This window comes from Pseudomonas sp. TWI923 (assembly GCF_039673365.1).
Taxonomy (GTDB): domain Bacteria; phylum Pseudomonadota; class Gammaproteobacteria; order Pseudomonadales; family Pseudomonadaceae; genus Aquipseudomonas; species Aquipseudomonas sichuanensis.
In genome coordinates this window covers 1-45,793 of record NZ_JBDJLM010000042.1, presented here as the reverse complement: position 1 = coordinate 45,793, position 45,793 = coordinate 1, and the positions used below count along the sequence as shown (strand labels likewise).

Sequence of the window (45,793 nt, the reverse complement as noted above, 5' to 3'; positions counted from 1 at the left end):
TCAATTTGCGATTTTGTACGGAGATCGGTTCATCAGGCCGACCTGGTGAAAATCAGGGCCTGCCTAGCGGCAGGCCATTACCGGCCCGAACACAAAAAAACTGACAGTCCCCCGCTGCCGGCTACCGCAACGCACTAAGTGTTGAACACTACATCGACGACGAGATAATCGGTCGATACGATCGCGCCACTGACCGAACATGGCGCTGATCGAAAGCAACGCTATGGCCAGGTGGTCATTACCCCGCGTGCCATTGGAATGCGGTTGAACACCTTTTCCAAGCCTGTGGAGCAAGGCCTACCCTTCGGCACCTGAGTTTGCGCCTGCGAGCTACACTGGGGAGCGCCTGGACATGTTCACGCGCCCCCCAGGAAACCGGCCAATCCTCAGTTAGGAGCCAGGAATTTCCGGAACCCACTCTCCAGAATCCGCTCTCTGCCCGTATGCTGCTTCAGGGCCGCATCGAACCCGGAACGGCGAGCGGTATCAATAATCGCCAACGCCTTAGCGCACTCTGCTTCGCCAACCCTGGCATGCAGGTAGGTATCCGCCCCTATGAAAGCATGGTCGGGGAAAATGCCTGGCTGCTCGGTAACCGCGTAGATGAAAAGCGCCCCCCAGGAATCATAGAGCACATCATAAGGCGGCTTCATGCAGTCAATGCCCATGTGCTGCTTCATCAAGTAATAGCGTTCCCAGCCAGCACTGCCACCCAGCGTCGGATAGTCCGCATTCAGATGGCGATTTCGGGCAATGATGCCTTGTCCGGCAAAAGCCACCGCCATGCCCTCGAAAAACCAGTGAGGCAAGTATGCGTACGGTTCAACGCCATGAAGATGAGACTGGAAAAAATGCACAAGCTCATGGTGAACCAACTGTTCAACCTTGGCAGGGGAAACTGACAGTTCTTCGCTCAAGGCTTGCTCAGTCGGGAACGTCACATGAATACCGACTAGATCACCGGTATTGCCCTTGTAGCCGCCGATATGAAACTCACAAATAGGCGACACATGGTCATCCTTGCTACAAAACTGCACTTTGCAGGCCGCGAATGCCCGGGCTGCCATGGCACTTAGCGCCTCACGGGCCGAGGCACTGAAGCTGGCTTCCGGGGTGAATATGAATTGCATGTTCCGTCCTTGTGACGAGCTGTGATCCCTACTGATCTGGGGACAAAATCTGTAAAAGCAAGCATTCCCCATGATATTCAGACGGTGTCCCTGGAAGTGGGGTAGCTGAATTAGCCCAAAGCCCTGCTACCAAAAGCAGACGTTCTAGGTTGGGTGGTTACGGTTGATTGGAATACCTGCTCAAGTGCAGTGCAATTTCCCTGGCTCTAGCAGGAGCTGATCGCCCACCAGGACTGGCAAGCGCGGCATCCGCAAAGGCTGAAAGTGAAGAGCGATAATCAGATTTACCCCCTTCCTTGTAGTCCATTTCCCAAACATACTCTTGCCGCCTTTTTTCCGTTGCGGTCGCCCTGGCTGGCCCCTAGTCTCGGCGAGTCGCTGGTGTTCAGCGACCGGCTTTGACAGGCTGCGACGGTAATCACGCATACGGTTAGTCTTCAATGGCGGCTGTACGTGTGGGCACGCTTGCGTGCGCCGGAACTTAGTGATTCCGCCGGTCTGTCAACCCGCGTACAGCTGCCACCCTTCTGTTTGACAGCAGGCAGGTGGTGGCAAACCTCAAAGGAATCATACGATGCTAAAGATCGTCCCCGATCCACCCCACAACCACCACTGCCTCGAAGACACCCTCATCCAAGCCACGGAGTACGCCCTGTGCGCCCAGGCTGTGGCGCATCAGGCCATTTCGGTCCAGCAACCCAAATCCCACGCGTCGATTCTGATCATGGCGTTGATGCATGAGATCGAGGCGCTGCGGGTGCTGCTCGAGTCGGCGTTGATTCAGGTGCAGATGCCGCAGCTGGAGCGTCGGGCATTCCACTAGGCCGTTGGTCATGTGTCGCCTGGGCTGGCGCTATCGCGGGGCAAGCCCGCTCCCACGCAACCCCTAGCCCGCAGGGTAATGCCTGCATCCGTGGGAGCGGGCTTGACCCGCGATAGGGTCCGCCCAGGTATCGATCATTTCAGGGAGAGTGAGCAATGAACACAGACGACACCACGCCCCGCACCACTGCGGGCAAAACCAAGTTCTACCAAGGCGAAGGGATGACCGCTCCGCTGTTCTGCATCGAGCCCGGCATCCCCTGCCAGCATGCACGGGACCAGGCCTCGGAGCTGATGGGCTGCGTGCGCGACCTGACCATCGCCGGGATCATGGAGGAAAAGCCGCAACTGCTGTGGGCGTCGTATTACCTGAGCGCGCTGGCCAAGGCGCTGATGGATGATGCGGAGCTTGGGATGAAGCACTAAGGCCTTTGTAGCCTGGGCGGGCCTGTTCGCCGGCCAAGCCGGCGCCTGCAGCGGGGCGTTGGTCCGCTGGACAGGCCGGCCAGTACCCGAGGTTCAACTGCCGAAGAAGCCGGGGCCAAGGATAATCGGGGCCACCATATCAGGGGTTCGCATGCCCGAAGGCGCCATGTAGGGATCATCCATCGGCAGCTTGTCCAAGACCCTCAGCACCGTCTCATCAAGCTGCGAATCGCCGCTGCTTTCGACAAGGGAGACGGCGGGGCGGCCCTGCTCTACCGGGAACCGATACGACACCGTAAGCCTCATCCACTCGGTGTAGCGGAATTTTTTGAGCGACGCATCGCGTTTGATCTTCATTTGCTGAAGGCTCTGGAACCCGCTGATCCAGAGCTGGTTGTACTTCTCCACCTGCGCGGTATCCAACGACATGCCGTTGTCCAGCAACGCACGCATGGCCCCCCACGCGGGGTCACGGAAATTGCGGGTCGTCTGCATGTAAAGGTTCAAGGCGCCCTGCACATCCTGCGGCCCGCCCTTGCCCTGCTCCATCAACCCGCCCAGCCCAACCACACCACCTGGGCCAGCCTGCCTGAAGAGGGCACGCGCCCGGACGAAGTCGACCGGCTCACCGACACCGTCACGCGCCATGCGGCCCAGCTCGACGTAGGCAGTGGGGTCGTTGGGGGCTGCTTGCAGGTAAAGCATGCGAGCGCGGTACAGGTCCTGGGATACCCCGTTACCGGCTTCGTAGAGGGTGCCCAGCAGATGCTGGCAAAGCGCATGGCCTTGCTCGCTGGCCATCGTGACCTGCCGCACGTCGTCCGGCCCTGCAGTTCGGCGACCCAGCACGCGGTAGCAGGTTTTGGACTGCTCATCACTGTGGCTGAAGTCGAAGGTTCCGAGTGCCCCGTACGGGTTGCGCTTTACATCGAGGTAAACCTCATAGACCGTACGAGGTGGCGGCTTGATGTGGGCCTTGACGTATCCGTCGGTGGTCTGGCCGAGCATTTCCAAAGCCTGGCAAACACCGACAGTGGCCATCAGGGCAATGAATGTGAGGTAGCGTGTCATGAGCTGGCGGTGTCCATACGTGTCATGGGGGCGATCCATCAAGGTTGCGCGGTGCGCATGCTAGCAGGGGCAGCCGAGGCGAGTCATTGTCGGTGAAGCCCATGGCCATCATGTTGCGCACACAGCAGAGTGCTGTTGGGGTGAAAGTTCAATGTCGATCGAATCGGACGAATCCCCCCGCGCTTGGTAAACTGGCGCCCATCTACCTTTCCATCGCCTGCCAGCGGCCTGCCGCCTGGCTCCGTCGAGTGCGTGCCCCAGCCTTATGCCATCACCAACTGCCACCTCCCCTGCCCTGCGCCCTGAGCCGTCCCGCCGCTTCAGCGTTGCGCCGATGATGGATTGGGCACATGTTTCACCGAAGCCATAATTTACGAGCCCTCTGGCGAAACCAATTTAATCGCGTACCATTTTTGTACCAACAAGGTAACGAAGGTCGTGAGACCTAGGACCTATTTGCCCCACCTAATTACGGTTTCATAGACGTCGACGAGACCTTCCACTCTCTTTATCAAACAGAAAAAAACTGGCAAAGTGCCACGCAAATTTGCATTCTACTTTTTGCCGAGGAGCACCTGCTATGGAAGCGCCAAAAAACCTCTACAAATATATGAGCCCAGACATCTCTAACAAACTCCTTGTAGGCGGCGAGAAGTGCACAATCAAGTTATCCTTCTTAAAAGATTACAATGATCCATTTGAATTCTTTTTAACGATCGACTACAACCAAGAACCAGAGATTCTTGCATATTACAACGAAATTATCTCAATGGTGACACAGCGACCCGTCACCTGTTTCTCCAAATCACCAATTAGCACTCCGATGTGGGCGCACTACGCCTCAAACTCCGAAGGCTTTGTAGCCGAAATCAATGAGACAGCATTTAATGAATGGCTGGACTCCCAAGGTGCTGACCCAAGCTTTGGCGACATCGATTATAGAGACACCCCTAGCGAAGGAATACTGAACTTACTACAGCAAGCATATGTTACTTGCAAACCACGACACACCGGATGGCTCTGGCAAAGCGTAGGAGCCAGAGCCTACTTCACCAAGCAAACCTGCTGGAGCTATGAGCAAGAGCGCCGACTTATCACCAGCGAGGAAGTAGCAAGCAAAATAAACGCAGGTCTTTCGTTACTATACTTCCCATCAAACTGCGTCACAGCGATAATTGCAGGCGCAAAAGCTTCGAACGATACAAAAGAAACACTTAAGGCAGCAGCAGAATCCATAAACTGTAAATATTTTGAAATGCAAATAGGCAAAAGCTCTACAAGCCCATTTCTATTAGACAACACCAACAGCACACACGTATTTCAAAACGGCGTAATTGCACCGAACCTTGAGAATTGCGACAAGTGCAAAGAACCAAAAACCAATCAAGATTCAAAGCTTTGCTCGTGGTGCAACATCAATGAACGGCACGAAAACAATGCTGCTTCTAGAAACGCATTTCGGACCTTGCACCATGCCGGGATCCTTGACACGTATCTCGACAAGTTTCTCGAGATCGGCAGAAACCTAGGTAAATAGAGGTACCACCTGCATAGCCGACGTGATGGAGCATTAGCAGACACATATCAACCTGAGCCAGCCATGATACCGAAAGGACCGACATCTTGATTGAAAAAAACTCCGAAATAGTCGAACTAAAGCAGGCACTACCGTATCTAGCTGCATATACATTTATTTGCAGCTCTTTCTACCTATACAACTACTGGCTAAACTTTAATATCAACCCTCTACCCTACATATTATTCAATGAAATCATAACAAACTCAAGCTCACTAATCATACAATGCCTTGTCTTTACGCTAATAATCTTAGTGTCCGAAGCAATCAGCCCCACCTCCTTTAGAGACCCTCAGACCAGCCCAGACACAATTAGATATACACTCATATTAAATCTAATTATTGGCTGTCTATCGATTGGGGCTTTTTATGCCTGGGGAGACCAGTACGACTACCTCAAGTACCTGCCAATTTCAATACTGATAGTCGCAGCACGCCCATTGAGCGCATCCAGCTTTTACACAAAATCATTTAGCAATTACTCGATTAGAATTGCGATGGCCGCGCTATCAATATTCCTTCCAGTCAACGCGATAGTCATGTCTTCAGCAAATGCGAGCGACATATTAAACCGTAAGGGCGACTTGGAAACTGTCAGCCGACCCTCCGGGATCTGCAAGAGCGGCTGTATCCTTGCAGGAAAGCTGGGAAATTATTTCATGTTGGTAGACATGAGCAACCGAACCCACATGATCAATAGTAGTGAGATGACTAACTTCACAATATCCAAACAACGCTTTAATAAATAGTGGAGTCTACCTCAACCAAGGATAGGGAATTGAACCCACCCGCGATGAACATGAGACCGCCGCAGGCCCCGTTTTGCTAACGATCCGAACGGCACAAATGGCGCTATACGGCCCCAGACTTGCCCTAAAATCCCCCTAAGCGGTGACGCGGGTTCGAGCTCATTTCGCTCCCACTCAAACAAGAAAATCTTTGGTTGGGCGGTCTTTTGTGGAACGACGCAGATGCTCATGACGCTTTGAAACCGCCTGCAGATAGCACTGATCGCAGCACGCATCTTCGGCAGAGCTGACTATGGCCGAGCTGCTTCGCATTGAATATCGACCACAAACGCAACGGCATACCCAGCGCCCTTTTCGATCAGCTGAGAGGCCTATGACTGTGAACCGTCCAAATCGCTCTCCTATATGATTTTTGAAGGATGGGTTTGCTTGCGCCGCAACGGGTATTGGTTTAGTAGCCAAGGGCAAATCAGAATCCAGACTCGTGCCAGCTGCCTGGTATTCAAACTGCTCCCCCTTTGCGACCACTCGTGCAGCCACTGCATCAACGGGTTTATCATGACCTGCTTTCATTGAGAACTTACCTTTATCTCCGTTATGGTTGAGTGCGCAGCAGCGGGTTCATCGAAGAAGCAAGCCTCCTTCCACAGCTCCTCAAGTAGCTCAAGCTTCAGTAGCATTGCCTGAAGGAATCTGGCCACCTTCCGGAACACAACAATTGCCGGTAGCTCAACGTCTCCATCACTCAGATAAATCTCATGGTGGATAGTCCCGATCGGATCACCTGCCCTCAACTGCCCTACCGGGACAGAGTGCATGCCGATAATTTCTCGTACCTTCAGGCTGGGCCCGTAAGTCGCAATTGCGTGCTTTCCGTTGTTAGTGAGGGCTTGACAAATACCAAGCTCAGGGCAGTCGGCAATCAGGCCTTTCTTGAACTCATCAATCTTTCCAGTTGGACACAACAGTTTTTTCTGCTCACGCGAAAGAGCCGCCCACGCCCAATCGACGACATGCCATGCGGTCACAGCGCTGTTGAAGGCACCGTAGGTCGCGGCCGTTACCGCCGATAGACCCTTACGGCTTTTACTCTGAGCGATCGCCAACTGCATGAGCTCCCAATGCAGCTTGAAAAGCATGTCCCCAACAGTCCTAACACCTATTACCTTGGTTCCAATATCAGCTTGACTAGCTTTCCTACTCATCCCGCTCCTCCCCCTGAGCCGAGCCATTTCGCAAAGTTTCTATCCGGACGAACGCACGAGCAAGCCCTATCACTTAAGCAAATTCATATACCTTTTACGTCGGCAGATTGTGCCCACTGCTGCCGTAGCAATGTGGCACACAATCCACACCACCGCGGATAGTTGCTGCTGAACCCAACACGCATCGCGGCTTCAACTCCTACCGGCACTGTGCGTTCGGCGGGTAGGGCTGGCGGGTAAGGCCACCTACCGGCTCGCCATTCTACTGCTTCATGATTTCACGCACGTAAGTCTGACAGGCTTTCAGCGCGATCACTGCTCGATCGCCTTCGTCGGTGATGGCGACAATTCGCCGAGCATGCGCTGGGTCAAGCTGGGCGCGTAGGGCTCCATCCACCACTCCTCCGGTGCCGGCGGGCGCTCGCACCCCACCGCCACAACCCTGGGCGGTAACGGATCCGGCGTCGACCAGGACTGACAACCGCAGATCAGCAGTAGCCAGCCGGTCGCGCAGGCGAGCCTGAGCTTGTTGGGCATCGTTCATCTCCTTCCAATGGGTTTTACCCTGCACCTGCAGGCGGTCTTCTAGGTCACGCCGGGCGACCTGCTGCTGCTCCAGCTGATCCAGGGCGGCGCTGGCGGCGGCCTCCCGCTCGCGGCTGTGCACCAGGTCTTTCTGCGCAAGCTGCCGCTCGTATTCGGCCTCCTGCTTCTGCAACTCGTCGGCCTGCCACAACCAGGCCAGACGAGCCCCTACCGTCGCCCCAAACAGCAGGGAGAACAGCACACACCGCGCTCCGAGCGACATCAGATCAGCACCTGCTCGGCACGCTTGTAGATGGCCAGGCGGTCGTCCTGGCCGTTTAGCCCACCGTTGATACGGCGGGTGATGGCTTCAAACGCCGCCGGCCCCTTGTCGGCCAGCGAGTTGAGGCCGGCCTGGTGCCAGAACCAGCCGGCCGAGTTGGCCGCGTGCTCGGGGCGCTCGAGCAGTTCGGGACGGGCGAGCAGGTCGAGGCCCAGGGCTTCGCCGCAACGCTTGTAGTTGTCATGCCCGGTGACCTGAACCAGGCCACGGCCGCGATACTTCTGGCCGTCGCCGTCGGCCTCGGGCGTGTTGCCCAGCCGGGCAGCGAGCTTGCCGGTGTCGTACCTGGCCAGGTACTGGTCGTTGCCCAGCTCACGGACGTAGCGCAGCTGGCCCGACTCATGCCCGATCTGGGCGAGGAAAGCACGCTTACGCAGCGGGGTGACAATGCCCCACTTGACCATTGCCGCATTCAGGACGGGAAGAAAAACGCCGGCTTGAGTGCCGGCGTTGGGGAGGATGTGCTGCAGCTGCTTGAGGGTGACAGTCATGTTGGATCTCCTGCAGTGGCCGCTCAGGCCAGGTTAACGTCGACCACCTTCAGTGGCTTGTCGGATTTCTTTTTCTTGCCCTTGGCTTTCGCCTTGCCCTTCTTGCCGCCGTTGCACTCCACCGCCGTAGTCCAGCCGGAGGCATCGAACGTCTGCTCGACGCTGTCGACCAGGTACTCACCGTCCAGGCCTATCTTGAAGCCCTGGGCGTTGATGACCCGCTCGGCAAACAAGTCGGTGCGCCCCGCCATCTGCAGGCGCACGCCGGCCGTGCTGCGATTGAACGCGGCCAACTTGGCCTTGGCGGCCTGTTCGGCGGCTGTCTTGTCGGGATAGATGTGGCGGTCGGTATGGACTGCCGGCAGATTGCTGGGCGCTTCGTCGTTGGCCAGCTCGACCACCACCAACTTGCCGCTCTTCTTGTCCTGGTGCTGGGTCTTCACTGCCTTCTGTGCGCTGCGATCGCCGAGCTTGAACTGCCACCGGCTCACATCGGCCGGGGTGATTGTCACCGTGCCAAACGCCTTGCCACTGGCATTTACGCTGGCCTCGCGCGGCATCACCAACAACTTGCCGTCACCGACCTTCGCCGTGCAGTCGTACTGCTTGGCCAGGCGCGTGATGAAGTTGAAGTCCGATTCATTGCGCTGGTCGACGCGGTCGACCTTCGTCTGCACCGGGCAGACTGGTGCCCACCCGTTGCGGGCGGCGATGTCGCGCACGATCTGCGACAACGGGACGTTCTCCCAGCTACCGCTGCGCGTGGTCTTGCCGGTACCCCGCATATCGCTGGCCTTGCCACGGATCACGATGGTGCGCGGCGGGCCTGAGACCTCGATCTCGTCGACCGTGTAACGACCCAGGCGGGCCAGCGCCCGACCGACATAGCCCAGGTGCACCTCGATGCCGGCACCTCGCCCGGGCAACGCCACGGCCGCGTCGCGGTCATCGATGCGCAACTCGAACTCGTCGGAATCCATCCCCGGTTTATCGGTCGTGCGCAACAGCAGGAGCCGGTCATTGATCAGCGCCGTGATGTCCTTGCCATCGGCGACGATGCGAAACGTAGGCTGCATGTAGCCTCCAGAATGAAAAAGCCCCGCACGGGGCGGGGCTTGTGAGTGGGCGGGATCAGCCCCAGAGCAGCACCGTCTCGATCGACGGTACCGGCAGATCCGGCAGGCGGATCAGGATCCCCGCACGATAGGGCTGCACTTCATCGGCCAACCCCTGGTTGGCCTGCATCACCAGCTCGACGGTACCGTTGAGGTGGCCGTAATGCTGGTAACACAGCGTGTCGAGCAGATCTCCGTCAGACGTTCTGCATGTCTTCGCCATACTTCACGAACTCCAGTGAGAACCCTTGTTTGCGCGGAATGCCGCCACCCAGTAGCGCGCTCTGTTCCTCGTCGGCACTGACCAAGCACCAGGTGCCCAGCACGTCGCCATAGCCGGTGATCAGCGTCACCGGCTGCAGCGTGCGGATGATCGCGCGGATCGTATCGAGCTGCTTGAGGCCGCCCTTAAACGTCGGGAAGATCGCCCCCTTGAGGCTCAACTTGTCCTCACCGTGGCCCACTGCCTGCTGGGCAATGTCACGGGTCAGGCGCTCCTGCGCGGCCCAGCGCGCCGAAGTCTGCCGGCGCAACTCATCGAACGCCGCCGTGTTCAGGTTGAAGTAGTACGGCGGCGCCTTCGGATCGAGCGGCTGCAGGATCAGCAGGTGCGGGAACGGCTGGACCGCCTCCGCTGCCGGCGTCATGCCCGCCGAGCCAGTGGGCAGGATGTTGGCCAACGACGGACTCACCTGCCCGGCTATGCGGTTGATCGCTGCCGAGGCCTTGCCAGCCTGCTCCTTCAACGAACCGAGGCGTTCCTGCACCGCCGCCGCACCACTGACCACCTGGCTGTACGTCGATGCCACCCGGCCCACGACAGACTGCGCGGCATTGATCGCTCGCATGGTCCGTTGCATTTTCTGGCCGATGGCCGGGCCAATCACCGGAATCCCTTCCAGCTCAGAGGCCGCGCCGGTCATGTCACTGACCGCACCATTCAACGGCCCGAGCATTCCATCGAGGCTGGTACGGCCAGCCTCCCCCGCCTCGATCAACGACGAGAGCGCCGAGCTCATGGACTCCATGTAGGGCATGACCCCTCCTTATACGTGGGCTTCGTCGAACAATTGAGTAGTTGCCTGCCGCCCCATGGTTTCCCGCGACCAGCTATCCCAGCTGCTGCGGATCCTCGACTCCAGCGACCGGAACAACTGGTCTGGATCCTTGGCATCACCCTGGATCGTGATTGGCATGTTCGGCATGTAAGAGAACTGCTGGTCGACCTTCGGCGGCTCACCCTTCGGCTTGGCCTGCTCCAGCGCCTGGGCAACGACGGGCGCTGTCGGCGCAGGCGCGGCAGCAGCAATGGAGCGAGCAACATCACCCGGCGCCGACTTGCCCTCGGCCACCTGCTCGTCCTCACCGAACAATGTCTTGCCCAGCCAGCCGCCAACCGAGTCGCCCGCGAGGCCGCCAATCGCCATGCCGATTGCCCCGCCGACCACACCACCGATGGCGGTGCCGAGCCCCGGCACAATCGAACCCAGAGCAGCACCGGCCATGGCACCGGCCTGACCACCCGCCCAGGCGCCCGCCAGCCCACCGGCAACGCCGCCGTAGCCTTCCGCTTTCTCATTCCGTGTTTCAGCGTTGAGGGCGACGTCCAGCACGCCCGGCACTGCATCGAGGAGCTTGCCACCCGGCCCGTTCGATAAGCCCTTGGTGACGCTGCGAATGCTACGCACCATGCCGCCAACGCTCTTGCCGTCCGCCATCCCCGCCAGCCGCGACCACATCGTTGCAGGTTTGACCGGCGGCTCAGGCGTTGGCGGCGTTCGAGGACGTCGCCGAGGCGCCGGACCATTCCGGCGACCACGCCGACGCCCGGACCGTCCGCCGACAGGCGCATCGCCCAGTCCGCCAAGGCCTTGAGCGTTCACCACAAATACACGCAACGGCTCGTTTCCGAGCACCCCGCCGCCATCGTTCGCCGCCTTCCCCCCCAACACCTTGCCCAGCACCCCGAGGCCCGCGTCGACCACGGGGTCGCCGGTCTCGGGCATGTCCAGCGATCCGTCGCCTCCCTTGCCGCGCCCCATCCTTCGACCGCGCGCGACATTGAACGCCCCGCGCCCGATCTTGATGGCGCTACGCGCTGTCAGGAACGCCATCACCGCCGCCGCAGCCCCCGAGATACCCATGACCAGGACCGGCAGCTTGTCCGACAGATCAGTCACGCCATGAACAATCTTGGTCAGACCAATGGCGAGCATGTCGGTGGCCGGGCGGATGGCATCGCCGATGCTACGCATCGAGTCGTCCACCGCCTGGCCCAGCTCCGACCACCGCTGCTTCGACGTTTCCCGGCGCTCGGCCAGGTTCTTGTCGAGGATGCCGGCGACCTTCTCCGCATTGCGCGAATCGGCTTTCAACGTGTTGTACAGACCCCGGTTCTGCGCGTAGGCAGTCAACGCCGCCTTGACCTGCTGATCGGCGAACACGTCGCCGGTACGCAGGCTTTTCTCCAGGGCGGCCAGCGCTGCCGTGGCCTTCTCCGGGTCGACTTCCTTGTCGATCTTGGCCTGGGCCTCCTTCATGGCCAGGGCTTTCTTCGGGTCGGTCTTCTCGACGTACTGCAGCGCCAGGCCCATGGACGCCTCGAAGACGTTCATGCCCTTCTGCAGGCCGGTGTTCAGCGACTTCTGGTAGTCGATGCCTACCTTTTCATAGTTCTTCTGGATGTCGCCCGCGCCGATCTTCTCCATCCAGTTCTTGAAGTTGTTCGCCGCTTCATCGGAACTGCCAGCGGTCTTCATCTGCACCTGCAGCATCGCGCCCAGCGAGGTGACCGCATCCAGGCCAGTGACACCGCCCTTCTCCATGCCGGCCAGCAGCTGCGGGAACCACTTGGCCATGTCGGACGCTTCGAACGAACCGGCTTGGCCCTGGTAAGCGATGGCCTCCAGCGCCTGCTGCATGACCTTGGGGTCGGTGATCTTGGCGTTCTGCTGCAGCGCCTGAATCATCGCCGCCGTATCGACGCCCGACGAGCCTTGGCCGATGGCGAATTTCGCCGCCGTCGGCGCGTAGGCCATGGCCTTATCCAGGTCCATGCCAGCGCCGACCAGCTGATTGATCAGGTCTGCCACGTCGTTACGCGACATCCCGGTATCACGGGAGGTATCGATCACCGCGCGGCTCAGCTGAGCCTCTTGCGGCTGGTTGACGACATTCGCCTTGATCGCAATGTCGCGGATGATCGCTTGATAATCCGCACTGATCTTGGTCGGAATCGCCGCCAAGCCGGCGCCAACCACCGTGGCGCCGATGTTCGACTTCAGCGAGGACTTGCCCGCATCGATCTGCTGCCGCCCTTTCTGCTGCAGATCTGCAGCTCTCGCTTCGCGCCCGAGGCGCTGGTATTCCTTCGACAGCCGCCCAACCTCGACGCCCTGCTTTTTCAGCGCGTCGAGGTTGGTGTCGAGTTTGCGCAGCAGCCCGGAGGCCGCCGCTGAACCGCTGTCGTGGGCTCGCTTCCATTCGTCCCTGAGCTTGATCGTCTCGCCGATGGTGTTCTTCAACACCTTGGCGCGACTGCCACTCTCCTCGAGCTTCTTGATATGCCCCTTGGCAGTGCCGAAGGCAGCACCGAGTGATGCCGCCACGGCGCCGCCGATCTCCAGTGCAATCGCCAGCTTTGCCATGTTCTACCCTCCTGCAGGCTCAATCCGTGAGCCACCAGACCATGTCCGCAAAGGACATCGCCGAGATCTCCGCTGCCGAGAAACCCAGCTCGGCGGCCAGCCGCTTGGCCAGCCGCTTCTGGTTGTATGGGTCAAAGCTCGTCGTCTTGCACCAGACGAAAGTAACCGCTCTGCAGACGGCTGTAGTCTTTCAGGGTCAGCCCTTCGAGATCCTTCACACCAACTTCAGCCAGTGAGGCGAACAGGTTCAGTTCGCGCTGTTCGTCGTCACCATTGGTGGCCTGTTGGGCAGCGCGGATGTCGCGCACGGTCGGCGCACGCAGACTGATGCTGTCGACCTGGACGCCGTTACACTCGGTGGGACGACTCAGGCGGACGGTGACGCGATCGGCCTCGAGGCTCAGGTACGCAGGGGTTTTCTTGATCATGGGTAGGTGTCCTTTCTGTTTGAGGGTTTACAGGCCCAGGGCCTGACGCTGGGCAGCGAGCTGGTCGACGCCGTCGATCACACGCTTCATGCCCAAGGCATCGATCTCGTAGACCAGGCGGCCGTCGACTTCGAGCTTGTAGTAGGTGACCGAGACGCTGTGCTTGATCTCGGCCTTGTCGCCCGCTTTCCAGTCGCCCATGTCGACTTCCTTAAGGCTGCCGCGCAGAGTGACGATCACCGGGGTGATCTTGCCCTTGAGGCCCTTGAACGCCCCTCGGAAGGTGCCATTGAACGCGGTGCCGTCAGCCAGGCCGAAGAACTTCAGCGACTCGCGGCGCACGCCGATGGTGGTAAAGGCGGCTTCCTGCTTTTCCATGCCCTGGTCCATCTCGACCGCCAGGTCCATACCACCGCCCCGGTGCTCTTCCATCTTCAGAGTGAGCTTGGGCAGGGTCAGGCTGGGCACGTCGCCCTGAAAGCTGACGCCATCCACGAACAGGTTCAGGTTGGCCAGGGTTTGGGGAATCATTGCCATGCGGTGCGCTCCTTAAGCGGCAGAGTCGAGGACTTCGGTCAGCCATTGGTTGGTGACCTCAACGCGGAAGTTGGGGTTTTCAGCCGGCGGCACGTCGGTGAAGCGGATGTTCCAGTACACCTTGCCCTGCTCCAGCTGGCTGGCCGTGTTCAGCGTCTCGTCGGCGAACACCTCGAAGTTGATGATCGCGCCCTGGTTCTTCAGGTCGCGCATGAACGCCTGCAGGCCTTCGGTCACGTCCTTGACGTAGGTCGCGGTGATCGAGCGGTCGACCGCCCACTTGTGCCCGTACAGGATCGCGTCCATCACGATGTCCATGGTCCGCACACGGGTGACGAAGGCCCACTTCGGATCGCTCGACAGCGTGCGGTTACCCCACAGGCGATAGCCGTCATCGCGGATGATGGTGGTCACGTTGGCGTTGTTCAGCAGGTTGGCGCGGCAGGTTTCGTCGCCGTCGAGGAACTCGATCGGGCGCGTTGTACCGCTGATGCCGACGAACTCCTTGTTCGACGGCGAGGCCCAGAACCCGTACTCGGCATCGGTCCAGGCGAACAGGCCGGCGACCCAGGCCGAGCTGGGGGCGTCGATCGTGCCGTTGACATCGGTGTCCCACAGCTGCACGCCTGGGTCGACCATGTAGGCCCGCTTAGCGCCGAACTCCCCGGCGTAGGCGATGGCCGCCTCGTCGGTGGTGTTAGGGCCGTCGATGATGGCGATGCCGCGCAGCTTGTCGGCCAGGGCCACCAACGCGGTACCGACCGCCTGGGTGGCGCTGTGCTTCGGTGTGATCAACAACCGCGGCTGTGCGTTGAACCGGCTCTTGCCGTCGAGCAGCGCCTGCAGGCCGGTGCGCTTGCCGTTGGCCAGCTGGCCGCCGATGATCGCCGAGGTCTGCTCGGGCGCGGCCTCGACCTTGGCAACGCCGCAGGCAACGATCACCGCCCTGGCTCGGGTGTAGATGGCACGGCAGGCTTTGGTGATGGCCGCGTTCGGTCCGAAGGCCGCGACCGCCTCGCGCTCGTTGGTGATCAGCACCAGGTCGTTGGCCTTGGCCGTGGCATCCGGGCCTTCGGTGAAGGTGTCAACCAGGCCGATGATCGAGGACGCCGGCAGCGCGATCGGGCGCGAGCCAGTGTCGACGTTGGTCACGGTGACGCCGTGAAAGAATCCGCTCATACAATCTCCAGAATGGAAAAGGCCCCGCAGAGCGAGGCCGTTGGTACCGCAGGAATGAAAACGCCCCGTCAATGCGGGGCGTCATGGGGTTTGTTCAGCGATCCAGGGCGGCGCCACCGGGCGCGCCGACGACTCGGGAAATTCGGGCGATTGCGGCCAGTCGCGCAACTGCTGCATGTAAATCAGCAGCTCGGTGAACTGCTCGGGCGTCAGCGTGGTTTGACCACCGATTTCCAGCTGATCGCGGTGGCGATCACGCAGCCAGACCAGCGCCGCCAGCTCGGTGTCCCGCCACTGGCGTTCGCTGTCCACTGGCACGGCCGGCGGCGCTGTCACTCGCTCAATGTGCGCCTGCACCTCGGCGTCAGTCATCGGGACCAGGCCGGACAGAATGAATACATCTTGCGAGCCGTCCGCCGCATACGCGTAAGGCAGCTCTGCGCTGTCCGGCCATTTGTAGTACTTCATGTCCATGCTCATGTACGCACCTCGTTCCAGCGCACCAGCGTGCCGCCGTTGACGCTGTAAGACTCACCGTGCAGCACAGGCACAGAATGCGTGCCTGTGACGCCGCCCGTGCCGTTGTTGGCGATGTAGCTACGCTGTTCGCCGCCAACGGTGACCGTCGAGGACACCCCTTGCAGCATACTGACAGCGGCCTGAAACCAGATGGTGCGGCCCGTCGTGTTCGTGTACGTCGTGCCCATCAAGCGGGTGGCGGTCAGGTTCTGGTTAGTCTGTCCATCACCCAGGGCCTTTTGTCGCTGCTCGACGGCCGCGACCAGGGCAGCCAAGGCGGCCACATCGAGCTGCCCCTGATTTACCGCGCTACCCCATGCCTTGATGCACCAGATCGCCGCAATGTTGTGCGGGCGCGCCATACCAACGGTAACCAGCGTCGACGTGGCCGACGTGACCAGCTGGGTATTTCCGTTCGGGTAGTCAGCGCGCGACGCGCGGTCAGCGCCAAACAGCTCAGGCTTGCCGTCGTCAGCGGTGGTCATGGCGTGCCATCCGGCTACGCCAAAGCCTGTTGCATCGTCAAAGGCAACGGCAGTACCCAGCTGACTTGAACCAATCACCCGGTCGGGGTCTAGGCCGCGCCCATTGTCCAAACCGCGCAGGAACTCACCCCGATAATCTGGCAGGCGGAAGTAACCGGGCTCCTCGTCGCCCTTGTTGTATTTGGTGCCCAGATAGGTCGCGAGGGCCGGGTACATGGCGATACTTTTCGGGGTGCCGTTCAGCTCAAGAAACCCCGTCGGCACCTGCGTCATGGGAAACGCCACCACAGCACCCACCGGCAGCGCGCCGGCATTTTTCAGCAGGTCGTCAACTTCCGCCCGGCTGTAAGTCTGGCCCTTTGGGTACACATCGGTGAAGGCCTCGCGCAGCTGAAACACCGTGCCGTTGTACGACAGCTCGAACAGCACCCCGGCGCGAATATCCCCCGCCGCCAAGTCAACCAGACCAGTGGCGCCGGCCTTTTTCACTTCCTTGGCGGCTAAGCCGCCGACCTTCGCGGTCACTGCGCCCGTGTTGTCGGCAGCCGCTTGGAACTGGAAACGCTGGCCGGCCGCATAGGCCGGCAATACCGCCTCGCTGCTCTTGAGGGCCAGCACCAGGGCATTGGCCGTGCCCGTCGCAAGCCCGACCCAAGCCAGCGGGCCGGCGTCCTTGGCCACGTCCGCGCGGCGCAGGTACTGCGGGTGCGGGTCGGCGGCCTCGGCGTGCGCCTTGACCTGGTTGCGGGCATACAACTCGTTCGCCTCGCGGGCCTTGTCGACATAGTCGCGGGTGGCCAGCACGATACTTGGATCGATCTTCAAGCTGATGTTCGCCACATTGCCGAACACCACATGCATGCGGATGGTCTGGGTCCGGCCCGACCCCTGCTGCAGCAAAGGTTTGTAGCTGGGCGGCGGCTTGGCCACCGCAATGAAGTTGCCGTCCGCATCCTCCAGGCCCAGCTCGCGGATCCACCAGCCACCGATCTCCGGCGGCAGCACCAGTTCGGCCACCAACACGTTGGGGTCTACAGGCGACTTGTACAGCGCATTGAGCGGCGCCCGGTACATTCGACGTACCAGGGCCGTCTGTGCGGGGCTTGGCGTCGGGTCAGGCACCTGCGCCGGATCGCCACCGGCGTCCCCGATCAGCATATGAGTGATGTTCCAGGGCAGGCCCAGCGCGGCACTGTTGGCCTGCTGGGCAACCCCGACGTTGGTCAGGAACCCGCCAAATTGTGTGGTTGAGTTAGCCATTCAGGTAAATTTCCAGTATGTCTGTGGAGTGGTCGGTCAGCGCCTCGAAGGCACCCACGTCGACATCGATGTCGGAGGCTTCCCACGGGTACACCTCGATCACTTCGCCGTCGCAGGTCGGTACCGCCTGGTAGGCCGGGACGTAGGCTTCCAGGCTGATGTCCAAGCCAAGCATGTGCCGGCTGACAGGCCGGGCGTCATCGATCAGCCGGGACAGCTCCAGATAGGTGTCTTCACTGATGCCGCCGTTCGAGACACCCACCTTCAGTGCAAAGGTGCCGCGAGGACCAGGGGGCTGGAGCTGCCACCACTCGTTGATTTCAATCAGATAGCCAAATGGCTCGACCACCCGGCGCAGCGCGCCGATGGTGCCCTTGTACGCATGAACGAAGAACGCCGAGCGGATTACCGACCGCTTCACCGCCTCCGACCAACTGTCGTCCCAGCGGTCCACCGACCAGGCCCAGGCCAACTGGTGCAGCAGGTGCGCCGGGCAGGTGTCCGGGTTGTACAAGGTGCGCAGCGGCACGTCGGTGACTTCGTCCGTGGCGTACTCGACGGCCCGCTCGAGCTGGGTACTGTTCAGCGGCAGCAGGCTGTTCATGTCAGCCACCCCGCGTGACGGTGAAGCCCTGGCACCAAGCGGCTTGGGCCTTGTCCGGGGTGACGTCCTGCCACCCCACCAGCTCTACCCGCTCGACGCCGTTGATGTGCACCTGCGCATCAACACCCGAACGGGTCACGGCCACCCCCAGCCGGCGCCGGGGATTGACCCAAGCACCCAGCCGGCGCCGGCATTCGGCCAGAATGGCCTCGTTCTCTGGCCCGGTACCGACCATGTCCACCACCGCCTCGATGCGATAGGGCAGGATCTCGGCCGCTTGCACCGTCAACCGATCGGCCAGGGGGCGGACGTCATCTTCACTCAGGTGCAATTGCACCGCTTCCAACAGCTCCGGCGATGCGCTGCCGTCACCCTCCAGGGCCAGCACCGTGACGACCACCTCGGCCGGGGCCGGGCTTTCCGCCGTGGCGTCGGCCACCTGCCCTGAAGCGTTGCGCGCATGCAGGATGTAGCTGTTACGCGGGCCTGCCGTGGTCAGACCTTCATAGACCAGCTGCACCCGCTCGCGCAGCGCGTCGTCGGCCTCGAGCACTTCCTCGACCGGCGGTACCGCCTTGAGATCCTCGGCCTGTACCACCAGCCGCCGCAGGCTGACGTTGGCCGCCAGCTGGTCCAGGTCAGACCCGGCGGCAAAAGCCAGCATCAAGGCCTTGGCCGCATCGTTGACCCGGCCCCGGTTCTGCAGCTTGCGGTAGGCACCCAGCTCGATCAGCTTGGTGATCGGATCGCTCTCGAGCAGCGCATCCCACTTGTCGCCCATGTACTCGCGGAACCGGACCAACTCTTCGTCGTACACGCTCTCGTAATCCAAGCTCTCAAGCACGCGCGGCGCCGGGAGTTGGGTCAAATCCATCGTACTCATACAATCACCTCTACCAGCGCGCTGTCGCCCAGGTACTGACCAGACAGCTGCAGGGTGACCTGGCCGTTGATGACGGCCTGCACACGCACACGCTCGAGCTTCAAGCGCGGCTCCCAGCGCCCAAGGGCACGCGCCACCTCGGCCTGCACAGCGCTTTTCCAACCCTCGTTAACTGGAAGGTCGACGTACCGGCGCAGGTGGCTGCCGTACTCAGGCCGCATGCGCCGGCTGCCAACAGGGGTGCCCAGGATGTCTTCGACGGACTGCCGCAGGTGCGACAGGCCGGTGACCAGCTGCCCCGTGCGACGGTCCATGCCGATCATGGTCAGGCCTCTTGTTCTTTGAAGTCAGGCCGGTTGCGCAGGTACTCAAGGGCGCGCGTGTCGTCGCTCTTGACCTCGACCACACCCTGCACCACCACCAGTTCGGCCCAGTCGGGCAGAAACAGCTGGCGGCGGCTGTACTCCTGGTCGATGAAGGTGACGGTCTGCCCCACCGGCGCCGAAAGCTCAGCGCCTTCCCCGGTGTCTTGCGATGTCTTGGCCATGGATCCTCCAGGCGTAAAAAAACCCGCTCGGGGCGGGCTGCTCAGTGTTTATGGTTGGCCGTGTTGCCGGCAGTGTCGATGATCCGGCCACCGCCGTTAATGTCGCCTGTGACCGTTAGCGGCCCATTGATTTGCACCTGGCCTTCCAGGGTGATGTTGGCGGCCTTGATAGCGGCACTGGTTGCCTCAGCCGTGATGCTGGTGGCCTTGACGCTAACAGTGGTCGCCTTCGCCGTCAGCGTGGTTGTTTCGGCACTGATCGCGTCGCCGGTCAAGGTGGCCACCGTGGCGCCTACCTTCACCTTCACCGTGCCCGATGGCAGCTCGATGGTGTAACTCTTGGCCTGCCAGTCGTAGACCAGCGACCCGCCATCGTCGAAGCGCCACACCTCGACGTGGTCGCGGTTGTCGGGCGGCGCCCCAGCACTGCCGTACAGGCCCGGCACGAAGGTGCCGTGCGCGGGGTTGCCGCTCGGACTGATCAGCACGCCCTGTTCGTTGAGGCTCGGGATCCGCCAGTGGCGGGCCTTGCCAGCGGCCTGCGAATGCCAGCGAACCCAAGCGCTGGTCCAGTCGCGGCCATCAGAAACACGCACACGGGCAGCCGCCGTATCGACCGCGACCACCACGCAGGGCAGCACCACATCGGCCAGCATGCGGTCATGCTGGGCTGACGCGTAACTCATAGAGGATCCTCCCCAACAACTATCGGTTCACCTGGTGGCTGGATTGGCCATGGCCACTCTTCCTGGCCGAGGTAGATAACCTGCGTCCACTCGACGACCCAGACGGCGTAACCGTCCAGCTCGGGACGAGTCCAGTCCTGGGCGGCCCGCACAAACTTGGCCGGCTCGGCGACAACGTCCCACGTCTGCAGGCGCAACAACACGGTTAGTTGTGCTGCAGTAAAGGCGGCCATGCGCAGGCTGTAGTCCTCCTCGCCGGCCACGATCACCCGCGCTTCGAATCGCATATCCACGCCGACCTCCCCCGTACCAGGGTCCGGGCCGGGCTCCCACTCGGCCACCTCGATCACGACGGCCGGTGTAGCCACGCGCTCCAGGCGGTCAGGCATCGTGCCGACGTATTGCAGCGCAGGGATTGTCTCGCTGATGCGTCGCTCGATCGCCGCGTATAGAGCGTCGAGCGGTAGCGGATCGTGTTCTTCATCCACTGCGTACTCTCCCCAGTAGTTTCTGCAGCTCGTAGTTGAGCTCTTGCCGCATGACCTCCAGCAGCCGCTGGTGGGCTTTGGCAGTCCACGATTCGAAGTGGGGCCTGACGTCCTCCAGCGAGATCATGGCCTTGGCCAGGGGGAAGCGACTGCCGTTCTCGGCGATCCACCCCGAGCTGGGCCCGCCCCCACCCGAGATATCGCTGCTCGGGTAGTCGCTCTCCTTGAAGTGCTTGCTGGCCGTGCGGATCCAGATGTCCGGCCGGCCACCGTAGACCGCCTTGAAAAAGGCGCCCTGGTAGCGCCGGCCCGCGACTGAGACCCCGTTGCGGGTCTGTCGCGGCCTGCCGGCCCGACTGGCAGCGATTGGGTCCAGGCCGAACCACAGCTTGCCCTGGCCATTGCTACCGACCGGGTAGGCTCGCAGGCGCTGCCGCACCGAAGCCACCGCGATGCGCTCCTGCAGGGCCACCGCGCGTCCAACATGCGTGCGCAGCCAGCGCAGAGTTTTGTTGATGGCCCGGCGCTGCGCGGCGGCGATCGCCTTGGGTGCGAGCGCTGCAAACTGCTCGAACCCGGCGACCTGCTGCGGTATGGCCTGCAGCGTGATCATCCCCGTGCTCGAGGACACCTTGCTGTAGCTGCCGACGCTCATGCTGCTTTCCTCAGCACCAGGGCCACCAGCCCGTCGCCGCCTGGCTCGATACTCGCGATCGTGTACACGCCGCCGCCGTCCTCCTTCGGCAGGTCGACCTCGACCCGCTGCCGGGTTTCGACGCCAGCGTTGTCTTTCACTCGGATGACCAGGTTCGGCTCGCGCAGGGCCGTCGTGATGCGGCCGAGCTTCGGCTGCAGCCAAGGCGCGGAGAACATGCCCTGAACTTCGCGCCCCTCGATCAGGGCGCGATCGGCCAGGACATCGAACACCGTGTCGTCCACATCGTCGATCAAGTCCCGGAAGGCCATGATCAGAGCGTCAGGCGGATGACGACACGGGGCCGCGTGCAAAGATGCAGCGGGTTCGACTGTGCCTCACCCGCGATACCCTTGCCGAACGGCATCTCCTCGATCTTGCTGTAGTACGGCAGCCCCTCGGTGTTAACGGTCTCGATGTAGTCTGCAGGCGCGTAAACCGAGAGGAACAGATCCGAGACGCCCTCGGGCACCAGACGGGCCTCGTCGTCAGCAACAAACGCCACACCACCCACCTTGCCGCGATAGCGCTCCCAACTGATGCCGCCGAACTCGAACGACTCACGCCCGTCGCCTCGCAAGGAAGCGGCTTGTTGACTGCCCTTGTAGGTGTCGACGACCGACTTGTGCGCGATCAGCTTTTTCCAGAACGTCTTACCGCAGAAAGCGCGAGCACCGGTGGTGGTAACGTTGCCGAGCGCATCTTCCTGCATGTCGAGTGCATCAACACACTGCGCCTGGACGTTCGACTCCGGGTCATTGAGCCCCATCGCTAACTTCTGCTGCTGCACACCGAAGACCTTGTAGATATCCAGCAACACCGACGTCCCATCAGCGTCAAACACCTTGCCGTTGATTGCCCCCATGCGATGAAACTCGTGGGTGGCATCCAGCTGGCTGCGGGCCTTGGTCAGACGCTTGTTCACAACAGCCTGAGCAGCCTGCAGCTCAGTGGTGGTGCCGAACGCACGGATCCCCTGGATCTCGTCCGCCATGATTGCGAAGCGCTGCGGCAGATGGACGGTATTGAACGGAATCAGGTTGCGCCGGCTGCCGGCCACCACCAGGCCGGATGTACCGCGCTCCCCCGCCGGGACCAGGGCGAGCGTATCGCCGTCCTTTTCGATCTGCACGGTCAAGGTCGCGACACCTTCCTCCCGGAACAAACCGAGGGCTGCCAGGCGACCTGGCACATACTCCTGTTCGTTGATGGCGGCAGTCAGGGCTGCAACGCCAAATGCATCATCTTGAAAAAGGGCAATCTCAGCCATGTGGTACTCCAGAAAGTAAGAACCCCGCTCGAGGCGGGGTTGATAAGAAAGCGGGGTTGGTCAACGCAGGATGATGTTGTGCGCCGCCAGGGCTTGTTCAGCGTCGGCATCGAGGCCCGTCAGCAGGGCCTCGCTGACCTCGGCCAGCCGCACTACTGCGCGACCACGCCGCACGATGTCGGACTCGCCAAGCGAGGCAAAAAGGATGCAGGCAGCCTTTTCGCTGCCATCCTCGGCTGCGGGGCTGTAGGCCGCGAACTCGCCAGTGGCCGTAACCAGGCCGAGCAACTGGCCGGCGACCAGGGCCGGGCCGGGGGCAACGTTGATGGCTTCGCGAGAGATTTGCCCATTCCCTTCAGAAAGCAGGAATTCACCGGCGTGGACCGGTTCCTGGCGGATGGTGCTCATGGTCGTGCTCCTTTATTGGTGGCCTGCCGGCGGGCAGCCCAGATATTGGATGGGTTGGGTAGCAGTGCCTTAACCGTCGGCTGCTCATCGTCTGCAGGCGGTAAGGCGTTGTTGATCTCGAAGCCCTTACCGGAGCTGACAATCTTCTCGAACAGCCGCGCCCGCACCGCGTCAGGGTCCAGGCCGGCAGCAACGTACTCCTTGGTCAGTTCGGGCAGCCGCGCCGCGACACAGAGATCATGCACGCCCTTGGCCTGCTTCAGCGCGGCCTGCACCGTGGCCGCGCTAGTCAGCTTGGTCGAAGCGATCAGCGTCTCAGCCAGGTTGCCGATACCGGCCTTGGCGCAGTCCTGGGTGATCATGAGCGCCAGCGCCGTGGCGTCGGCGACTTCAGGCTTGGTCGACGCAGGCGGCTTAGCCGGATCTTCAGCCGGCGGCTTGCCGGCCAACTGATCGAGCAACGGCTGCGGGGTTTTCTGGTACCGGGCCATGGCCGCGCCATTGCCCAGGCAGGCACGCACCTGCACGCCGCTGCCGATCTCATCGACCAGCCCGAGGTCTAGCGCCTCTTGCGCCGTGAGCCAGCTCTCATCGTTGACCAAGCGCCGCAGCTCGGCTTCGTCGATCTCGGGCGACTTGGCCTTATAAGCCGCGATGATCACCTCGAACGCCTGGTCGAGCACATCGGCCACCCGGCGCAGCTCTTCAGCGTCACCTTCGATCCAGGTGTAGGGGTTGTGAATCATGAGGATTGCGTTCGACGCCATGACCACCCGGTGAGCGCCGCATACCGCAACGCTACCTGCGCTGGCCGCCAAGGCATCGATCCGGGCGGTGCAGCGCTCGCCCAGGCGGGCCAGTGCGTTATGAATGGCCACACCCTCGAACAGGTCGCCGCCGTTGGTGTTGAAGGCCACATGCACCGGCGAGACACCGTCATCGATCGCCTTCAGATCGCGGAGGAACTGGTTGGCGGTGATGCCCCACCCTCCGATCTCGCCATAGATGTAAATCTCGATCGGCGCTGGCTCGGTGTCAGCAGCGCCTTCAGCCTTGGTCGCGGCGCTGATGCGGTACCAGTGCTGCTCGTTTTCCGGCTGCGGCGTGGGCGCCTTGTTGAAGATACGGAGCGGTTTCAAGGGGGTCATGGTTTCTCCTTCTCGTCGGGGTCATCATCGACCGCCGACAACGTGCTGTACTTGATACCCAGGGCATTCGCCCGGGCAAGATCGGCGGCGTTCTCTTCGTCCACCACCTCGGCATCGGTACCGTTGCGCAAGCAGGTCTCGCTGCGTGTGGTGAAGCCGGCAGCGATTTCCATCTGCCGGGACTGGACGTCTTGAACCGGGTGGATGTAGGCCCAACCTTGCGGCACCCAGCGGGTCCGCCGGTACTCGCGGCGACGCTGCGAGTAGTCAGGCAGGTCGAGCGCCCCGGCCAGGACGGCCATGTCCAACCAGGCTTGCCGCACAGGACGGCACAACTGGTGGACGTAGACCTGAAACTGGAGCTGCTCCAGCCGGCGCCGGAACTCGGTCAGCACCACGCGGATCGCGCGGTCGTTCACGCCCTGCATGTCGCCGGTCATCAACTCGTACGGCAAGCCGGTGCCGGCAGCAGCGGCCATTAGCTGCTGCCGCATGAAGTCGCGGTAGTTGTTGCCCGCGTCCGGCGGGTCAGAGAACTCAATCTCCTCGCCTGCCCCCAGCTCCTGCACCGTGCCGGGCTCCAGCCCCACCATGGGGGTGAAGCCGTCGCGGTCGAGGTCGAGGGGCGCCCCAGTGAGGGGATCGAGCTGTGGCCGCCCCTCCGGCGCGGGTTTGTGCACGAAGCCTGCGAACAGGTTGGCCACTTCCTGCCGGAACAGCACCGCATCGTCGAAGTTGTCCAGGCTGCGCAAGCGCTTCAGGACCGGCGCCAGGCGCGGAACGCCGCGCAGTTGCCCAGGCTCCAGCGGCTCGAAGATGTGCAGCATCTGCTCGGCCGGGACGCGCACCAACTGGTTGTAGCCGACATTCAGCGAGGACTTGTCGCTGGGGTGGACCCGATAACACCAGTACGCCACCCGCCGGCCCATGCCGTTGAACTCGATCCCGGCGCGGATGACGTTGCCGAAGCGGGTCACCTCGAACTTGTCGTGAGGAACGAACTCCGGCGCCAGGCACTGCAGCTGCAGCGGCACCGCGTAGCCATCCTCCGGCCGGCGCGGACGCAGGCGGATAAAGCATTCGCCCGACTGCTCGACCGTACGTGCCACCAGGGCCTGCAGGCCGTAGAAGTCGGTGAGCTGATCGGCATCAGCCTCATCGACCCAGTCCTCCCACAGGACCTGCATGGCCTTGCGTAGCTCTTTGTCGGTGAGCTGCGGATGCGGCGTGATGCCGGTGCCGATCAGGTTGCTGACCCGCTTGTCGATGACGTTGGCGGCGTATGGGTCATTGCGCACCGCGCTGCGGGAGCGGGAACGCAGGTTGCGCAAGGCCGGCATGATCAGGCTGTTTACGCCAGTGTCCGGCGCATCCCACCCCGATGAGCGCCGTCCCTCGGCGGCGCCTTCGTAGCTGGCCTTGATCCGTTCGGGCACCAAGATGCCCGAACGGCCGAGGGACATATAACGTCCGCTCACAGTCCCTTGCCCCCATGGTAAAGGCGAGTCACGCGCGAGCGCGGGCCGGCGGCCTTCACCAGTTCGGACTGGATCAGGTCGCGGGCCTTGATCAACTCGTCGACCGTTCGATACTCGACGGTACGGTCCGAGTACCGAACGACCTTTTCACCACGCGCGATCGCACGCTCGACGGTGGCGAGGTCTGCTTTTGTGTATGCCATGTCAGCGTCTCTTCAGGTAGCCGCTGCTGGAGCTGCGGCGTTGCATGGATTGGGGCGCGGCCCTCGGGGCCGGCTGTGGCGGGGGCGGATCGGGGCGCCTGACCGGAACCGGCGCAGCTGGTGGCGGCGGATCGTCTTCATCCTGGTCGTCGGGCGCCGACTCGTTGGCCTGGGGCCGGGCTGGCTGCTGCTCGCCTTGATCGAACAGGCTGGCCTGCGCAAGCGCCTGCCTCAGCTTGTCCCAGTCGTGTTCGCCGTACCGGTGCAGGCCGAGGAAGTTGGCCATCGCCAGGTTGTACACCATGAGGTCCAGCGCCTCGTTGCGCTCAGCCTTGCTCTTGACCCACTCGATCCGCTTGTAACCCTTCACGTAGCGGGCGATCTTGCGTTCGGCCACGCACTGCTGGAAGAACTCGTCCGGCAGGTCCTTGGCGAAGTGCAGAGCGCCAGGGCCTTTCTCGAAGCTGTAGCGGTTGTAGATCCAGTCCTTGGCCGTGTCGGTACCGACGATCCACAGTTCGGCGCCGTTGCGTTCGGTCTGGCCCTTCCAGGTGACATCCACCTGCGACGGGCGCTGGGCGATCACAGGCCGGCCCGGCTTGCTCGCCCCCTTGAGCGCGAACACGTTGCGCCAACGACGCACGCGGGTGAACTGGTAGACCTCGTGGGTGTGGTGGCCGCCGGAGTCGATGCCGGTGGCCAGGATCGCCAGGCTTACGCCGCAAGGGTGGCGGTAGCGGATCTTCAGGCGATCATCGAGCAGCGCCCAAGTGCGCTCGTCGGCCGGATCGCCAGGGATCACCTGGTGATCGACCACCCAGCGCTCCATGCCGGCGCCCCAGGCCATGACCATCAGTTCCAGGCGGTTGGCCTGGACGTCGACGGATGCCGTCAGCGCGAGCGCCCCCACGGGCAAGGTGCCGAGCACGTAGTCTTCTTGCAGCGCGCGGGCCTGCAGCACTTCGGCCTTGGTCTGCTCGATCGCACTGTCCCAGACCTCGGCCAGGCGAGTGTTGTAGAACACCTGCATCGGCTCCAAGTCGCCGCGATCCTGGGCGCGCTTGGCCTCCTCGAACTCGCGAGCCAGCATGGCCCAGGAATGCCAGCCCAACGGGGCATACAGCGCGTTGAGGTGGAAACTCACCGTCTCGCCATCGCCCTGGGCGTGAGCGCGCCACTCGCCATTGGCCAGCATCTCGGCCTTGTGATGCTCTTCGATCAGCACGTCACATTCAGCGCCTTCGCACTGGTAATGCACCCTGCTGAAGTCCGGCGAGTACAGCAGGCGATCCCACTTCAGGACCTGCATGTGCCCGCAGGTCGGACATGGCACGTAGTAGTGCCGCTGATCCCCCATCATGAACAGATCGTCGATCCGCGAGGCACCCTTGATGAGCGGTGAGCTGGAGAAATAGAACTTGGCGTTGCGGCCGAAGGTACTGCCTCGCGCCTCGGCCAGCTTGATCGGGTCGCCCTCCTGATCGACATCGACGTCCCAGCGGTCGACCTCGTCGCCGTAAACGTACCGTGCCGACAGTTCGGACAGGTTGGCGGCCGAGCCAGCAGTGGTCGCGTACAGCGTGCCGCCCTCGAACTCCTTGGTGTCCATGGTGTTGCGTGCATCCCTGGAGCGGTTCGCCGCCACACGCTCCTTGAGCTCGGGCGTCACATCGATGGTCTTGCCGATCCGCGACGACACCCGCTTGGCCAGGGCCAGGCTGGGCAGCAGCGTCAGGATGTTGGAGGGGGCCATGTGGATCAGCGCGCCGATCCAGTTGAGGGCGATCTGCGTTTTCATCAGCTGCGAGGCGACCTTGGTCACCACCCGCTTGCACGGGTGCGCAGGCGACAGGCAGCGCATGGGTTCGCGGGCATACGGCGTACGCGCGGTGCGGTACTTGCCGGGCTCAGCGGCACCTGTATCACGCGGGATCCGCATGTACTCGTCCGCCCACTCGTCTACCCACAGCTCGGGGTCAGGCGTCAGCCCTCGGCAATACGCTTCGCGGTACACCTCGGCACCGTCTGCGTATCCGGTGGGCATAGGCTCAGCTCTGTGTGATGGCTCGGTCGAGGTCGGTCGTACTCATCTTGCCGACCTCGGTGAAGACGCGGCGGAAGGCGCCTGCGAGGTGTTTCTCGATGTCCCACGGGTCGCTCATGCCAACCACCTCGGCGGCCAGCTGCGGGGCGAGCCCGAAGAACTGGTCACGCAGCATCCGGCCAGCCGTGTAGGCCGCGTCCTCCACTGCCTTGCGCTCGACCAGGTTGCCCTGGACTTTGTGGAACTCGGCTTCGGCCAGTTGCGCGAGGTAGAACTCGCGATGCGCCTTCGCCCTCTGGAAGTTGTGGGCGCCCCCGACTGCGAGTTCGGGTGGCTGCACCGCAGGTGTTTCGCCGCCTGGTTGGAGGTGGCTGCGCACATCTCGCTCGACCCGATTCTCTTCATGCCGAGCCGCGACGGCGGCCTTGCTCGGGTCGGCCGATTCGGCCAGCAGCAGCTCGGTGGCTTCGACGTCGACCTTGCCGTCGGCGGTCATCACCAGGCGCTCTTGCTTGGCCAGTTTGGAAACGTAGGATTTCGACCATCCGTGGCGGGCGGCGAACTCCGATTTCGTCAGGTGTGTCATGTCGGAAAGTCCAGTTCACCCAATGAATTCAGGGGGTTAACCAGTTCACCGCAGTTCACTAAGCTGGTGAACCTCCCGCTAACAAAGAATCGCGGGTTCCCGGTCCCGTACCCGGCGAAATTCGCCAGGGTCCCCCGCCCCTCCCAGGATTCCGGGCGGGTCACTGACCCGGCTCGCCTGCCTGCGGGGCCACCTGCCCGAGGCCCAGCCGCTTGGCGGCCCAGCGCTCGTACAGGTTGATCGCCACGTCGGCGCCGGCCATCGCGGTCAGGCAACCGACTGCCGCCGCCGCCCACACCGAAACCCCGAGGGCGTACAGCAGCATGTTGGTCGACAACCCGCAGGTGACGCAGGCACCGGACCGCAATGCCAACCGGCGAACCAGACCCCAACCGCGAGCGCCCGCCTTGTCCGCCCGCCACATCTCTCCCGACACACCGCCGACCAGGGACAGTACGATCACCATCCAGATCGGCAGTTCGGCCAAGGCTTGTTGCTCGCTGTTCATCCCTTCCCCCAAATGCAAAAACCCCGGCGCAAGGGCCGGGGTTTCTGGTGTGTGGCGAGCTGCTTTGTGCGCCCGCACGTCTCGAAGATGGGTACTTTTTACAGGTCGATTCCGGTGGCAGCAAGCGAGTTTTAATGCCATCCCGCAATATGGGGTAAACACAGGGGGAATGTCTGGCAAATGTCGGGGGAATACACCACCCCGGCTTGGCTTCACTTTGGTGTTGCCCCATAGGTCCCAAAGGGATCGGTGATGGCGGGACTATGGAGCCCTTGAAATTCAAGGGCTGTCCCACTGTCTAACTGTTTTTAACCTTTTCTCGTGTAAAGAGAGAGAATAAAAGCACGCTGCGCGCAACGCGCGCGTAACGCGCTGCATACGCCCTACGTGTGCGTCTGCGGGTGGATGGCGGGACGGTGGGACAGCCCGCGACTTGCGCGGGCTTGAGTGCGGCCAACCTGCGAAAAGCGCGGTAGTCCAGCGGCTGGGCGGTGGGACCACAGAAGGCGAATCATGCCGCTCGCCCCATGAGCAAGCCTGCGACGCAGACATGCGCCTCGTGCAAGCGCTTGTAGTACGTATCGCGACTACACCCACAGTGCCGATACTTCTGGTACAGCTCGCTGTCGGCGTTGCAGTAATGCTCTCGAACCACCAGGTAGAGCTCCGGCGCCAAATGCTTGTTCACAATGATCTCGATGTCCGCAGACTCATCGAGCAGCACCTTGCTGCCTCGTGTTCCGCGCACCAGATCACCCTTACACTCCATTAACAGGCCGAGCATGCTACCAACACCTCCCGCCGATTGACAGGGCTCAGGCGCATGCAGCTCTTGCGCCCATAGCTTCAGCATCTCATCGATGTGCTTGATCAAAAGCAAGGCTCCTTCTGCGCCGGGGGCTGCTGCTCCAGGGCACTGGTGCGGCCCCAGCCGTCGGGCTTCTGGTACGCCCAGGGCCGCTTGCCGCTCTTCGGCAACGCGGCGAGCCGCCGACGCCGCCAACCCAGGCGGTGCATGATCGACCCCACACGCATCTGCTCAGGCTTGCCCCAGTGACCGGGGTCCAGCTTGAGCGCCTGCCCCAGCACTTCGCTACCGGTGACTGTCTCACCGACCTGCGATGCCTCCAGCCACTCAAGGATCGGACCTTCCCATTCATCCACCACGAAGCGCTCTTCCTGCTCCGAGGTGAAGAGCTCTTCCTCCTCGCGAGTGACCCACCAGATATCACCGGCCTGGTAGCAGAACATGGCCTCGGCCCACAACTGATCGCGGACCCGGCGCAACGCCTCTAGATCGACCTTGACGCAGGCGACCGGCCAATACCGCCGGTTACCCGTGGCGTCCTTGAGGTATTCATCTTGGTTCGTGGTGCCAGCGAAAACACACTGGCGTGGCACGTCGCTCGTTCTTCGCCCATAGCTTTCGCGGTAGGTGTCGATGGAGGCCGAGAAGAACTGCTTGGCCTTGGTGCTCTCAGCCTTGTTGAAGCTGTCCAGCTCGCCCAGCTCGACGATCCATTTGCCGCGGATCGCCTGGAACGCGTCCTTGTCACCCAGAGTGAACGGCGTGTCCATGAACCACTCACCCCCAAGAATGCCCAAGGCCGAAGACTTGCCCGCGCCCTGCGCCCCCTCAAGGATCATTACTGCATCAGCCTTGCAGCCGGGTTTCATGACACGCGCCACCGCCGAGATCATCCAGCGCTTCCCGACCTTGGCGCTGTATTCGTTCCGGGGGACGCCGAAGATCTCATGCAGCCAGCGCTCCAAGCGTGGTACGCGATCCCATTCAAGCTTGGCCAGATAAGTGCACACCGGATGGAAGGCATTGTCATGAGCGACGACGCTGACAGCCTCGACCACATGGGAGGCTTTCACACGCAGGCCCTGCTGGGCCAGCCACTTCATCACACGCATGTCGTCGATGTCGCTCCACTCCCCCGGCACACCGCCATAAGGTGCAGCACGAAGGCGCATGATCTTCGAGCTGAAGGCGTTGTAGCCGATCACCCCTCCCCACCGTTCATCATTGGCCAGGATCAGTTCGACGTTCTGCATGTGGGCGATCAGAGCACCGCTCTCGGTCCTGGCCAGCATGTCTTTCCAACCACCAGTAGCTGGTGGTTTGATCACCGCCGTGACCTGCCGCCGAACCGCCTCGAGGCCTTCGGCGCAGTGCAGGTCATTGAAGTCGGTCCACTTCTCTTCGCGCTCGACCGAGAAGATCGGCCCGACCACTTGGCCACCGACCACCACCGCCGCGTTGTTGGCCTTTTCCTCGCCAGGGTTCCAGGGCTCCCCCGTAGGCCGCTTGGTCTTCCAATCGTCATCGCGGCAGATGATGATGGAGCGACCAGGGAAGCGCTCGCGCATGTGCTTGGCGACCGACATCAGGTTGCCCGCATCGAAGGCGATCGCCACCGCCTGGGAGGTCGCCATGTGCAGGCTAGCGCCGGTGGCGTATCCCTCGCACACCAGCACCGGTTCGCCTGGTTCGGGATGACCGCCAATCATGTGGAAGGCGCCGTCTTTTGCCATACCGTACGGCCAGTACGACTTGTCGCGCCCCGTATCCTCTTGGACCGTCGGATAAATCACCTGCAGGCCGACGATGGCATCCTGAGCATTCTGCATCGGGACGAGCACTGCGCCCGACTTCGGGGCATAGCGAACCCCAAAGCCGACCACCTGCTTGCGATCAAGGTAAGCGCTCCGCCCTTTCTCGGGCATGCGCTTGAACAAACCAGCCGCCCGAGTGGCCGCACGGCGAGCAGCGTTGGCGGCTACCTCCGCAGCACGGCGCTTGGCGTCGGCCTGCCGCGCGCGCATCACTTCACGCTCGTCCGGGGTCAGCCCTCGACCGTCGGTCTTGACCTTCTGGGTTTCACCGTGTCGCCAATCACCGAAGCTGCCGAAGATCAGGGTTTGCCCTTTCTCGGCCAGGTGCTCATGCAGGACATACCAGCCGTTCTTTTCCTTGCCCTTGTCATCCTGGGTACGGCAGCGGGTCAGCTTGCCGAAGATCAGGGGCTGTTCAGGCTGCAGGCCGTAGTCGTGCAGCTGGTCGAGAACCTTATCGAGCATAGTGCGCCCTCCGGTCTTCATGGAGAGTCTGACAGGCCCCACAACGCACACAGCCCCGAGCTGCTACCCGGCGCGACTGCGGGATCGGGTCGTCACAATCAATGCAATCCACGCGAGATTCGTGCACGGGCGCGCCCGCCCGAGCGGCCAGCGCCTCCTCCAGGCGCTGAATAACAACGTCATTCGCCAGATCCGCGTTATCAGCCACGACGTGCCCCCCGAGTGGTCTGGTTGACGTACTCGGCCCGGCGATACATGCCGAGCAAACCTTGGATACCTCGGAACACCTGGTGCTGGATCTCGGCCAGCTCCTGATCGTCGACCTTACCGTCGCCAATGCTGCGCGCCCAGGTTTCGGACAAGTTGGCGACCTGCCGGAAGAACTCAGCAAGACCCATGGTCAGCGTCTCGGGGATGTCATGGGTGTAGGCGTCCGACAGCCCCTGCCAGATGGTGTCGCCAACCAAGGCATGCACCGAGTCGAGGATGCGCGGATCCTTGGTCAGCTCAAGGATCTCGCTGAACTCTTGAACGTTGACGGTATGGGTAGGATGGGTGGGAGACAGCTTGTGTTGAAGGGTGGTGGCGTTTCGGCCGGTGGTGGCGGCGATGGCGGCAGCACCGCCTGTGTAATCCCGCACAGCATGGTACAGAGCGAGTTCGAGCGGCAACACCTCGCGCTTGGCGCGGTCGGTGCAGCTCGTTGCAATTCGGCTCATGGCATGAGTCCTTGTAGGTAGCCAGTGCCTGCGGCGTGTTGTGGTGAAACCAGCACCGCATAGCGTTGTAGGTGTGCAAAAAAGCCGGCCCATCAGAGGGCAGATACGACCTCAGGCCGGGGCGGCGCTCCATCGACCAGCCCCGGCGAAACAGCCACCTCCCGTGGTGAAGGAGGCGACACCCAGGCTCCCTGCCTGGGCGGTGCGATCAAGGTAAGCGGACCTATGTGGTGTGCCCGCCCGCCTATCACGCAGCCCGGCAGCATCGTGGTGCTACTGCCGAGCGTTCTGGCACATGGCATTACCCTATGAAGGCTGCCAGTGCCAGCGACGAGCGGTGGTGCTACACTCGCCGCGTGGCTTGAAAGAGTCACTACCGGAACGATCCTAGGATTACTCCGGTACAGCCGCCTTATCTGTGGTGGAGAAAGCGGTTCCTGGCATCCATGCCAGGGTCTACGCAATCAAGGACAGTCGTTTCGTGGTGTGCACCACATCCTTGAACGCGGCCCGGTAGCACTGTGGTGGTGCTACTGGGGGAAACCAGGCGACCTTAGGGTCGCCTTTTTTCTTAATGCCCCGAGCGCGCTCCAGCCCCACTCCTGTGAGGCGCAGCCTCTTTTAGAAGCCACTCAACATCGAAAGGGTTGCCTTTTTTAGCCGCTTCACCTGCAAGGAGAGCTGCATAAGTGGTTTCGCCCGTGTAATCAGTCCGAGGCAAAGAGCCAGCTTGTCGCCACTTGTTCAGCGCCTGATAGCTCCTCGAGCAAACCTTGGCGGCGGCTCCGATCCCTCCCACCGCCTCAAAAGCGAACGCGATTGCGTTCGCATACTCCTCAGGGCGCAACATTCAGAACCTCCATTTATCAACCATGAATTGATATTAAACATCAAATGACTATTGCGCAAGCTTTGTGTAACTCTCAATTCATGGTTGATAAAAATGAAATCCGGGCAGCATTCAGCGCCCGCCTTCACGAAGCGCTCGACGATGCCGGGATACGCACCCGAGGACGAGGCGTGGACATTCACAAGCACCTCAAAAGCATGGGCGTGAACAAGACGACCCAAGCGATCAGCAGGTGGCTGATAGGCGAAGCCATGGCCGAGGCCGATAGCATCTCAGCATTGAGCCAATGGCTAGGCGTGAGAAGAGAGTGGCTGGAGTACGGGGTGCCCCCAAAAAACAGCGACGCAGCGGGGCCCGCTGCAGTTCACACCCTAGTACCCAGCAGCAATGTGAGCTCCATCCATCACCAGTTTGGCAAGGTCCCTCTCATTTCCTGGGTGCAAGCGGGTGATTGGTGCGAGGCAGTCTCCAACCTCGAAGAACACCACTCAGAAAGCTGGTTATCATGCCCGGTGCCCATCAGCCCAAATGGATACGCCCTCAAGGTTAGAGGTGACTCCATGACCAACTCCGGGCCAGGGCGAACCTATCCAGCGGGCTGCATAATTTTTGTGGACCCAGAAATAGAAGTTAACACCGGAGACCGCGTAATCGCGCGACTACCTCGGACCAATGAAGCTACATTTAAGGTTCTCGTGGAAGACGCAGGGAAACAATACTTGCGACCAATCAACCCACAGTATCCAATTATTGAAATAACTGAAGAGACATACATCTGCGGAAAGGTGGTTGGCTCATTTGTTCCCGAATGAGCCAGCCCAACGCAAACTCTACCCCACGGAGGCGGCCTGTCCCTGAGGTGTAGCCCTGAAGCCGCCACCAGTCGCAGGCTCTAGCAGGCCGCGCTTAACTAGCGACTCAATGGTACGTTTCGGATATGCCTCCGACTCATGAGCTGCAGCAGTATGGTGGCTCTCACCTTCAATATAGATAGTTTCAATAGTGGCAGACACCAGCGCCACAGACTGCAACTCCGTTAACCTTGGTTTGCTATCTGCAATAGGCGCCCTAGCCGAAGATAGATATTTAATCAGTTGATGGTCTGTATCAATATCATCAACTGAGCTATCCGCTTCATCAACTCTCCTTCCTCTTAGCAAGTAAATAGCCGTGACCACACAGAGAGCTATTGCGCCCCCTACCCCCAACAGTCCTTCCATCGATATCCTTCCATGCTCGTAACTGAATATCACTTTCTCGCATAAGCGCGAGAAAGCTGAAGGCCCCAGCCTTCCACAGCCGGTGCGTAGGAGGAACGGGACCGCCACATCAGTACCACAGCAGGATCATCCTGAAAAATTATCAACTCATGGTTGTTGACACAAAATCAATTGATAGTTGATTATCTGCTCACTCTCACACCACAGAGCGAGTCAGCACCATGCACACCACCGCGTCACTGCACGTCCATCCGGCCGCCGCAACCACCGACCTGATCTTCGAGATCCGCCGCCTAGCCAGGCAACACGGGTGTGCGTTCGCCGCCACCAAACGCAAAGCCCGGCCCCAGTCGTTCCGCCCAATGACTCCCGATGACGGAGGGCACGCGGCGTGAACCATCCAATCCATCACACCTTTGAAAACCACAATATCCGCTTGCTCTTGATCGATGGTGAACCATGGTTCGTCGCAGCTGACGTTTGCCAAGCACTGGCTATCCGTAACAACCGTGACGCCATTGCTCGCCTAGATGAAGATGAAAAGGGTGTCGCCAATACCGACACCCTTTCCGGGCGCCAAGAAATGGGCATCATTAATGAGTCCGGCCTGTTCTCGTTGATCCTCACCAGCCGCAAGGCCGAAGCCAAGCGCTTCAAGAAGTGGGTGACCAGCGAAGTGTTGCCGAGCCTGCGCAAACATGGCTCTTACTCCATCACCGACACCGCCGAAGTGCAGCAGCCGGTACCCATGGCCGAGCACATCGAGGCCGACCGTATCGTCAGCGCGGGTCGTGTGTTCAACACCATGTTCCGCACTGGCCGAGTCATCGGCATGAACCGCCGCATGGCCGCGTCCCGAGCCAACCAGGCCGCCCAGCGCTCCACTGGAGTCGACCTGGTTGCCGAGCTTGGGGCAAGCGACTGGATCGACAGTGCCGACACCCCCACCCCGAATCGCCGCCAGTACCAGCTCCAGCAACAGCTCCGCTCGCACCTGGCCGATAACGATTGGCCCCTGATGGTGACCGGGCCAAGCCTGATCGAGGCGCTCGGCCTGACCGAAGACCGCGCCACCCAGATGGCGATTGGTCAATGCCTGCCGCTGCTCGGTTATCGCCGTGTTCGCCTGCCCGCCAGCAATGGCGCCCGCCCGTGGGGCTATGCCCTGCAGCAAACCGTCGCTATCGAGGAGCTGTCCGCATGAGCTATGCACTGAGCCACAACGCTTTTGCCTGCCTCAAGGCACAGACCAACCTGTCCGGGCAGTTCACCCACATCCTCCGCGACGAGTCGAACGGCGCACGCGCCCAGGCGACGCTGCAGACCGAGGTCTACCTCGATCAGCTCAATGTGGTGATCCGCATGGGCTCGACGGTAAACACACTGACGCTGCCAGCGAACAGTCTCTCCAGTGCGCGAAAGATCGCGGGTCACCTCGAGGCGATCGCCAACGGCCAGCTGGACACCGCCGACATGCCCCCAGCCGAGCAGCTGCTCGCTGATGCAGCATAGGAGGCGACCATGGAACGCAACCTGGCACAAACCGCCAAGCTGTTCGGGATCAGCCGCAACGAACTGATCAGCTTGATGCGCGAGAACGAGCTGCTGACCGAGCGCAATCTGCCCCGCTATCCCACCCGCGACCGCGAATACCTGCGGACGAAGGAGGGGCAGTGGTTCCATCCTAAAGCAGGGATGCAGTACAGCGAGTCGACCCGCGTGAAGCAGGCTGGGATTCCCTGGCTGGCAGAACGCCTGAAGCTGCAACTTCCGACACCACCGGAAGACAAGCGCTATGCGGCCTAGGCAGTACGCGGCCCAGATCCTCCAGCTCAAGACCCGCGAGGAGCGCAATGCCGCGCTCCTGCAGGCTCCTGAAGAGTGGCGCGACCTGGTACGCAAGCACTGTGAAACCACCTGGCACCATCCGTCACGCCACAAGCTCAGGGAGAGCCCGAAGCCTGATGAGCAATACAGACCAACTAGCGCTGCGCCTGCCGCACGCACCTGATGCAACGACTGTAGAGCTGCTGTATCGCACCTTCGGCGATGTTCTTATCCCGCTCGACAAAGTGCGCATGCAGTACTTCCGCAACCTCAACGAAGACACCTTTTCCGAGCAACTGAAGGTCGGCCGGATCTGCCTGCCAGTGACCACGCTGGACAACAGCCAGAAGGCCTTGAAGTTCGCCCACATCCGCCATGTTGCCGCTCTGATCGACAGCAGGGCCTATCAGGCGGACGAAAAGCAGTCTCGCCCCAACGAGCAAGACAAGTAGTAGCAACACCACCAAGGGCCGCCACCACCAGCCCGCACACCACAAGGAGTTAGACCCATGACCCCCCAGCAGGTAATCGCCCTTATCGTCATCAGCGCGTTTGTCATTGGGCTGTTCGTTTACGCTTATTGGTTTGGCCGCCAAGAGGGGCGTATTCGAGGCCAGGCAGCAAGCGATCGCGAACACAAAGCAACCATCCAGGAGCTGGAGGCGTCGCTGGAGTTCCTGCGCAATGACCACCGCCACTTGGCAGAGCACGCCAAGCGGCTCAAGGAAACCAACGCGTTGCAGGAGGCACATCACCGCTCGCTGCTGGAAATCGCTGAGGCACTGCGCATTGCCGCCGAAACCTGGAGCGCCTTCAAGACAGGCAAGAAGCTCGAGCGCGATGCACGCCGCTTGCGCGACGAAACCCTCGCCATCGCTCACTTGCTAAAGCCCGCCGAACAGGAGGCCGCAGCATGAATCAGGCCCACCACCACGCCGGCTTGCTCTTCGATTCCGCGCCCTGCGCCGGACATGCCCGCGCCATCGCACCGGGACAGACACCGCTCCAGACCTCGGAGGAAAGCGGGCACGCGCACGACCAGGTGAACGCTACCCGCACTCCCGCTTTGCTCCGTGAAGCAGCAAGCGTCGACGCGCAAAAAACAAAGAGCCTCTGCTGCGTAGCAGCAGGCATTATTTCCACCCTCAACGCCCCCGCTGATTTGCAGATACCCCACGACAGGCTGCGCCAGGCAGCGCCCGCTGATGCAACGCTAATCGCTTCAGATCGCCCGCACGCGCAGCTTGCCAAGGGGTATACGCACCTCCCCTACTTCGCACTCACCGCAGATGAAGAGGCCGTGTGCAACTGCATCGCCGACGCGATCAACTCGACGCTTGCGGGGAATGCTGCAGGCGTGTTCGCCACCGTCGATGAGATGGCACTGGCTATCCACGACGCCCTGCTGCAGACCGGCGCCCTGCGCCCTGAGCACGCGCACCAGGGAGGGCAACAGGCATGACCTCGATCTCTGCAGCAAAGCTACCCAACCCCCAACACTTCAAGACCCAATTCTCCCTGGCGCTGGAGCCACAGGACGACGAGCTGGTGGTCGATTTCTTCTGTGGCGGTGGCGGTGCCGGTACCGGCTTGGAGATGGGCCTCGGCCGCAAGGTTGATGTAGCCAAGAACCACAGCCCGGCCGCGATCAGCATGCACACTGCGAACCACCCGGCGGCGCGTCACTTCACCACCGACGTCTTCGATGGCGATCCCGACGAAGAGTGCCAAGGCCGCCCCGTGGGCTGGTTCCACATGAGCCCCGACTGCACGCACCACAGTCAAGCGGCCGGCGGCCAGCCGCGCAAACGCGAGATCCGCAATCTGTCGTGGATCGGTTTGAAGTGGGCCGGCAAGAAGAAGCCCAGGGTGATCAGCTTGGAGAACGTGAAGCAGATCCTGCAATGGGGCCCTCTGATCGCTAAGCGCGACAAAGCCACTGGCCGTGTCATGAAGCTGGACGGTAGCGTGGCCAGCATTGGCGAACGGGTGCCGGTGCACCAGCAGTTCCTCGTGCCTAACCCGAAACGTCGCGGCATCACCTGGCGTCGGTTCGTGCACCTGCTCGAGGGCATGGGCTACCAAGTGGAATGGCGGATCATCAAGGCATGCGACTTCGGCGCGCCAACCAGCCGCGAGCGTCTGTTCATGATCGCCCGCTGCGACGGCCAGCCCATCGTGTGGCCTGAGCCCACGCATGCCAAGACCCCGGCCAAGGGCCAGCAGAAGTGGCGCACCGCTGCCGACTGCATCGACTGGAGCGTGCCGAGCAAGAGCATTTTCGGCCGCAAGAAAGCCCTGGCCGACGCCACACTGCGCCGGGTCGCCAAGGGCATGAAGAAGTTTGTGCTGGGCAACCCGCACCCCTTCATCGTGCCGATCGCGAACTGGTCGGGCGAACTAGCCCAGTCAGCGCAGGAGCCACTGCGCACTGTCACGTCCTGGCCGCGCGGGGGAACCTTCGCAATGGCAAGCCCCACCCTGGTGCAAACCGGTTCTGGCGAGCGCGAAGGCCAGCAGCCGCGCGTGCCAGGACTTGATCAGCCTCTGGGCACCGTCGTGGCTGGCGGCGTGAAGCATGCACTGTCGAGCGCTGTCATCCTTCCTGCCACGCATCAAGGCGCTGATCGCGTGAACGATCCGGCCGAGCCGCTGCCCACTGTCACTGCTGCGAACCGCGGCGAACTGATGATGGCCAGCCCGCTGATGGTTGGGGTCGGCGGGCGCGCCGGACAGACCGAACCTCGGGCAGGTGATGAGCCGATGTACACCATCACCACCAAGGCGGATACGGCGCTGGCATCGGCGCACCTGGTGAAGTTCCGCTTCAACAGCGAAGGCACAGCGATTACCGACCCCGTGCCTACCATCACCAGCGGCGGCAACTACAAACGCCCGGCCGGAGCTGCGCATGCCATGGGTGTGTGCACAGCCTTCATCGAGCAAGCCAATGGCGGATTCAACACCACCCCGGCGAAGGGCGCTGACGAGCCGCTGACCACTGTCACCAACACGGGTAGCCAGCAGCGCCTGGTGACCGCGCACCTGGCAACGCTTCGCAACGGAAGCACCGGTCAGTTGGCAGCGGATCCGCTGAGCACGGTAACTGCCGGTGATCACCACGCACTGATCGGTGCGAACCTGCTGCACCTGCGAGGCAACTGCGATGCCCGCGACGCTGGCGAGCCTCTGCACACGGTCAGCGCCGGCGGCACCCACCACGGCCTGGTCGAGTACAAGCTGTCGCCAGAGCACGAAGAAGGCGCGCTGCGGGTCGCGGCGTTCCTGATCAGTTACTACGGCAGCGGGAACAGCAGCGCCTGCGATTCACCAGCGCCGACGGTGACCACCAAGGATCGCCTGGGCCTGGTCACCGTATTCGTGAAGGGTACCCCCTATGTGATCGTCGACATCTGCCTGCGCATGTTGCAACCGCACGAGCTGTACCGCGCCCAGGGCTTCCCAGCAAGCTACATCATCGACAAAGGCGCCGATGGCAAGCCGTTCACCAAGACCGAGCAGGTCCACATGTGCGGCAACAGCGTCAGCCCGCCACCGATGGCTGCCCTGGCCAGGGCCAATGATCCTTGGAAGCGCCGCATCCAGCACAACGACCAGCAAGCGAGGAAGGCAGCATGAACAACATTCAATGCATCACCTTTACCTCGACATCGCTCAGCAGTGCGCTCGCCGCCGTACGCGGCCTCCATGACATGAGCGCCGAACTCATCGCCAGGGAAGTGTTCCGACAGATAAGCGATTTGGCTGCCACTCCAGGGCCCGTCATGACCATCTGGTGCGGCCATGCGGGCCTATATCGGTCCAGGTTGGCAGCGATTGCAAACGGAGAGCAGTTGGTCGCCCCTGCCCTTTTAATAACGGCCACAGCAGCACTAGACAACAACAGTCAAGCATTGAGCTCTGACGGCTGGAAGGAGAACCACGGATGAACACAGCTTTCGTATTGATGGCGCAATACAACGGACTGGCGATCATCTCGCTTGAACAGGTGTGCGCCGACTATTTCACGCACCTCACTCCACTTGTGTTCCAGCGCAAAGTTCTGGCCGGTGAGATCAAACTACCCATTACTCGACTTGAATCAAGCCAGAAGAGCGCCCGAGGCATTCACATTGCCGACCTGGCGCTTTATCTGGACCAACAGCGGGAAGCTGCTCAAAAAGAGTGCGCACAACTTAACAGGACGCTTCGAGCGGGCTGACAGGATATTGCGTATCCCTTGAACTATTCCAGTCGCCCGCATCGAACGCTTGTTCACATTCGGCCCAAAGGAAAATACTCGGGATTGTTTTTGCTAACGAGGCCAAGGAAAGGCCATGCTAAAGCTTGTACTCATTGACCTCGAATGGGGAAAGTAGCACGCTTAGGAGTTGATAAGTGGTAGCGGCAATGGTTGTGCCCTATGAAAGCCAGGGTCGAAATAGCGACTATGGCTTCGACGCGAGCCTAGGCGCACCAGGTCATTACAGAGACAACAGTCGCGTGCCAACGAACAAGGCATACCACTGCCGCGAACCCACTCCAGATGTAAGGCATCAAGTATTCGGTAGCATACGTAGTTGTGATCCAAATTTTAACCTTCGAAAGCCAGGTACAAACACAGGTCAGCCAGTACGGAAACCGGACAAGAACTGCATGCTCTCTCGTCGTTTCAGTATCACCCCCATTCTTATCGCTTACTAGACAACGAGCATGGAAGACAGCTTCCTCCCTCATACCCATGATATACCTGCGCTTTTCAGAAGCTTCAGTGTAGCGATTGAACTCCCGCGCTTCAATTACACACTTTACAGTTTTGCTCTGTAAGTCAGAAGCGGAATACGCACCACTCTGCTCAATCACTTTATCTCTAATGAACCCCCCATTCAGCAACAGCGTACTTTTAAGCATTAATCCCTCGTAACAATTCCTGTATATACCCCAGTCAGCATACGAAATTCTCGGCTGATGCTGATAGAACCTCAGCAATAGATAGGCATTAATTACGAAGGCGATAAGCCAGACATGCTCGGTGTTTTTTGTAAAATTAATTTTTGTGCCCAGCATTGACACAGATTCCAGATCAGCACCAAAAAACCAGAGCGCAATGATGATGGACGAGAATGCGAGCAGCCAGCCGCGCACTTTTGGAAAAGAACCTTCATCGAAATCAGAACTCACGGAACACTCCATGTAGGTTAAACATAGTTGAATTTAGCCCCCCATCCTACAGGATGCCATCTCGCCGAACGCTGGAATTTTAGAAACTGGTCAAGACAAAAAAGGTAGAGACGAAAATTCTCTGTCATTACCCAACTAACTGTTCAACCCGGGCCCCGAGAGTAACTGGCGCCCGGATAATCAGCTCTAACCATTTCCAGCTTTTATAGCGATCATCACGACCGCGCAGGTGGGTATATCGCCGCAGAGAGTTCCAGTCACGATGACCGGAAACACTCGACACCCTCGGGATATCCCAATCCATTTCAAACAGCCTGCTCACACCTTCGTGGCGCAGATCGTGAAAGTGCAGATCCTCCACGCCAACCATCTTGCATGCCCTGGACCAGGCCGTGCCGATTGAATCGGTGTTGTAAGGGAAGATCTCAGCGCACTGACGAGGCATGCTTTGCACAATCGCCCACGCCTCATCCGGCAGATGGCACCACACATCGTTGCCGATCTTCTGCCCGGGGTTCTTCATGTCCCGCACCTTCACCGCCTGGCGGTGCTCATCCAGATCCTCCCACAAGATGCGCGCGATCTCATCCATACGGCGCGTGGAGAAGATGGCAAACGCCACGACCTTGGGCATGTGAATGACTGTTGGGCGACGTGCAAGCATCTCGAAAAAATGCTCAAGCACCTTGTCGAGCTCTTCAAGAGTTGGCCGACGATCCCGCTCCCGGCTTTTCATGTTGTAGCCGAGCCGCTTCAGCACGAGGCGAGCGTCGGGCATGGCTTGAGGATTGATCTCGTACTCCCACGCCGCCCTGGCCAGCGACAACACTGAGCCCAGGTGAGCCAGGTCATTGCCGGCTGTCTGCGGCTTAATGCCGCCACCTTCAGGACTCATACGCCACAGGGCGTAGTCCACCAGCACCTGCTGAGAGATGTCGGAGTCGACCACCTCGCCGAGGTAACTGTTCTTGATAGCCAGGAGGGTCTGCCGCTTCGTCTTACCCAGCGGCCGGGCTCTCTCGGTTTCCACCAGGTAGCGGTCTATCATGTCCTTGACCGCGTGCCCACCTCGGTTGGCCCGCTCGATCGCGCCCGGCTCTGCCAACTCGGTCTCTCGTCGCTTCGCCCAGGCTTGAGCCGCCTGCTTGCGGGCGAATGTCTGGGACTCTTGGTAGACTAGGACACCCTTTTTCTTGAGGCGGATCTGGACGGTATAGCTGACCGTTCCATCGGCCTTTTTCCTTGCTCTGATCGTTGCCATGATTTCCGGTGGTACAAGCGTGATTAGCGGTGGTACATCGTACCACCGCCACTCCAAAAACGTCCCAAAACCGCGAAAAATGGTACAAGAATGTGTAGACCAGAATGCCCCTAGAAACAGCCTCAAAGCCACAAACCACGCGTCCTGAGCCGTCCCGCCGCTTCAGCGTTGCGCCGATGATGGACTGGACGGACCGCCACTGCCGGTTCTTCCTGCGTCTGCTGTCGAAAAACGCCCTGCTGTACACCGAAATGGTCACCACCGGCGCGCTGCTGCACAACGACGCCCAGCGCTTCCTGCGCCACGATGAATCCGAGCACCCGCTGGCCCTGCAACTGGGCGGCAGCGTGCCGGCGGACCTGGCGGCCTGTGCGCGGCTGGCCGAGCAGGCGGGTTATGACGAGGTCAACCTCAACGTCGGCTGCCCCAGCGACCGGGTGCAGAACAACATGATCGGCGCCTGCCTGATGGGCCATCCGGCGCTGGTGGGCGATTGCGTCAAGGCCATGCAGGATGCGGTCGGTATTCCGGTGACGGTCAAGCACCGCATCGGCATCAACGGCCGCGACAGCTATGCCGAGCTGTGCGACTTCGTTGGCCAGGTGCGCGATGCTGGCTGTCGCAGCTTCACCGTGCATGCGCGCATCGCCATTCTTGAAGGGCTGTCGCCCAAGGAGAACCGCGAAATCCCGCCGCTGCGCTATGACGTGGCGGCGCAATTGAAAGTGGACTTCCCGGACCTGGAGCTGGTGCTCAACGGTGGCATCAAGACCCTCGAAGAGTGCCGCACGCACCTGCAGACCTTCGATGGGGTGATGCTGGGGCGCGAGGCGTATCACAACCCGTACCTGCTGGCCGAGGTTGACCAACAGTTGTTTGGCAGCGAGGCGCCGGTGGTGAGCCGCAGTGAGGCGATGGAGCGGCTGCGGCCTTATATCGTCGCGCATATGGAAAGCGGCGGCGCGATGCACCATATCACCCGGCATATTCTCGGGCTGGGCCAGGGCTTCCCGGGGGCGCGGCGCTTCCGGCAGTTGCTGTCGGCGGATATTCACAAGACCGACACGCCGCTGGCGGTGCTGGACCAGGCGGCGGAGTTGTTGCAGGGGCGGTGAGGCTGCCAAATGTACTGCACGACAGCTGTAGGAGCGGCCTTGTGTCGCGAAAGGGCTGCGTAGCAGCCCCAGCGACTTTTGTTGCGTAGCTGGAATCTGGGGCCGCTTCGCAGCCCTTTCGCGGCACAAGGCCGCTCCTACAGTAAGACGGTTGCTCCCACAGGTCAGGTGTGCTGTCCATTAGCTTTGTGCTGCGTGCGATAGCGCCGGGAACCTCCGGTCAGCTTGCGACTCGAATCGTCACCTTCGGCATATCCCGGGCTGGCCCCGGGGCTACTGCGCAGCCCTTCGCGGCGCAAGGCCGCTCCTACACACGGGGCCTTGAGCGGGCGTGAGGGCTCGGGTAATGTCGAGCCATTGCACAGGACAGAGCACGCCCATGACCTCCAAGCTGGAACAACTCAAGCAGTTCACCACCGTGGTCGCCGACACCGGGGACCTGGACGCCATCACCCGGCTCAAGCCGGTCGATGCCACCACCAACCCGTCGCTGCTGCTCAAGGCCGCGGCCATCCCGGGTTACGCCGACCTGCTGAAAAAGGTCAAGGCCGAGGCCAAGGGCAATGTCGACCTGGCCTGCGACACCTTCGCGGTGGCAGTGGGCGCGGGCATTTTGCAAGCCATTCCTGGGCGGATCTCCACTGAAGTGGATGCGCGCCTGTCGTTCGACGAGCCGGCACTGCTGAAAAAGGCCCGTCTGCTGATCGAGCTGTACGAAGCCTCCGGGGTTTCCCGCGACCGCGTGCTGATCAAGCTCGCCTCCACCTGGGAGGGCATCCGCGCCGCCGAAAAGCTCGAGAAGGAAGGCATCCAGACCAACCTCACCCTGCTGTTCTCCTTCGCCCAGGCCCAGGCCTGCGCCGATGCCGGCGTGTTCCTGATCTCGCCGTTCGTGGGGCGCATCTACGACTGGTACAAGAAGAGCACCGGCAAGGACTATGTAGGCGCCGAAGACCCGGGCGTGCAGTCGGTCACGCGCATCTACGACTACTACAAGACCAACGGCTACAACACCGTGGTGATGGGCGCGAGCTTCCGCAATATCGGCCAGATCGAGCAGTTGGCCGGCTGCGATCGCCTGACCATCAGCCCCGAGCTGCTGCAGCAGCTGTCGGACGACCAGGGCGAGCTGCCGCGTATCCTCAAACCGGGCAGCACCGGCGAGGCCAGACAGGTGCTGAACGAAAGCCAGTTCCGCTGGGCGATGAACGAGGACGCCATGGCCACCGAGAAACTGGCCGAGGGCATCCGCCAGTTCGCCCGCGACCAGGAGAAGCTCGAGAAGCTGATGGCAGAAAAGGCCTGATACACATCGGGTTTGCCATGCGGGCGGGAAGTGCGCAGCATTTTCCGCCCGTTTTGTTTTGCCTGCAAAGCATTTGAATTCAAGGGCCTCTTCGCGGGGCAAGCCCCCGCCAACCCGTTTTTAGAGGGCGTTGCCCCCCAACAAGCCCAGAAAACCACCCAATCCCGCCATG

The 45,793-nt window shown here is 61.4% G+C and carries 52 protein-coding genes; 15 read left to right on the top strand and 37 right to left on the bottom strand.

Annotated features, from left to right (window positions below; translation table 11 throughout):
• Window positions 1-386 precede the first annotated feature (386 nt).
• Complete coding sequence (locus tag ABE459_RS16640; RefSeq protein ID WP_323830530.1) at window positions 387-1,130, bottom strand: hypothetical protein; 744 nt, start codon at window positions 1,128-1,130, stop codon at window positions 387-389.
• A gap of 574 nt (window positions 1,131-1,704) precedes the next feature.
• Between ABE459_RS16640 and ABE459_RS16635 the strand changes: the two genes are divergently transcribed.
• Both ABE459_RS16635 and ABE459_RS16630 read left to right on the top strand, forming a co-directional pair.
• Window positions 1,705-1,953, top strand: a complete 249-nt coding sequence (locus ABE459_RS16635) for a hypothetical protein (protein ID WP_323830529.1) — start codon at window positions 1,705-1,707, stop codon at window positions 1,951-1,953.
• A gap of 155 nt (window positions 1,954-2,108) precedes the next feature.
• Window positions 2,109-2,378, top strand: a complete 270-nt coding sequence (locus ABE459_RS16630; RefSeq protein ID WP_125463394.1) for a DUF3077 domain-containing protein — start codon at window positions 2,109-2,111, stop codon at window positions 2,376-2,378.
• 93 nt (window positions 2,379-2,471) lie between these two features.
• Here the strand turns inward: ABE459_RS16630 and ABE459_RS16625 are convergent, their stop codons facing one another.
• On the bottom strand, window positions 2,472-3,449 hold the full coding sequence (locus ABE459_RS16625; RefSeq protein WP_323830528.1) for a hypothetical protein: 978 nt from the start codon (window positions 3,447-3,449) through the stop codon (window positions 2,472-2,474).
• Between the two features lie 580 nt (window positions 3,450-4,029).
• Here ABE459_RS16625 and ABE459_RS16620 point away from each other — a divergent pair.
• Window positions 4,030-4,986, top strand: a complete 957-nt coding sequence (locus tag ABE459_RS16620) for a DUF2971 domain-containing protein (protein WP_346648109.1) — start codon at window positions 4,030-4,032, stop codon at window positions 4,984-4,986.
• Window positions 4,987-6,343: 1,357 nt separating this feature from the next.
• Here ABE459_RS16620 and ABE459_RS16615 read toward each other — a convergent pair.
• The 32 genes from ABE459_RS16615 to ABE459_RS16460 form a co-directional block, all read right to left on the bottom strand.
• On the bottom strand, window positions 6,344-6,913 hold the full coding sequence (locus tag ABE459_RS16615; RefSeq protein WP_346648108.1) for a hypothetical protein: 570 nt from the start codon (window positions 6,911-6,913) through the stop codon (window positions 6,344-6,346).
• A gap of 328 nt (window positions 6,914-7,241) precedes the next feature.
• Window positions 7,242-7,787, bottom strand: coding sequence for a lysis system i-spanin subunit Rz (locus ABE459_RS16610; protein ID WP_346648107.1), 546 nt, complete (start codon window positions 7,785-7,787; stop codon window positions 7,242-7,244).
• Complete coding sequence (locus tag ABE459_RS16605) at window positions 7,787-8,338, bottom strand: glycoside hydrolase family 19 protein (RefSeq protein ID WP_346648106.1); 552 nt, start codon at window positions 8,336-8,338, stop codon at window positions 7,787-7,789. Before ABE459_RS16605 ends, ABE459_RS16610 begins: the two co-directional genes overlap by 1 nt.
• A 23-nt stretch (window positions 8,339-8,361) precedes the next feature.
• The gene (locus tag ABE459_RS16600; RefSeq protein WP_346648105.1) at window positions 8,362-9,414 is read right to left on the bottom strand and encodes a contractile injection system protein, VgrG/Pvc8 family; all 1,053 of its coding nucleotides are present in this window, start codon (window positions 9,412-9,414) and stop codon (window positions 8,362-8,364) included.
• Window positions 9,415-9,469: 55 nt separating this feature from the next.
• A complete protein-coding gene (locus ABE459_RS16595; protein ID WP_125858053.1) occupies window positions 9,470-9,676 on the bottom strand; it encodes a tail protein X in 207 nt (68 codons plus the stop codon).
• Entirely contained in the window at window positions 9,651-10,490 is an 840-nt protein-coding gene (locus ABE459_RS16590; RefSeq protein ID WP_346648104.1) for a phage tail protein, read from the bottom strand. The genes ABE459_RS16595 and ABE459_RS16590 overlap by 26 nt, the downstream gene beginning before the upstream one ends.
• A gap of 9 nt (window positions 10,491-10,499) precedes the next feature.
• Window positions 10,500-13,100 (bottom strand): phage tail tape measure protein, encoded by a 2,601-nt coding sequence (locus ABE459_RS16585; protein ID WP_346648103.1) that lies wholly within the window; start codon window positions 13,098-13,100, stop codon window positions 10,500-10,502.
• A gap of 131 nt (window positions 13,101-13,231) precedes the next feature.
• On the bottom strand, window positions 13,232-13,528 hold the full coding sequence (locus ABE459_RS16580) for a phage tail assembly protein (RefSeq protein WP_346648102.1): 297 nt from the start codon (window positions 13,526-13,528) through the stop codon (window positions 13,232-13,234).
• Window positions 13,529-13,555: 27 nt separating this feature from the next.
• Window positions 13,556-14,065 (bottom strand): phage major tail tube protein, encoded by a 510-nt coding sequence (locus ABE459_RS16575; protein WP_346648101.1) that lies wholly within the window; start codon window positions 14,063-14,065, stop codon window positions 13,556-13,558.
• A 12-nt stretch (window positions 14,066-14,077) separates the two neighbouring features.
• Entirely contained in the window at window positions 14,078-15,244 is a 1,167-nt protein-coding gene (locus tag ABE459_RS16570) for a phage tail sheath family protein (protein ID WP_346648100.1), read from the bottom strand.
• 81 nt (window positions 15,245-15,325) lie between these two features.
• Window positions 15,326-15,724, bottom strand: a complete 399-nt coding sequence (locus tag ABE459_RS16565) for a phage tail assembly chaperone (RefSeq protein WP_346648099.1) — start codon at window positions 15,722-15,724, stop codon at window positions 15,326-15,328.
• A complete protein-coding gene (locus ABE459_RS16560; RefSeq protein WP_346648098.1) occupies window positions 15,721-17,508 on the bottom strand; it encodes a phage tail protein in 1,788 nt (595 codons plus the stop codon). The genes ABE459_RS16565 and ABE459_RS16560 overlap by 4 nt, the downstream gene beginning before the upstream one ends.
• The gene (locus ABE459_RS16555; protein ID WP_346648097.1) at window positions 17,501-18,112 is read right to left on the bottom strand and encodes a phage tail protein I; all 612 of its coding nucleotides are present in this window, start codon (window positions 18,110-18,112) and stop codon (window positions 17,501-17,503) included. Before ABE459_RS16555 ends, ABE459_RS16560 begins: the two co-directional genes overlap by 8 nt.
• 1 nt (window position 18,113) lies before the next feature.
• Complete coding sequence (locus ABE459_RS16550; protein ID WP_346648096.1) at window positions 18,114-18,995, bottom strand: baseplate J/gp47 family protein; 882 nt, start codon at window positions 18,993-18,995, stop codon at window positions 18,114-18,116.
• Entirely contained in the window at window positions 18,992-19,318 is a 327-nt protein-coding gene (locus tag ABE459_RS16545) for a GPW/gp25 family protein (RefSeq protein WP_346648095.1), read from the bottom strand. The genes ABE459_RS16550 and ABE459_RS16545 overlap by 4 nt, the downstream gene beginning before the upstream one ends.
• A 2-nt stretch (window positions 19,319-19,320) precedes the next feature.
• Window positions 19,321-19,542 carry a hypothetical protein gene (locus tag ABE459_RS16540; RefSeq protein WP_346648094.1) on the bottom strand — a complete coding sequence of 74 codons (222 nt, stop codon included), beginning with the start codon at window positions 19,540-19,542 and terminating at the stop codon, window positions 19,321-19,323.
• 41 nt (window positions 19,543-19,583) lie between these two features.
• On the bottom strand, window positions 19,584-20,228 hold the full coding sequence (locus ABE459_RS16535; protein WP_346648093.1) for a phage baseplate assembly protein V: 645 nt from the start codon (window positions 20,226-20,228) through the stop codon (window positions 19,584-19,586).
• Window positions 20,225-20,716, bottom strand: coding sequence for a hypothetical protein (locus ABE459_RS16530; RefSeq protein ID WP_346648092.1), 492 nt, complete (start codon window positions 20,714-20,716; stop codon window positions 20,225-20,227). Before ABE459_RS16530 ends, ABE459_RS16535 begins: the two co-directional genes overlap by 4 nt.
• On the bottom strand, window positions 20,709-21,371 hold the full coding sequence (locus ABE459_RS16525; RefSeq protein WP_346648091.1) for a hypothetical protein: 663 nt from the start codon (window positions 21,369-21,371) through the stop codon (window positions 20,709-20,711). The genes ABE459_RS16530 and ABE459_RS16525 overlap by 8 nt, the downstream gene beginning before the upstream one ends.
• Entirely contained in the window at window positions 21,368-21,682 is a 315-nt protein-coding gene (locus tag ABE459_RS16520) for a hypothetical protein (protein WP_346648090.1), read from the bottom strand. Before ABE459_RS16520 ends, ABE459_RS16525 begins: the two co-directional genes overlap by 4 nt.
• A gap of 2 nt (window positions 21,683-21,684) precedes the next feature.
• Window positions 21,685-22,680 carry a major capsid protein gene (locus ABE459_RS16515; RefSeq protein ID WP_346648089.1) on the bottom strand — a complete coding sequence of 332 codons (996 nt, stop codon included), beginning with the start codon at window positions 22,678-22,680 and terminating at the stop codon, window positions 21,685-21,687.
• A gap of 60 nt (window positions 22,681-22,740) precedes the next feature.
• A complete protein-coding gene (locus ABE459_RS16510; RefSeq protein WP_346648088.1) occupies window positions 22,741-23,088 on the bottom strand; it encodes a head decoration protein in 348 nt (115 codons plus the stop codon).
• On the bottom strand, window positions 23,085-24,236 hold the full coding sequence (locus tag ABE459_RS16505; RefSeq protein WP_346648087.1) for a head maturation protease, ClpP-related: 1,152 nt from the start codon (window positions 24,234-24,236) through the stop codon (window positions 23,085-23,087). Before ABE459_RS16505 ends, ABE459_RS16510 begins: the two co-directional genes overlap by 4 nt.
• The gene (locus ABE459_RS16500) at window positions 24,233-25,714 is read right to left on the bottom strand and encodes a phage portal protein (RefSeq protein ID WP_346648086.1); all 1,482 of its coding nucleotides are present in this window, start codon (window positions 25,712-25,714) and stop codon (window positions 24,233-24,235) included. Before ABE459_RS16500 ends, ABE459_RS16505 begins: the two co-directional genes overlap by 4 nt.
• Window positions 25,711-25,917, bottom strand: a complete 207-nt coding sequence (locus tag ABE459_RS16495; protein ID WP_054064802.1) for a hypothetical protein — start codon at window positions 25,915-25,917, stop codon at window positions 25,711-25,713. Before ABE459_RS16495 ends, ABE459_RS16500 begins: the two co-directional genes overlap by 4 nt.
• 1 nt (window position 25,918) lies before the next feature.
• Complete coding sequence (locus tag ABE459_RS16490) at window positions 25,919-27,961, bottom strand: phage terminase large subunit family protein (protein ID WP_346648085.1); 2,043 nt, start codon at window positions 27,959-27,961, stop codon at window positions 25,919-25,921.
• A gap of 4 nt (window positions 27,962-27,965) precedes the next feature.
• Window positions 27,966-28,547, bottom strand: a complete 582-nt coding sequence (locus ABE459_RS16485) for a terminase small subunit (RefSeq protein ID WP_346648084.1) — start codon at window positions 28,545-28,547, stop codon at window positions 27,966-27,968.
• Between the two features lie 160 nt (window positions 28,548-28,707).
• Window positions 28,708-29,055: a phage holin family protein gene (locus tag ABE459_RS16480; RefSeq protein ID WP_258704280.1), complete on the bottom strand. Its 348-nt coding sequence runs from the start codon at window positions 29,053-29,055 to the stop codon at window positions 28,708-28,710.
• Window positions 29,056-29,566: 511 nt separating this feature from the next.
• Window positions 29,567-29,929: a hypothetical protein gene (locus tag ABE459_RS16475; protein WP_262950368.1), complete on the bottom strand. Its 363-nt coding sequence runs from the start codon at window positions 29,927-29,929 to the stop codon at window positions 29,567-29,569.
• Entirely contained in the window at window positions 29,926-32,142 is a 2,217-nt protein-coding gene (locus ABE459_RS16470; RefSeq protein ID WP_346648083.1) for a VapE domain-containing protein, read from the bottom strand. The genes ABE459_RS16475 and ABE459_RS16470 overlap by 4 nt, the downstream gene beginning before the upstream one ends.
• On the bottom strand, window positions 32,132-32,350 hold the full coding sequence (locus ABE459_RS16465; RefSeq protein WP_346648082.1) for a TraR/DksA C4-type zinc finger protein: 219 nt from the start codon (window positions 32,348-32,350) through the stop codon (window positions 32,132-32,134). Before ABE459_RS16465 ends, ABE459_RS16470 begins: the two co-directional genes overlap by 11 nt.
• On the bottom strand, window positions 32,343-32,861 hold the full coding sequence (locus ABE459_RS16460) for a phage regulatory CII family protein (RefSeq protein ID WP_346648081.1): 519 nt from the start codon (window positions 32,859-32,861) through the stop codon (window positions 32,343-32,345). Before ABE459_RS16460 ends, ABE459_RS16465 begins: the two co-directional genes overlap by 8 nt.
• A 930-nt stretch (window positions 32,862-33,791) precedes the next feature.
• Here ABE459_RS16460 and ABE459_RS16455 point away from each other — a divergent pair.
• Complete coding sequence (locus ABE459_RS16455) at window positions 33,792-34,523, top strand: S24 family peptidase (protein WP_346648111.1); 732 nt, start codon at window positions 33,792-33,794, stop codon at window positions 34,521-34,523.
• An 18-nt stretch (window positions 34,524-34,541) separates the two neighbouring features.
• Here ABE459_RS16455 and ABE459_RS16450 read toward each other — a convergent pair whose 3' ends face one another.
• A complete protein-coding gene (locus ABE459_RS16450; RefSeq protein ID WP_346648080.1) occupies window positions 34,542-34,931 on the bottom strand; it encodes a hypothetical protein in 390 nt (129 codons plus the stop codon).
• 391 nt (window positions 34,932-35,322) lie between these two features.
• Here ABE459_RS16450 and ABE459_RS16445 point away from each other — a divergent pair, with 391 nt between their 5' ends.
• The 9 genes from ABE459_RS16445 (at window position 35,323) to ABE459_RS16405 (ending at window position 40,980) form a co-directional block, all read left to right on the top strand.
• Window positions 35,323-36,135 (top strand): BRO family protein, encoded by an 813-nt coding sequence (locus tag ABE459_RS16445; RefSeq protein WP_346648079.1) that lies wholly within the window; start codon window positions 35,323-35,325, stop codon window positions 36,133-36,135.
• Window positions 36,132-36,443, top strand: coding sequence for a hypothetical protein (locus tag ABE459_RS16440; protein ID WP_346648078.1), 312 nt, complete (start codon window positions 36,132-36,134; stop codon window positions 36,441-36,443). The genes ABE459_RS16445 and ABE459_RS16440 overlap by 4 nt, the downstream gene beginning before the upstream one ends.
• Window positions 36,444-36,452: 9 nt before the next feature.
• Window positions 36,453-36,737, top strand: a complete 285-nt coding sequence (locus tag ABE459_RS16435) for a phage antirepressor KilAC domain-containing protein (RefSeq protein WP_346648077.1) — start codon at window positions 36,453-36,455, stop codon at window positions 36,735-36,737.
• A gap of 158 nt (window positions 36,738-36,895) precedes the next feature.
• Window positions 36,896-37,210, top strand: coding sequence for a pyocin activator PrtN family protein (locus ABE459_RS16430; protein WP_346648076.1), 315 nt, complete (start codon window positions 36,896-36,898; stop codon window positions 37,208-37,210).
• Between the two features lie 57 nt (window positions 37,211-37,267).
• Window positions 37,268-37,675, top strand: a complete 408-nt coding sequence (locus ABE459_RS16425) for a hypothetical protein (protein ID WP_346648075.1) — start codon at window positions 37,268-37,270, stop codon at window positions 37,673-37,675.
• Window positions 37,672-38,220 (top strand): hypothetical protein, encoded by a 549-nt coding sequence (locus tag ABE459_RS16420; RefSeq protein ID WP_346648074.1) that lies wholly within the window; start codon window positions 37,672-37,674, stop codon window positions 38,218-38,220. Before ABE459_RS16425 ends, ABE459_RS16420 begins: the two co-directional genes overlap by 4 nt.
• A gap of 5 nt (window positions 38,221-38,225) precedes the next feature.
• A complete protein-coding gene (locus ABE459_RS16415) occupies window positions 38,226-40,397 on the top strand; it encodes a DNA cytosine methyltransferase (protein WP_346648110.1) in 2,172 nt (723 codons plus the stop codon).
• Window positions 40,394-40,708 carry a hypothetical protein gene (locus ABE459_RS16410; RefSeq protein WP_346648073.1) on the top strand — a complete coding sequence of 105 codons (315 nt, stop codon included), beginning with the start codon at window positions 40,394-40,396 and terminating at the stop codon, window positions 40,706-40,708. Before ABE459_RS16415 ends, ABE459_RS16410 begins: the two co-directional genes overlap by 4 nt.
• On the top strand, window positions 40,705-40,980 hold the full coding sequence (locus ABE459_RS16405; RefSeq protein ID WP_346648072.1) for a pyocin activator PrtN family protein: 276 nt from the start codon (window positions 40,705-40,707) through the stop codon (window positions 40,978-40,980). Before ABE459_RS16410 ends, ABE459_RS16405 begins: the two co-directional genes overlap by 4 nt.
• Before the next feature lie 245 nt (window positions 40,981-41,225).
• Here the strand turns inward: ABE459_RS16405 and ABE459_RS16400 are convergent, their stop codons facing one another.
• Both ABE459_RS16400 and ABE459_RS16395 read right to left on the bottom strand, forming a co-directional pair.
• Window positions 41,226-41,939: a hypothetical protein gene (locus ABE459_RS16400; protein WP_346648071.1), complete on the bottom strand. Its 714-nt coding sequence runs from the start codon at window positions 41,937-41,939 to the stop codon at window positions 41,226-41,228.
• 127 nt (window positions 41,940-42,066) lie between these two features.
• Window positions 42,067-43,200: a site-specific integrase gene (locus ABE459_RS16395; RefSeq protein ID WP_346648070.1), complete on the bottom strand. Its 1,134-nt coding sequence runs from the start codon at window positions 43,198-43,200 to the stop codon at window positions 42,067-42,069.
• A 104-nt stretch (window positions 43,201-43,304) separates the two neighbouring features.
• On the opposite strand from ABE459_RS16395, the gene dusA reads away from it, so the two are divergent.
• Window positions 43,305-44,315 (top strand): tRNA dihydrouridine(20/20a) synthase DusA, encoded by a 1,011-nt coding sequence (dusA, locus tag ABE459_RS16390; protein ID WP_346648069.1) that lies wholly within the window; start codon window positions 43,305-43,307, stop codon window positions 44,313-44,315.
• A 379-nt stretch (window positions 44,316-44,694) separates the two neighbouring features.
• Window positions 44,695-45,621 carry a transaldolase gene (gene tal / locus ABE459_RS16385; protein ID WP_323830472.1) on the top strand — a complete coding sequence of 309 codons (927 nt, stop codon included), beginning with the start codon at window positions 44,695-44,697 and terminating at the stop codon, window positions 45,619-45,621.
• Window positions 45,622-45,793 lie beyond the last annotated feature (172 nt).

Coding starts and splice junctions, on each gene's coding strand:
- ABE459_RS16635 (WP_323830529.1), top strand. CDS start 1,705: ATGCTAAAGATCGTCCCCGATCCACCCCACAACCACCACTGCCTCGAA.
- ABE459_RS16565 (WP_346648099.1), bottom strand. CDS start 15,724: ATGAGCATGGACATGAAGTACTACAAATGGCCGGACAGCGCAGAGCTG.
- ABE459_RS16585 (WP_346648103.1), bottom strand. CDS start 13,100: ATGGCAAAGCTGGCGATTGCACTGGAGATCGGCGGCGCCGTGGCGGCA.
- ABE459_RS16460 (WP_346648081.1), bottom strand. CDS start 32,861: ATGAGCCGAATTGCAACGAGCTGCACCGACCGCGCCAAGCGCGAGGTG.
- ABE459_RS16535 (WP_346648093.1), bottom strand. CDS start 20,228: ATGAGTTACGCGTCAGCCCAGCATGACCGCATGCTGGCCGATGTGGTG.
- ABE459_RS16520 (WP_346648090.1), bottom strand. CDS start 21,682: ATGGCCTTCCGGGACTTGATCGACGATGTGGACGACACGGTGTTCGAT.
- ABE459_RS16440 (WP_346648078.1), top strand. CDS start 36,132: ATGAGCTATGCACTGAGCCACAACGCTTTTGCCTGCCTCAAGGCACAG.
- dusA (WP_346648069.1), top strand. CDS start 43,305: ATGCCCCTAGAAACAGCCTCAAAGCCACAAACCACGCGTCCTGAGCCG.
- ABE459_RS16430 (WP_346648076.1), top strand. CDS start 36,896: ATGAGCAATACAGACCAACTAGCGCTGCGCCTGCCGCACGCACCTGAT.
- ABE459_RS16570 (WP_346648100.1), bottom strand. CDS start 15,244: ATGAGCGGATTCTTTCACGGCGTCACCGTGACCAACGTCGACACTGGC.
- ABE459_RS16515 (WP_346648089.1), bottom strand. CDS start 22,680: ATGGCTGAGATTGCCCTTTTTCAAGATGATGCATTTGGCGTTGCAGCC.
- ABE459_RS16610 (WP_346648107.1), bottom strand. CDS start 7,787: ATGTCGCTCGGAGCGCGGTGTGTGCTGTTCTCCCTGCTGTTTGGGGCG.
- ABE459_RS16455 (WP_346648111.1), top strand. CDS start 33,792: ATGGTTGATAAAAATGAAATCCGGGCAGCATTCAGCGCCCGCCTTCAC.
- ABE459_RS16630 (WP_125463394.1), top strand. CDS start 2,109: ATGAACACAGACGACACCACGCCCCGCACCACTGCGGGCAAAACCAAG.
- ABE459_RS16490 (WP_346648085.1), bottom strand. CDS start 27,961: ATGCCCACCGGATACGCAGACGGTGCCGAGGTGTACCGCGAAGCGTAT.
- ABE459_RS16495 (WP_054064802.1), bottom strand. CDS start 25,917: ATGGCATACACAAAAGCAGACCTCGCCACCGTCGAGCGTGCGATCGCG.
- ABE459_RS16525 (WP_346648091.1), bottom strand. CDS start 21,371: ATGAGCGTCGGCAGCTACAGCAAGGTGTCCTCGAGCACGGGGATGATC.
- ABE459_RS16580 (WP_346648102.1), bottom strand. CDS start 13,528: ATGATCAAGAAAACCCCTGCGTACCTGAGCCTCGAGGCCGATCGCGTC.
- ABE459_RS16640 (WP_323830530.1), bottom strand. CDS start 1,130: ATGCAATTCATATTCACCCCGGAAGCCAGCTTCAGTGCCTCGGCCCGT.
- ABE459_RS16410 (WP_346648073.1), top strand. CDS start 40,394: ATGAACAACATTCAATGCATCACCTTTACCTCGACATCGCTCAGCAGT.
- ABE459_RS16510 (WP_346648088.1), bottom strand. CDS start 23,088: ATGAGCACCATCCGCCAGGAACCGGTCCACGCCGGTGAATTCCTGCTT.
- ABE459_RS16560 (WP_346648098.1), bottom strand. CDS start 17,508: ATGGCTAACTCAACCACACAATTTGGCGGGTTCCTGACCAACGTCGGG.
- ABE459_RS16590 (WP_346648104.1), bottom strand. CDS start 10,490: ATGCCCTACATGGAGTCCATGAGCTCGGCGCTCTCGTCGTTGATCGAG.
- ABE459_RS16575 (WP_346648101.1), bottom strand. CDS start 14,065: ATGGCAATGATTCCCCAAACCCTGGCCAACCTGAACCTGTTCGTGGAT.
- ABE459_RS16550 (WP_346648096.1), bottom strand. CDS start 18,995: ATGAGTACGATGGATTTGACCCAACTCCCGGCGCCGCGCGTGCTTGAG.
- ABE459_RS16485 (WP_346648084.1), bottom strand. CDS start 28,547: ATGACACACCTGACGAAATCGGAGTTCGCCGCCCGCCACGGATGGTCG.
- ABE459_RS16555 (WP_346648097.1), bottom strand. CDS start 18,112: ATGAACAGCCTGCTGCCGCTGAACAGTACCCAGCTCGAGCGGGCCGTC.
- ABE459_RS16540 (WP_346648094.1), bottom strand. CDS start 19,542: ATGGCCAAGACATCGCAAGACACCGGGGAAGGCGCTGAGCTTTCGGCG.
- ABE459_RS16470 (WP_346648083.1), bottom strand. CDS start 32,142: ATGCTCGATAAGGTTCTCGACCAGCTGCACGACTACGGCCTGCAGCCT.
- ABE459_RS16605 (WP_346648106.1), bottom strand. CDS start 8,338: ATGACTGTCACCCTCAAGCAGCTGCAGCACATCCTCCCCAACGCCGGC.
- ABE459_RS16615 (WP_346648108.1), bottom strand. CDS start 6,913: ATGCTTTTCAAGCTGCATTGGGAGCTCATGCAGTTGGCGATCGCTCAG.
- ABE459_RS16620 (WP_346648109.1), top strand. CDS start 4,030: ATGGAAGCGCCAAAAAACCTCTACAAATATATGAGCCCAGACATCTCT.
- ABE459_RS16595 (WP_125858053.1), bottom strand. CDS start 9,676: ATGGCGAAGACATGCAGAACGTCTGACGGAGATCTGCTCGACACGCTG.
- ABE459_RS16545 (WP_346648095.1), bottom strand. CDS start 19,318: ATGATCGGCATGGACCGTCGCACGGGGCAGCTGGTCACCGGCCTGTCG.
- ABE459_RS16405 (WP_346648072.1), top strand. CDS start 40,705: ATGAACACAGCTTTCGTATTGATGGCGCAATACAACGGACTGGCGATC.
- ABE459_RS16395 (WP_346648070.1), bottom strand. CDS start 43,200: ATGGCAACGATCAGAGCAAGGAAAAAGGCCGATGGAACGGTCAGCTAT.
- ABE459_RS16505 (WP_346648087.1), bottom strand. CDS start 24,236: ATGACCCCCTTGAAACCGCTCCGTATCTTCAACAAGGCGCCCACGCCG.
- ABE459_RS16480 (WP_258704280.1), bottom strand. CDS start 29,055: ATGAACAGCGAGCAACAAGCCTTGGCCGAACTGCCGATCTGGATGGTG.
- ABE459_RS16420 (WP_346648074.1), top strand. CDS start 37,672: ATGAATCAGGCCCACCACCACGCCGGCTTGCTCTTCGATTCCGCGCCC.
- ABE459_RS16435 (WP_346648077.1), top strand. CDS start 36,453: ATGGAACGCAACCTGGCACAAACCGCCAAGCTGTTCGGGATCAGCCGC.
- ABE459_RS16425 (WP_346648075.1), top strand. CDS start 37,268: ATGACCCCCCAGCAGGTAATCGCCCTTATCGTCATCAGCGCGTTTGTC.
- ABE459_RS16600 (WP_346648105.1), bottom strand. CDS start 9,414: ATGCAGCCTACGTTTCGCATCGTCGCCGATGGCAAGGACATCACGGCG.
- ABE459_RS16625 (WP_323830528.1), bottom strand. CDS start 3,449: ATGACACGCTACCTCACATTCATTGCCCTGATGGCCACTGTCGGTGTT.
- ABE459_RS16450 (WP_346648080.1), bottom strand. CDS start 34,931: ATGGAAGGACTGTTGGGGGTAGGGGGCGCAATAGCTCTCTGTGTGGTC.
- tal (WP_323830472.1), top strand. CDS start 44,695: ATGACCTCCAAGCTGGAACAACTCAAGCAGTTCACCACCGTGGTCGCC.